Here is a 57,671-nt window from a genome sequence, read left to right on the forward strand (position 1 = left end):
GCGATAAGGGGACTCCGAGTGCGAGGGCATAGAGCCCTCGCTTTTCTGTACCGTAAGGTGGTACAGGAATAAGAACTGGGCAAGACCGGTGCCAGCCGCCGCGGTAATACCGGCAGTTCGAGTGATGGCCGATTTTATTGGGCCTAAAGCGTCCGTAGCTTGCTAGACAGGTTCATCGGGAAATCTACCCGCCTAACGGGTAGGCGTCCGGTGAAAACCAGCTAGCTTGGGGCCGGAAGATCCAAGGGGTACGTCCGGGGTAGGAGTGAAATCCCGTAATCCTGGACGGACCACCGATGGCGAAAGCACCTTGGAAAGACGGACCCGACGGTGAGGGACGAAAGCTAGGGTCACGAACCGGATTAGATACCCGGGTAGTCCTAGCTGTAAACGATGTTCGCTAGGTGCGGCACGCACTACGAGTGCGTGCTGTGCCGTAGGGAAGCCGAGAAGCGAACCGCCTGGGAAGTACGTCCGCAAGGATGAAACTTAAAGGAATTGGCGGGGGAGCACTACAACCGGAGGAGCCTGCGGTTTAATTGGACTCAACGCCGGACATCTCACCAGCATCGACAGTAGGAGTGATAGTCAGTATGATGAGCTTACTGGACCTACTGAGAGGAGGTGCATGGCCGCCGTCAGCTCGTACCGTGAGGCATCCTGTTAAGTCAGGCAACGAGCGAGACCCGCATCTCTAATTGCCAGCAGCACCCTTGTGGTGGCTGGGTACATTAGGGAGACTGCCACTGCCAAAGTGGAGGAAGGAACGGGCAACGGTAGGTCAGTATGCCCCGAATGTGCTGGGCTACACGCGGGCTACAATGGTTGGGACAGTGGGTTGCTACGCCGAAAGGCGACGCTAATCTCCTAAACCCAATCGTAGTTCGGATTGAGGACTGAAACTCGTCCTCACGAAGCTGGATTCGGTAGTAATCGCGCTTCAGAAGAGCGCGGTGAATACGTCCCTGCTCCTTGCACACACCGCCCGTCAAAGCACCCGAGTGAGGTCCGGATGAGGCCAGCATGCGCTGGTCGAATCTGGGCTTCGCAAGGGGGCTTAAGTCGTAACAAGGTAGCCGTAGGGGAATCTGCGGCTGGATCACCTCCTAACGTCCGAGACCAGGCCTCGTGCCTGGCTCACCTTTCATCCTCGGAGTTTCTCCGAGGACGGATTTCAATCGCTATGGTGGTGTTCCGTTCTGGAACGCCGACCAAGGCTCGCACCTCTCTCCGAGAGGTCGGGTTCAGCTCGCCGGGAGCACACCCCTCGTGGGTGGCTGGGTTCGAGTCCCAGTGAGCCAATACCTTCGGACCGAATCGTTCCCCTTAAGTGTGGGACGAGGATACGTTCAGGTCCGAGATAACCGATGCACCATCCCGTGCAAGCGCGGATGGGAAGGGTTCGACGAACGCGACTGCTTCACCCGCAGGGCGTTCGATGACGACCGTATGTACGTGCAATCCAGGCGTCCACTGGATCCGAGTACGGAACTCCGGGTCACAGTGAATGCAACAATTCAACCACAAGCGTGGCTACTGTGCCAGCTAGTGGATGGCTCGGCTCGAGCGCTGATGAAGGACGTGCCAAGCTGCGATAAGCCTCAGGGACCCGCACGGAGGGGAAGAACTGAGGATCTCCGAATGAGAATCTCCCTCGCAATTGCCTCGCGCAATAGGGAACGCCGGAAATTGAAACATCTCAGTACCGGCAGGAAAAGAAACCGAACGGGATGTCGTTACTAACCGCGAGTGAACGCGACACAGTCCAAACCGAAGCCCTCACGGGCAATGTGGTGTTCGGACTGGTAATCAGCATCAGACCCGCTTTCTGAAGTCTCTTGGAACAGAGCGTGATACAGGGTGACAACCCCGTAAGAAAGTGCAGTACGATGTGAACCAGTTCCAGAGTAACAGGGATTGGAAATTCCTTGTGAATTCCGCCAGCATCGATGGCGAAGACTAAACACGACTCGAGACCGATAGCGAATAAGTAGCGTGAGCGAACGCTGAAAAGCACCCCACAACGGGAGGTGCAATAGAGCCTGAAATTAGTTGGCGATCGAGCGACAGGGCTTACAAGGCCCCTCGAAAAATGACACGGGAGCAATCCCGCAGTAAGAATCGAGGGGAGCCGAAGTTCTGTCGTGCGTTTTGAAAAACGAACCAAGGAGTGTGTTTGTTTGGCGAGTCTAACCCGAGTATCGGGGAAGGCGTAGGGAAACCAATATGGTCGCAGCCCTTTGGGCGAGGACCACCGTGCCCAAGCGCGGGGAGTCAAACTGACACGACCCGAAACCGAGTGATCTACGCGGAGGCAAGGTGAAGCGTGGCGAAAGCCACGTGGAGGCCTGTTAGAGTTGGTGTCCTACAATACCCTCTCGTGACCTCTGTGTAGGGGTGAAAGGCCCATCGAACTCGGCAACAGCTGGTTCCAATCGAAACATGTCGAAGCATGACCTCTGTCGAGGTAGTTCGTGAGGTAGAGCGACCGATTGGGGGAGCAGACTCCGAGAGGAGTCGGCCCCCCTGTCAAACTCCAAACTTACGAACGCTGTCGACGCAGGGAATCCGGTGTGCGGGGTAAGCCTGTGCACCAGGAGGGGAACAACCCAGAGCCGGGTTAAGGTCCCAAAGTATAGACTAAGTGTAATCGAAGGTGGTTCCGAGCCCTAAACAGCCGGGAGGTGAGCTTAGAAGCAGCTACCCTCTAAGAATAGCGTAACAGCTTACCGGCCGAGGTTCGGAGCGCCCAAAATGATCGGGACTCAAGTCTATCACCGAGACCTGGCCGCACCAGTCAAATGGTGATTGAGTAGATTGGCATTCTGTTCGGGTGGAAGTACGGGCGAGAGTTCGTATGGACCGAATGGGAACGAAAATCTTGGTCATAGTAGCAGCGTGAGTCGGGTTAGACCCCCGACGGCCGAATGGGTAAGGGTTCCTCGGCAATGCTGATCAGCCGAGGGTTAGCCGATCCTAAGTCACACCGCAATTCGAATGTGACAAATGGGAAACTGGTTAATATTCCAGTGCCACCGTCCACTCAAAGCCGACGCCTCAGGAAAGATCAAGCCGGACTTTCGTCCGGTCGAACCACCGAACTCCGTGGAAGCCGTAATGGCAGGAAGCGGACGAATGGTGGAATAGCGCAAGTTGGTCGTACCTGGGGCCCGTGAAAAGGCGAGGACGTGATCGTACCAAGATCCGACACAGGTACCCAGGCGGAGAAAGCCACGGCCTGTCGGGAGCAACCGACGTTAGGGAATTCGGCAAGTTAGTCCCGTAAGTTCGCGATAAGGGATGCCTGCTCTGTATAAGAGCAGGTCGCAGTGACTCGGACGCTCCGACTGTCTAGTAACAACATAGGTGACCGCAAATCCGCAAGGACTCGTACGGTCACTGAATCCTGCCCAGTGCAGGTATCTGAACACCCGGTACAACGGGGCGAAGGACCTGTTAACGGCGGGGGTAACTATGACCCTCTTAAGGTAGCGTAGTACCTTGCCGCTTCAGTAGCGGCTTGCATGAATGGATCAACGAGAGCGTCACTGTCCCAACGTTGGGCCCGGTGAACTGTACGTTCCAGTGCGGAGTCTGGAGGCTCCCAAGGGGAAGCGAAGACCCTATAGAGCTTTACTGCAGGCTGTCGCTGAGACACGGTCGCTAATGTGCAGCATAGGTAGGAGACATTACACAGGTACCCGCGCTAGCGGGCCACCGAGTCAACATTGAAATACTACCCGTTAGTGACTGTGACTCTCACTCCGGGAGGAGGACACCGGTAGCCGGGCAGTTTGACTGGGGCGGTACACGCTCGAAAAGATATCGAGCGTGCCCCAAGATTTCCTCATCCGTGTCGGAAACGCGGAACAGAGCGCAAGAGCAAAAGGAAGTCTGACAGTGACCTACATAACGAGGGTCGCTGACGCGAAAGCGTGGTCTAGCGAACCTATCAGCCCGCTTGATGCGGGCGATAGATGACAGAAAAGCTACCTTAGGGATAACAGAGTCGTCACCGGCAAGAGCACATATCGACCCGGTGGCTTGCTACCTCGATGTCGGTTCCCTCCATCCTGCCCGTGCAGAAGCGGGCAAGGGTGAGGTTGTTCGCCTATTAAAGGAGGTCGTGAGCTGGGTTTAGACCGTCGTGAGACAGGTCGGCTGCTATCTATTGGGAGTGTTACGGTATCTGACGGGAACGATCGTATAGTACGAGAGGAACTACGATTGGTTGCCACTGGTGTACCGGTTGTCCGAAAGGGCACGTGCCGGGCAGCCACGCAACACGGGGTAAGAGCTGAACGCATCTAAGCTCGAAACCCACCTGGAAAAGAGATACCACTGAAGCCACTCGTAGAAGACGAGATCGATAGGCTTGGGGTGTACGCGCCGAGGCAACGAGGCGTTAAGCCCGCGAGTACTAACTGGCTGAGCCACACATTCATCAGTTGCACCGCACTGCGATTCGAGTACCGCACTCGGATCCAGGCGCGAACTGGATTGCACGTACATTACGGTCACAGTTGAACCACCGATACTGGCGTATTAGACGCGGTTCGATTCCGCGTGTCGGCGTTAAGGCGGCCATAGCGGCGGGGCCTACACCCGTACCCATCCCGAACACGGAAGTTAAGCCCGTCTGCGTTGTGGTGAGTACTGGAGTGCGCGAGCCTCTGGGAGACCCACTTCGCCGCCTCCACTCATATCTCGAAACCCCATCCAACGACGAGTTGGATGGGGTTTTTGTATTTATTTTCCGGAGCCCCCGCTCCGGTTCATCACGTTCGATAGCGACAGCGCTCGGCCGCGAGACGGCCGTCTCGCGGCCTCGCGCCTGCTTTACCAACTGGATAATAAAGCCGTCTGGTGACGAAGCAGCACCTAAATGAACCGGGTCAGCGTCATCATCCCGACCTACAACCGAGCGGACATTCTTCCGCGGGCAATCGACAGCGTCCTCGACCAGACGTTCGAAGATTTCGAGTTGCTCGTCGTCGACGACGCATCGACCGACGAGACGCGCGACGTCGTCACCGGTTACGACGACGAGCGCGTGACGTACCTCGCACACGACGAGAATCAAGGTGCGTGTGCAGCACGAAACACGGGTCTCGAAGCCGCGACGGGGGAGTACATCGCATACTTCGACTCCGACGACGTGTGGCACGAAGAGAAACTCGAACGGCAAATCGACCGACTCGACGCCGAAGCGGACGACTGGGTCGCGGCGTACTGCGACTTCGAGCGCGACCTTCCCGGCGCGAGTGGCACGTTCGAAGAAGTCGTCGCGGGGATGCTCGGCAACGACGGCGACAGAAAGCGAAAGGAGGGCGGCCGAGAACTCATCGGTGACGTACTGGCCGACACGTTCGTGACGTGTGCAGGCTCGACACTCGTCGTCAAGCGCGAAATCGTCGAGGAAATCGGTGGGTTCGACGAGACGCTCGACAGATTCCAGGACCCGGAGTTCGTCGTCCGCGTCTTGGAAGCTGGCAAACTCGCCTACGTGGACGAGACGCTGGTCACGCTGTACGGGACCGGTTCGCCAGCACCCGAAATCATCCGTGGGGCCGACGAAGAGTACCTCGACAAACACGCCGACTACGTCGAAGAGTTCGAGGCGAGAGGTCACGACATCCGTTCGACCCACGCGTTGCTGCTCGCCAAGGAATTCTACGCCGACGGCCAGCTATTAGAGGGGACCAAGCACCTGTCGAACGCGTCGGTCGATTCGAGCCAGTATCCCGGTGTGGCGTGGGCTGCGTTCGAGGGAATTCGACGGAAAAACGGAACTACAACTGTCGCGGCCGGGGTAGTCGGTGCTGTCGCACTCGCCGCACTCGTCGGCGGATTCGGTCTGCGGCGACGATAGAAGTTCACTGTCTGCTGTAATTTTTCGACTAATGAAACGCTACTGATGGTGGTTGGTGGTGGCGCGCGAGGAGACCTTCGTTCGAGCTACAGAGTTACGACCCCTAGAACAGCGCCGTAGCTCCCGGTTGTTGATCAGTAGCAGTGATATTGGGTTGCGAGCCCAGGCCAATGAACACCGAATGGTGCGTCTGCTCTTCGAAACTCTCCGCACATAAACATTTCCCCTAATCGAACAAAATGGCTTGGACACCAGACAGACAGACAGACCCACTTCTGTCGAATGTCAGGCCAACTGACGTGAACCAGAGACGGTCGAAAGGTCTTGATTGTCGAGTATTCGGTCGCGCCACACCGCGAAGGTGATGAGATTCCACGTCAACCGTCCGTAACTCTCGACGTGGTCCGAACGCATCTGTTCGGGGACGAAGCTTGGCGCGTCGTACTTCTCGAAGATGTCCGCGAGCGCACCGTCCTCGAAGTACCGTTCGATGGGAAGCGACCCCGAGCCTTTCTTCTGACGTGTCGGATACTCCGGAAGCCGGTGCTGCAGGAGCGACTTGAGGTGGTACTTCTGCGTGAGGTCACGTCCGGCCGTCGCACCCTGGATGTAACGCTTCTTCGGGGGGACCGAGAGTGCACACTCTGCCATGCTCCGCGTCTTGAACGGCGTGAAGAAGCTTCGGTCGTGTTCGTAGCCGATCTGTCGCCACTGGTTGACCGTGTTGTGTCGGAAGAAGCTGAGTAAGTGACCGAACTCGGCTTGCTTGGCGAATCGGTCGCCGTTGGCCGTCGGTGTGACTCGGCCACGAACGTACTCTGCCTGTTTGCGGAAGCGGTCGGCGACGAGCGAGTCGCCGACGAATTCACCTGCGAGCGACGGTTCTGTGAAGAAGCTGAGGTGCTGTGCGAACGACTCGGCGTCGGAGACTGGGCGCTGGAGTCTGTCGGCTAGTCGAGTCAGAGAACTGTACTGCCCCGCGACCGCGTCTGGAGCGACGTCGGACAACGAATCGGCGACTTGTTCGGAGAGCAATGGCTCCAACCACGCTGCAATTCGGAGTCCCTTCGTCCCGGTGAGACCGAAGAGGGCGTCTGCACCCTCACCGTTGAGGTACCGGTACCCGTCGTCGCGTCGGAGCGCTGCGTCGGTCGTCACGGTCTGAGCGTAGTGAGAGGGGAATCCGAGCGCGTCCACGCTCGCTTCGAGATGACTGAGGAAGTCGTCCTCGCCGACGGTGACCTTTCGATGGTCGGTGTCGAGCATTCGGCGGGCGCGCTTTGCGTACTCGGTCTCGAAGGCGAACTCCGGCGAATCGACGCCCATGATGAACGCTGGCGAGTCGTCGAGATAGGTGTGGAGGAGCGTTGAGTCGATGCCTCCCGAGAGCATGTTCGCTGTCTCTGCGTCGCAGCCCTGTTCGAGGAGGTCGTCTAACGTCGCGTCGATAGACGCGCTCGCGACGTCTGGTGGGCAAGGATTCCCCGGTTCGAGTCGGTCAACTTGTTCTGTCTGCCATTCATCGTTCGTCCCGTCCCAGCGAAGCCACCCACCTTGTTCGAGCGCGTTGACGCGCGTCGCGTACGTTCGCGGCTCGATTGGCGCACGGAAAAGCAGGTGGTCGGCGACGACTTCGTCGGACACCTCGCGTTCTTCGGCGTCCAACTGTGCGAGTGCGTTTCTGAAGTGGTCAGTCACGACGAGGTCGTCGCTCCCGTCTCGGAGGTAGTAGATGTCTCTCGTGCCAGTCACGCTCCGATACGCTTCGACTCGCGGTTCGTCGCGTCCCGACTCGACGTAGACGGCGGTCGCGTCCTCGGTGACCTCCGGGAGCGTCTCTCGGAGCTCTTTCGGCCTATCGGCGTCGCGTACCGCCTCTCGTAGCGTCTCGGTCTGGAGTCCAGAGAATATCCAGCGTCCGTCGTCGGTATCGACGGTCTCGGCGTCGGGGTTCGCAGTCAGAACCCGAACGTCTCGGCCCATGTGTTGGGTAAATAGAGCGTTGCTGTGGGCTTTGTTATGGGTTCGATAAGCCAGCCTTCACTCGTCGAGTCGTCGTTCGTTCGTCACTCGTCGTCTGCGAGTGTCCGGCCGATGAGTTCCGCGGTCGCTCGACGAAGTCGCTGAGAGACCGCCGACGGCGAGATGTCGAGCGCTTCGGCGAGTTCGTTCTGTGAAATCCCTCGGGGGATGTCGTAGTACCCTTCTTCGTACGCGGTCACGAGCATCTGGCGCTGCTCTTCGGAGACCGTCGTCCGGTACTGTTGGTCCGAGAGGTCCGGACTGTACAGTTGCTTGAGGTGGAAAGTGACGTCGTTGTCTACGCAGAACTCGCGGAACTCGACGAGCATCTCGCGTGACGGAATCCGCATCTGGACGAGCCAACCCCCGTCTTCGCTGTGCATTTCGAGAATTCGAGCGCCCAACTCCGCGATTTGCGGCGCGAAGTGACGAACGTCGGGGGCGAGTTCCACCTGATAGACGCGTCGGTCAGAGAACACGTCCACGCAGAGTTCGTCGTCGATAGTGGGGTCTTCGACCAGTGCAGTTTCGAAGCATTCGAACTCCTCCCCGCTCGCCGAGAAGAAGAGTCGGCGCTGTCCCGAACTAATGACAGACTGATATTCTGGATGAACCGTCATGTCCGGAACTTCCTGAATAGCGTGGCTCAGCACGAGGTTCGGATGCCGAAGGTGGACCTCAGCGATGAGCGCACCATCGCGTGACGAGTCTGAAATTTGTACTGGTACGTTACACGAGTCCATGTTCTCCCCGTCGAAAGCCCTGTCAGTCGAACCGCGCTACTCCAAGATTCATCGCTAGGACGTTTTATTATCCGCCGCGTATCCGTTTTTTATCCCTTCATTAAGCCGCCGGATAGGTTCTCATCCGGAGCAAAGCGATGTTCTGACAGAAGTCGAACGTGGGCCGTCGTCCCACCCACCGACACCATTATGTCCGTACGGTTCGATGTCGCGGATGCTCCGTATTTCATAAGCGTGGTGGCTGATGGTACGGAGCACGGACCATTCCGGTCCGTCGAACTGACGCTCTTGCTCGACGCTACTCGGCGTGCTCACTGTCACGGACGGTCGTAACTTTCGTGCTAGCTCGCGTTAGTTTCACTTTCACCGGCAGTTCGTTCGAGCGGTGAGCAGAATTTAGTGTATCAGGGTCTAATTGGCGGGTTTACGAGCATTCCAGCAACTGCCGGGTTTCATTTTCACTTTCACCCTGCTGTTGCCTAACTCCTTTAGAGTCAGGCGGTGAAAAAACGGATAGCGGGTGCCACACCCGTGTCCACCATCAGCCACCACAAAATACCCAGCAGTCGTGCGATGACTGCGATACGGAGTTTTTCCTTCGATGCACTACGCGACGAACGAGTTGCTGTCGCTGTTCCGCTAGAGACCAAAGAAAGAACACCCACTTCAGAGAACCTGTCGCAATTGGACGCTGTAGTGGTAGCCCCCAGTCGAGGCGTTCTCGTGCGCTTCGACCACGCGGATCTCTTCGCCCGCGCTCGCGTAGGCGTCGATGTCGGCGCTTGACCCGTCGTTGACCGAGGAGTCTACGCCGACGCTGCGCCGCGGCCTGCTCGGCCGACGGTGGGCATCAGATTGACTCGACGGAACTTCCTACGAATCGAGTTATTTATATGAGGTTTCACAGCCCAGTGGAAGTGACCCGGCAAAGGAGGCCACAGAATTTGTATAGCGTTCTTCAATTCATCAAATAACAGCCAGTAGTAGCGGGGGTATTCGTGGGTCTGACGGTGTGAATACGTCTGTTTGTTCCCGTGAACAAGATAGAAAATCAACTAATGTCTCGAGTCGGCGGATATTCGCCGACTTAGAATCCCGAGACGAAGAGCGAGCGGCTTATTGGAGCCAGAACTTCGCTACAAATCGAGGTCGTCTTCGATTTCGTCCAACTCACGCTCTCGAACGTCGCCCAACTGCGCCAGTCCGAGTCGGAGCAGACCAGCATAGAAGTCCTTGTTCTTCTGGAGTTTGTCGTCGCGCTCGCGCCGGTAGCGGAGTTTCAGTTCTTCGAAGGTCAGGTCGAGTTCCCGATACAGTTCGGGGTCGAGATACAGCATCTGAGACTGCATCTCGCGCGTGGTGAGTTCGTCTCCGTCACTGTCGTCTGGTGTCTCGGTTGTCTGTTCGGCCAGTGTACCTTCAATGTCGTCACTAGCAGATGCTACTTCTTCGACGTCGCTCGTTCCGGACTCAGAATCGTCGCCTTCGGTTTCAGTTTCGGAGTCAGACTCCGGACCCCATCGACCGGCGAGTTTCTCCGCTCGGTCGTCACTGTCGCCGCTCATGCGAGACCACCCTCCTGTTCGAGACCGGCAGCGATGTCATCGAACACAGCCTCCATGTCGCAGTCTTCGTCGTGCGTGAGAATCGACCGCCCGTTCATCATCGCGCGCTGGAGCGCGACCCGCTTTCGCACCTCGTAGATGGGCACCGACTCGCCGAACACCTGCTCGAACCACTCTAACATCTCTTCGGAGACGCCGTCGGTGCGAACTTCGTTCGCGACCAGTCCGACCGGTCGAATCTCCATGTTCGGGAAGACGATACCGAGGCTGTCGATCTGGTCTTTCAGCAGTTCGAGCGCACGCATGGAGGTGGCCTTCGTCTCGGCAGGAATGAGAACGTTGCCAGTCGCCAGTAGTGCGTTGTCCGTCAGTGCACCCAAGCCCGGTGGACAATCGACGACGATCACGTCGTACTGGCGGTCGAAGCGGTCGAGCGCCATCCGCAGTCGCCGTTCGCCACCCTTCGCTTGTTGGAGTTGCGTCTGGGTGTTCTTCGCGGTCAGGGTCGCGTTCGAGGGCACCACGTCGAACTCGTTGCCGTCTTCGACGAGGTCACCGAGTCGGTCGATATTGTCGAGTTCGAGCAACACGTCGTGGAGGGTGAACTCGGTATCGTCGTAGGCCTCCGCGACACCGGTCGCTTCGGTCGCGTACCCTTGCGGGTCGAGGTCTACGAGCAGTACGTCGTTGCCACGGTTGGCCAGTGCCCCGGCCACGTTGACCGCGACGGTGGTCTTGCCAGTCCCTCCTTTCTGATTGGTCACGCAGACGCGAAAGGTCATGTGCGACCGTGCCGTCTAAACCGCCTTATACTTTTATTCGTATTTCTGCCTTGTACGTATATTCGTCTTAGACGACTGTCCGTACCCGGCAGGTAGTGAGAATTCGGTCGTTCGAGAACCCTGTCGAGCCACGCCCCCGTGGCCAACACTACACGTCAGTAGAGAAGATTACTCGCTGCTACCGAACTGATCCATCGCCAGTACAGTAAACGCAGTCAGCGCGACGACGCCGACCGCGGCGACACTGAGGAGCGAGAGGAGCGAAAGGTTAAGCGCTGCACCACCGAGGAGGAGCGTACTGAGCCCGAGCACACCACCGTAGTAACTGCCGCGTTTGTCGAGCATCGTGCTCTGCGCATCTGTCGCCTCGTCGTCGTCGCTGTCACCGAGATACGGGTCGAGTTGTGCCGCCTGCTCGGTGCGTTCGACGATACCGCGACTCTGGTTGTAGTTGATGATGCCCTCCTCGTCCAGTTTCGGCAGGTGCGACTGATACAGAGCGATGTAGACGCGCTGGCGCTCGTCGGAAGTCAGCGCTTGCAGAGTCGTGTCGTGTTCCCATGCAGCGACCTGCTCTGCCAAGTCTCGCATGCGGACGGTCTCGTCCGCCTTCTTGAGATAGCGCAGCGAGTCGCGCCGACGCTGGTTCTGCAGGATGTGGAAGATGTCGTCTTTCTCCAACAGTTCGTTCTGCTCATCTACGTCGCCCTGTGCGTCGGGACCGGCCGAATCCGGAGTGGAATGTTCTGTCGTGCTCATTGGCCTAAGATAGTCTATAGACTTGAAAGTAATAAAGCCGTAAAGCCGTCGCAGGCATTGCATACCGTTTCGAACGGCCAATTAGCGTGATTTCGAGAGTTTCAGGCTTAGTACATGGAAATGGAGAGTTTAGGGTAGTCGGGCTGACGTTAGTAGCCGATTACGCAGTTCCAAATCGTTGCAGACATCGTCCCGTACCGTTTCACTCCGTTTAAACCGCGAAAACCGTGGCTTCAGCGTTTCTTTCAAAATTAGTCACTCCACGTATATGTCCGTAATCTGGAATCGTGCGCCACCGTAGTCTCCTTCGGTGACCGAGATGCTCCAGTCGTGAGCTTCCACCACGCGCCGGACGATGGTCAGTCCGAGACCAACGCCGCTCTCTGCCGCACTGTAGCCACGGTCGAAAATATCGACGCGCTTCTCTTCGGAAATGCCAGACCCGTCGTCCTCGACGTAGATACCGGCCGACGACTCGTCGGCCTCGTCGATTGTGCCGACCTCCACGGTCACGTCGTCACCGCCGTGTTCGACCGCGTTTCGGAACAGGTTCTCGAAGACTTCGCGTAACCGCTGTGGGTCCGCCTGTACCGTCGCGTCCACGTCTACGACGAGGTCCGCGTCGGGGGCGACTACCTGAGACCACGCCTCGTTGGCGGCGGCGTGAAGATCGACGAGGTGAGTCTCACCGACAGTTTCGCCACGGCGAGCGAGGTCGAGCAGTCGGTCTATCATCCGGTCCATGCGCTTGAGCGCGTTGTCGATTTGGTCGAACGACTCCTCGTCACCCTCCGACTCGGCCATGTTGAGATACACCTGTGCGATGCCGAGCGGATTGCGCAACTCGTGAGCGAGCATGCTAGCAAACTCGTCCAGTCGCTCGTTCTTGCGCTCTAGCTCTGCCTCGCGCTGTCGGCGCTCGGTCACGTCACGAAGGACGCCGATAATCTCGGTGTTGCTCTCGCCCGGCACCGGTGCCGTATTCACTTCCGCGTATCGCGTCTCACCCTCTCGGGTGGTGTACGTGACCGTGTACGGCGTTCGGGCGGTCGCGTCGTCGGCCGTACGCTCCTCTAAGTCCTCGTTGAGTTTCTCGACCGCGTTCGAGGGGAACGCCTCGATGTCGGCGAGCGGATAGCCGACGATGTCGGCGTCCACGAGTCCGGTCAGTCGCCGGAAGGCGTCGCTGACTGCACGGATTCGGCCGTCGGCGTCGAGGACGAAGACTGGGTCCGGAGCGGTGTCGAACAGCGTTCGAAACCGCTCTTCGCTCTGCTCTTTCTCTTGGTAGAGGTCCAGCGACAAGCGACGACGTTCGAGCAGGCCGTCGATACGCGCGCGGAGTATCGCTTTTTCGACGGGGCTCGTGATGACTTCGTCCACGTACTGCCACATCTCCGGGTTTCGGGCCGGAGACGGCGTCTGTGTCACTAGCAAGTACGGAAGAAATCGCGGGTTCGCGGCCGACTTCCGCGCTTCGAGGTCTTCGAGGTTGCGCGTGAACGACGACTCGTCCACCAGACAGAGATCGAACGCACTGTCCAGCGGTTCTCGGTCCGGGTCCGGCGTGAGAACAGTGTAGGTCGGAGCGAGCCAGTTGGCGAGCAGTCGTCGATTCTGGTCGTGGTCGACCAACAGCAAGATACGGTCGACGGCAGAGTCGGCAGACGGGCTACCGAAGGACTCCGGACCAGCAGTCATCGTTAGTCGTCGCTCGACCCTCGGAGTTCAGGTTGTCCGCTCATGATTCCTCGAACGCCTGACAACGGTTCGCCGACTCTGAGACCGTGCTCGGTGATTTCGAACTCCCGAAGGGTGCGCTCGAAGTCGCTGGTCCGCTTTTTCAGCACGCCGACGGCCTTCCGCATCTCGCCGTCGAGTTCGAGATGTCGCAGGAAGACGATGTTGTCGGCGAGATAGCTGATTCCCACCTCGGTCGCTTGGAAGTCACCGCTAATTCCGCCCACCTCCTCTACCAAGATGACGGTGACGCCCATGTTCTTCAGATAACGACAGAGCGTGTGCAGTTTTCGAACGAGTTCGTTCTCCTCGCCGCGGAGCGAGAGCTTGTAGCCGTCGATGCCGTCCAGCATCACGATGGACGTGTCGCGCTCCTCGACCTCGTTTTTGACCATCTGAGCGAACTCCTCGGCGGAACGGTTCAAGGGTTCGACCTCTTGGACCGACAGGGTGTCGTGGTCGAGCATCTCCTTGACCGGAATGTTGACGGCTTCGCTGCGCTCGAGGAACGTCGGTTTCGTCTCCTCGAACATGTACATCACCGACCGCTCGCCGCGACCCGCCGCCTCTTTCATGAACTGCGTCCCGGCCGTGGTCTTGCCGACGCCGGTCGGTCCGCTCAGAACAGTCACGGTGCCACGTTCGAGACCGCCGTTGAGTAGTTCGTCCACCGCCGGAACGCCCGACGGAACCGATTCGAGTTCGAACTCCCGTTCGGTCTCGCTCGGCGAGAGTTTCGGATACACTTCGAGACCCGCGTCCGAAATTCGGAGCGCGTGAGTGCCACTTCGAACGTCCGAGCCCCTGAACTTGGGGACCGAAATCGTTCGTCCGGCAGATCCACGAGAGAGTTCGATCATGCCGTCGCTGAGGAACTGGAGGTCTTCGTCCGACGACTCGCTCGTGTTTTGGGAGGTAAATAGTACGGTCGAGTCGCGCTCTCGAAGATAACTAATCAGTGAGATGACTTGCTTGCGGAACTGGTACTCGTCGGCGGTGAGATGTCGCAGTTGTGTGAGTGGGTCGATGAACACCCGAGACGGCGAAATTTCCTCGATGCGGTTCGTGATTGCCTCCGTCAGTGGTTCGCCTTCGACTTCGTTCGGGAGGAAGATGTCGTACGACTGGCCCTCCGAGAAGTTCTCGGAGTTCGGACTCAAGTCGAGGAAGTCGATTTCCGAGAGGTCCACGCCGACCGCCTCGGCGTTTCGTTTCACTTCCCGTTCGCTCTCCTCTAAGTTGACGTAGAGGACCGTCTCGCCGTCGTCTGCGCCAGCGAGTAGATAGTTGATACCCAACAGCGTCTTGCCGGTACCTGGTTCGCCGCGAACGAGATATCCTCGGCCGGGGATGAAACCACCGCAGAGAACGTCGTCTAGTCCAGTAGTTCCGGCCGAGATTCGTTGCGGCGACCCTTCGACCATTGTTGTATGTTTAAATATTATTGTATATATCGCTTCGGATACAGTGAGCGTTACCGTCCTTCGTGGAACTCCGCCCGGAGGTCCTCGTCGTCGAGGCCAGTCGCTGTACTCGACAAGTGTTCTCTGAGTTCCGCCAACTGCGACTGTAGTTTCGCGTACTCCTCGTTGGCTTCCAAGTCCTCACGACTCTTCTTCGCTTCGAGGGCCGCCTTCTTGGTCGCGAGCGAGAGGAACTGCTGCATCTGGGAGTCGTACGTCGTTCGGCGGAGTAGCGTCTCGACCGTCTCGCGAAGCTCGTCGGCTTCCGAGACGGGTTTTTCGAGGTAGGCGTCGAAACCGAGTTCGAGGATGTCGAAGTCGGGTTCGACTGCCGAGACGAGCGCGACGCGACAGCCGAGGTCTTGCTCGTGTATCTCGGTGAGTACGTCCTCACCGGAGAGGTCGGGCATCCGCCTGTCTAGCAACACGACGTCCACGGTGTCGTCGAGTTCGTCGAGTGCTTCGGAACCGCTGTAGGCAGTCCGAACCTCGTAGTCGTTCTCTAACCACTGTGCGTACGCGTCCGTTATCGGTTGCTCGTCGTCAACGATGAGCACCGTCGGTTCGTCGGACTCCGCTCCGATTTCTCCTCCGCTTTGCACTGATTCACTCATTGTGGGACTCCAGCGACTGTGTTTCGTTGTCCTCCGCTCGCCAACTCTCGCGACGAACAGGCGTCCATTCGTTTGTCATTTGGCCTCATCAGTCAGTCCAGCTCCTTTTCGAACGGCGATTTAGTCGATTCCGGTTCGTAGCCACTCAAGAAGACGAGGTTGCCCCGACCGACTTGAACGCGGGTGATGAGACCCTTGTCCTCCATCTTCGAGAGCTTCCGACTGACCGTCGATTTCGACCAGTCGGTCTCGTCGGTAACGTCGGTCTGTTTCATCCGGCCACCGTACTGCGTGAGTAGTTCCCGGATGCGGTCCTCGTCGGTGAGCATCGCGTCCTCCGGGAGGTCGCTGAACTCACTGTCGGGACCCGAAACGTCGTCGTTTCCAGCCGCTGGGGCGTTCGTCGGCGGCGACCCGACCGTTGAGTCGGATTCGTCGCCGGCCGTCTCGGCGGTGTTCGCGTCGTCTGACTCCGAAGAACTGGAGAACAGCCCTGTCAGTGAGTTTCGAACCGCGGAAAACAGCCCACCGTCCGAATCGTCCCCAGCCGTTTCTGTCTCGTGCGATTGGGCGTGGTCGCTCGTCGCACTTCGGTCGCCGTACGTCTCTTTGACCGACCACTCGTCCTCGTCGGCGGACACTTCGACGACGGCGTCGAACAGCGTCTTCAGCGTGTTGACGGTCTCGGCGTCGTGGATGTCCGGGTCCATGTGGTAGTAGCCGACTGCGTCCGCAGACTGCACACGGTGAGTGAGGATGTGCAAGTAGCGGAACGCAGTGTCGAAATCGACGTACTCCAGCAGGATAGACAAGGTCTGGACGGAAATGACAGCCTGATCGTCGTTCGTCTGCCACCGCGTAAGCTGTTCGCTCAGCGGTGCGATGATGTCCATCGGCTGGTTCGGATCGACTCGTGCGACGGTCGTGTCGGGTGGTAACGCTTCAGTGTTCGTCTCGTCTGCGTCCGTCTGAACCTTGTTCGCGTGGATGAACGCCAACTCGGCAGGAAGCGTCTCCATATGTGCGTTCCAGTCCGATATCCACGTCTCCGGCGGTGGCGTGTACGTCACTGCGGCGACGTTCGTCTGCTCCGGCGGCGTCGTCGCTGTCAGTAGCTCTAAACACGCCCGATTACCAGTCGGCGTCAACGGTGCTAGCAGGAGTACGTTCGAAGCACGTTCGAGTTGCCTCCTGTCCGATGTATCGATGTTCATTCGTTGTTGTGCAGTATCGCCAGTTGTTTCCCCAATTTTGAAAGATGGTGCCGAGTAGTAGGATATATATCCATCGCGAGTATTAATCTATTGCTGTTTCGGGAGGGCAGTCAGTATGTGTTTAATCGTCGCGAGGTAGCGTGGCGTTGCCGGGTCACTCCGACCGCCTCCGTACCGTCACGACGCACCCTTCCATCCGCAACGTGATTTGGCACCATCCTCAAACGTACTTTCTCCGAGAGACTTTCAGTAGGAAAAAGAGACCGGGGGCATATAAAAGCGAGGCAGTATCACTCACGGCTATTATAAATACACGGCCGAACCGTCTGAATCTCAATTAATAGAGTGGTCAGTCACTATTTGCTAGTGAATTTCCATTTTTGGCCGTCTTGTGGAGGAGCGTGTTCTCGATGAGGTTGTTGTGTCCCCGGCGGAGACGGGTCGAGAGTGCGTTCGGGGAGATGTCGAGGTCGTTGGCGAGTTCTTCGAGCGTGACTCCACGCGGGACCGAGAAGTACTGGGATTCTGCTGCCACAGTCAGGGCTTCGTGCTGTTTCTCGGTGACGTCGTACTTCCCGACTGCTTCGGGATTGCGAGACTCGTAGAGCCGTGAGAGGTCGAATTCGAGACCGTAGGTCGCACAGAAGTCGTGGAACTTCGAGAGCGACTCTTCTTCGGGGAACAACGCACGAAGTTCCCACCCGTCTGCGGTCCCTTGGGCGGTGAGAATCGTCGCCTCCGTCTCGGAGATGGCGAACGAGATGCCGCTGTTGTTGTCGTTCCACGACGCCCGATAGAAGCGCTTGTCGTCGTGTTCTTCGAGCGTACCGATGCTATCGACCGTTGAGTCGGTCTCCATCGCTGCTTCGAACGCCTCGAAGTTCGTTCCAACTGCCCAGAAGTACGGCGTGATTTCTCGCTCGTCGGCGACGACGCGTTCGACTTCGATTCCGACCTCTGGGACGGTCTTCAGTGCTGTGCCGAGCAGGAACTTCTCCGCTGGGACACTGAACTCGGCTAGGATGCTCATTAGTGAAGTGTACGATACTAAAGTAGATAAGGTTAGGTTTCGTTTCGTCGTTTGTTCTACGTTGAGCTGAACTTAGGCCGGTGTTATAAAATTTCGAGTACACTTCGTAGTGGAGCGATACACCTTGGGGTTTTATTATCGAACCGTCTGATGGGTCGATACGTAAGTTCCGTAGCATGAGCGGGCGTTTCCCAGAGCGAATCTCGACCGGTACGGAAGGGTTGGACGATATCCTCCAAGGTGGTCTCGTCCCGAACAGGAGTTATCTCGTTCGGGGCGACCCTGGAACTGGCAAGACCATCCTCGGTCTGAACTTTCTGACCGCGAAGCGCGAAGACGAGACCGCGCTCTACGTCAACCTCGAAGAGACGGAGGAAGACATCAGAACCAACGCCGCTTCCGTCGGCATCGATATCGGCGACGTCGAGTTTTTAGACCTCTCTCCCGAGTCACAGGTGTTCTCGCAAGACCAGTCCTACGACATCTTCGCTCCCGACGAAGTCGAACAGGACCCACTGACCACCAAGATTACCGACCGCGTCGAAGCGCTCTCGCCCGACCGAGTGTTCATCGACCCGCTGACGAAGTTACGGTATCTCACGGCCGACGAGTACCAGTTCCGCAAGCAGGTCATCTCGTTCATGCAGTATCTCCGCGAGCGAGGGGCGACGGTGCTGTTCACCTCCCAGAACACGAGCGAGTCGTCGGACGAAGACCTCCAGTTCCTCAGCGACGGTATGATAGAACTCGCGCGCGACAGCAGTGGCCGAACGATTTCGGTGCCCAAGTTCCGTGGCTCTGGAACGCAGAGCGGGACCCACTCGCTGTCCATCGGCGACGACGGCATTCGAGTGTATCCCGAGATACAACCCGAAAAACACGACAGCGAGTTCGTCTCAGAGCCGCTGTCGTCGGGCGTTCCACAGATAGACGACCTGCTCGGTGGCGGGTTAGAGCGCGGAACCATCACCATCATCAGCGGACCGACCGGTGTCGGAAAGACGACCACCGGGTCGCAGTTCGTGAAGGAAGCGGCTGGACGTGGGGAGCGGTCGGTGATGTACATGTTCGAGGAGACGAAACCGACGTTCCTCGAACGCAGCGAAGCCGTCAACATTCCCGTCGAAGAGATGTTGGGCCAAGAGGTGCTCTCCGTACAGGAGGTCGAACCGCTGAACCACTCTGCGGAGGAGTTCGCCCAGATGGTCAAGAGCGAAGTCGAGGAGAACGATACCGACATCGTGATGCTGGACGGCATCGACGGCTACAAGCTTGCGCTCCGCGGCGAGGAGGACAACCTCGTCCGGAAACTGCACTTGCTCGGTCGCTACCTGAAGAATATGGGCGTCACCGTCATCCTGGTGGACGAAACGGCGGGCGTCACGGGCGAGTTCCGTGCGACCGACTCCGGCATCAGCTACCTCGCGGACAACATCGTCGTCCTTCGGCACATGGAAGTGCAAGGTGAACTTCGGAAAGCCATCGGCGTGCTGAAAAAGCGGACCAGCGACTTCGAGCGCACCCTACGAGAGTTCGAGATTACCGAACACGGTCTCACGGCCGGGGAGCCGTTGACAGAGCTTCAAGGCGTTCTCAGCGGAACGCCGAAGTGGGTCGGCGAGACCGACGCCGAACAGAAGTTCATCGACGAGGAGTAAAGACGGGTCTTCGGTGAGGGGTACAGAGGGTCTTCGGCGAGGAGTAGAGTTCTTCGACAGGGGGTAGCTTCGACAAGGAGTAAATTTCTACGCGCGTGGGAGTTCGACCGGCTCGTCCCGAGTGGTGACCGATATTTCGGCGTACGGGTGAGTCACGTCGGTTTTTCTCGTGGCTCGCCGAACCACCAGCGAAGGTCGTTGACCCGGAGTTGCTGACGTGGTGGGAGGTCTTGGACGGTCGTGGCGTCGGGGAACAGTCGCTCGCCCATCTCGCTCTGGTGGAACATCTTCCGGCGGTCGGGCCACGCCGGGTCGAAGCTGTCGAAGAACGGCAGTTTCCGGCGGGCGAACCGCTCGATTTGGTTGAGATGGTGGGAATCGTACGGTTTGTCCGGCGGCCGGTGTCGGTAGATGTCGTCGTCGAGTCGGCGGATAGCCGCTCGAACGGTGTCGCGGTTCCGCAGTTCCGGCGGCGTTCGAAGGTGCCAGTCCAGCAACTCGCTGTCGATGGTGACGAACGCTTCGAGGTAGTTGTCCGCGAGGTGGACGCGGAACGGAAGCGCAGGCTGGTTTCGAATGATGAGTACGTCCATCAGGTTGTGGACCGAGTCCGCGCGCGACCAACACCTACGAAGCTCCGACCGGAGGCTGTCTTCGAGGAACGCTTCGGGGTCGGCGATTTCGAGGTCCGCGTCGAAGCCGAGACTGTCGAGCGCTGGCGTCACGCAGTCAGCGAGTCGGTCGCTCCCGTCGGGGAGGAAACCGAGCGTGTCCAACAGCGAATCGATGGGTCGAGGGTTGTCGTCGAGGCGCTTGAGTGGAATCTCTAATCCGAGAACGTCGAGCGTCTCCTCTTGCAGGAAATATCCCTTGAACAGCGTGTCGTACAGTAATCCGTGGTACATCGTATCGAGTTCGATGTCCACGTCGTAGGCGGCGTGGTGGATGTGCAGCGACTCTTTGATGCCCTGGGAGTACCGGACTTTCTCGCCCGCGGCGAACAGATACCGGCGGCACGGTTCCAGTATCTCGTGGTCCGAGCCGTACTGCTCGGCCAACCGCTCGGCGACATCTACCTCCTGTGAACCGGCGCGGCCGAGGGTGTAGCACCGCTCGATGTCCGGAATTTGGGAGAGCAGCGTCCGAGAGTCCTGACCCGCAGACAGCAACAGCCCCTTCGTTCCGGGGTAGTGCGAACGGCGGGCGATGGCACTCCGAAGTCGGTCGGCGAGTTCGCCGACGTGGTCGAATTCGTCGGCGTCGCACGGGTCGTAGACGAACCGGTCGAGTTCGGCCGTCTCTGCCGGAGTGAGATAGCCGTCGAACGGTACGCGGCGAATCTGGTCGAAGACAGTTCGCTCCCCGAGTACCGTCCCGAGGTGGAGAAATTCGAGCAGTGCGTGCCGGTCCACCGATGGCTCGTCGAGTATCGACCGGAGCGAACCGATGTCCGAGCCGAACGTTCGGACGCCGGTGGCGTCGGTGTAGAAGCACTCCCAAGAGCGAATCGGGTCAGTAGCGACGACGGCGTCGCCCTCGTAGTCCACGCACGCCAAGTACGACCCGTTCAGTTCCGAGAATGCTGCTCGACCGTCCTGCGCGTATCGCTCGAAGAACCACTCGGCAGTGTCCGCGACACCATCAGCCGCGGAGAACGCCTCGCCCCAGACGAGACAACACCCGCGCTCGTCTTCGTAGACCGCGCTCCGACCCGGAATACCGAGTGCTGGGTCACGGACGGCGACGGTCATCGAAGGGCCGGAGACGACGGCGTCGAATGCCCGTTCTGTCCGAATTTCCGATAAATCTGTGTCACCAAAGACGCCGAATATCTCCTTGTTCATCGTTGCACCTGCTCCCGAGCGAGGACGCTACTCGCTGGTGGCGTTCTCGGACGTTCGTACGAGTTCATATCGGCCGACACGGCTCATCTTGCTGTAAACAGGAATCCCCGACTATCAGTCATAGAGGGATGTACTCGACAATCTGTACTATCACGTGAGTCGATGCTTCAACCTCCTCCGCTGGCGTATTAGTAGCGTCGAACTCACGGCGGGCGAGTGTGTTAGCGCCTGCTGCTGGTCGTAGGTCCGTTGTACCGACGACACCGCAGACGCCCATCATTGCTGTCGATAGTGGTTGACGGCGACTCGACACTTTATTATCGACTGTATAATCGGTTGTCGGGCGGTAAGCGCGGGAAAACAGTTAATCGTCGTCGCACTTCTGAAGTTCAGTTATTTCGACCATCCAATCGGGAATGTCCATCTGACTGTCCCGAAACGTCCACGCACGGTCGAACGAGATTTCGCCTTGAGAGCCACGTCGAAGCAAGTCCGCCAGTTCGGTTCGAAACTCCGTCGGAGTCATCGGTTCCTCGTTTCCCTGTTCGTCGCGCTCTTCCATGTTCAAGTTGCCCGCGTTCGCGTGAGTTCGGGATATTCGCGGAGTGGAACCACAGAGTCGCCGACGTCCGAACCTGACCCCAAACGGGACCGACTGCTCGGACGCCACAGTAGCTGAACCATACGTCAAAATCAACCCATACCCAGCAAAGCGTTTCCTTTCGTATATCCAGCTATTAAATACTGGTGGCCGGGCGGGCGGGAACCGTAGCCGACGCAAACGAGCCTCCGCCGTCTCGAAACTCCGTCTCCGCGAAATCAACGACGCTTCTTCAGACGGGAGATGTCTACCATCCAGTCCGGCTGGTTCCCATCAGTTCGGAAGTCGTACGCTCGTTCGAGTTCGACGTCGTGACTGTCCGCCGCGCGAAGCAGTTCTTCCAGCGCCGCTTGGAAGTCTTCGTTGGTCGGCTGATAACTTTCCGCCGTAACTTCTTTCGATATGCTGTCAGCGAGGCTCATGACTATATGAATCTTCTACATCGTCAAAGGGAAAAAAGGAGTAAACGTTCCCAACCGTTCCATCCGTTTCACGCTTAAAGAGTGTCAAATAACACGCTGAGAGACTGTCGTCATCGAGACTAGCCATTGCTTGCCACAGCTATCGGTGAGAAAGAAAGCGGCTGAAAAATAGCCAAGTTTGGCGTCTTCTAGATATATTCAGTTCACACACAGTTTCGGGACGTGGTCCATTCCCCCATTACAAATATAATTAATTTTGGCTTCTCTAAGGCTATGAGCCGCGAAAACGGTAATTTCGGCATATGTATCAACCGCACTATCCGAACGTGTGGAAGATAGACCATGACCCGACTCAAGGTAGCTACCGGCGTTATGGCTCTGATGCTAGTGTTCGCTGGCTGTGCCGGCTCTGGTGGCGGGGGCGAAGCTCCGGCAAATAGTAGCGCGGGAACAAGTAGTCGAGACATGGGCGGCGACAGGTCCAGATCCAACGCCGACAGTGGAATGGACGAAGATGCAGGCGAGATGGACGACACCACGACGGAATCGATGAACTCTACCACGGAATCGACGAACACCACCAGTACCAACGCGTCCACGTAACGAGTAGACGCGTCCGCGTAACGAGCGGGGTAGAACGCTCTTTGCGGTCCCTTTTTCAGCGGTCGCAGTCGGAACAAACGCTTATCCGACTCATAAACAAATGCGTCGAAGCCGTTGCTCTACGTAATGTGTACGAGTAACGGCAGTCGAACGGGGCGAACGACGAGAGGTGAGTCGCCGTGAGCGGTGACGACGGCATGGAGATGCTGGTTATCGGCATCGACGCGGGCTGTCTGCCCGTGTTCGAGCGACTCTCTGAGGACGGAGTCATCCCGAACATCGACGCTATTCGCGGGAAGGGAAGCGACGAGAGCGACAGCGACCAAGCTGAAAGCGAAGGCGCGGAAGCCCCGCTCCAGTCCCAAATTCCACCGTGGACACCGAGTGCGTGGCCCTCTATCTACACTGGAGTCAATCCGGCCAAGCACGGTGCGTTCGGGTTCGTCGATTACGACGGCTACGACTGGTCGGTCGTCACCGGCGACAACGTCAACGAACACGCCATCTGGAACGTCCTCGACGAACAGGGCTACAGCAGCGTCGTCCTCAACGCGCCGGTGACCCACCCGCCGGACGAAATCGACGGTGCCATCGTCCCCGGCTTCATTGGCCCGGAGAATCCGACCTGCTACCCACGCGGCACGCTCGAAGACGTCCGCGACGCAGTCGGCGAGTACCGCGTCTATCCGAGCTACTCGCGAGACGACGGCGAAGTGACGAAGCTGGACAAGAAGCGCGAGTACCGAAATCTCGCTCGAATGCGCGGCGAAGCGTTCCGCTATCTCGTCGAGGAACACGAACCCGACTTCGGCTTCCTCCAGTTCCAGCGGACCGACACCGTCTTCCACGAGTTCGAAGGCGACGAGAAGATGGTCGATGCAGTCTACGACGAGACCGACCGCCAAATCGGGAAGGTCTTGGAGCATTGTGACCCCGATAACGTCGTTCTGGTCAGCGACCACGGGATGGGCCACTACGAAGAGTACGAGTTCCGCGTCAACGAGTTCCTCAAACAAGAGGGCTACGTCGAGGAGACCATGGGTGGCAAAGGGATGCCCGGGTGGGGTCCCATCCGCGACGACCTGAAAGACGGCGAAGACGTGGAGTCGTGGGAGCCGTCGATGGCCGAACAGATGGCCGCGAAGGCCGCGGAGTTCGGCGTCACAGCGAGTCGCATCCGCCAGATGCTGGAGAAGGTGAACCTCGCAGAAGTGGCGAAGCGATACGCGCCCAAGAACGTCACTCGAACCGGGAACAAGCAGGTTGACTTCCAGAATTCGCAGGCGTACTTGCGCTCGCGGACCGAACTCGGCATTCGCATCAACCTCGCGGGCCGCGAACCGAACGGTGTCGTCCCGGAAAGTGAGTACGACGACCTTCGCGCCGAACTCATTCAGAAGCTCCGACGGGTCGAGACTCCCGACGGCGAACCGATGTTCGCGGAAGTCGCACCGCGCGAAGAGTACTTCGACGGGCCGTACGAGGAGGACGCTCCCGACATCGTCATCGTCCCTAACGAGTTCCGCCACTTCCTGTCGGACCAACTGCTCGGCGAGCAGTTCGTGAAGACGGACATCTGGAACCACAAGCGCGACGGCGTCATCGCGGCGACCGGCGACGCCATCGACCCCGAAGGAATGCCCGAGCATCCGCATCTGTACGACGTGGCACCCACCGTACTCTCGGCGATGAGCGTCCCATACAGCGACCGAATGGACGGCGAGGCGATTCCGCTGGTCGAGGACGCCGGTGCCCACGCCTACCGCGAGTACAACTCGACGGGCGCGACGCCCGAGACGAAAGCCGGGCAAGGCGTCGAAGACAGACTCGCCGACCTCGGATATCTCGACTAGCGCCCACTGTTTGTCGGCGGCTCTATTTCTCCTGTTCTGCTCTATCTCTTCGTTCTCTGGATGTCTTAGCGTCTCCTCTCAGCAGAGTGTCGCCGCTCGTCGCGTCGATGCGGGCCGGACTGTGCGACTAGGTACGTCGGGTACGTCGGTTACGTCGCGGAGAAGAATCGTCGTCCGGACGGGTGAGAATCGGTCAGTCGATACGGTAGTTCTGTACGCTATGCACTCTCTTTCGGCATGTACTCGGACTGCCAGTGCCAGCGGTCTTGCAGCACTTTTCGTCCCTGGTCGGTCAACTCGTAACGATTCGTTCTGCCGTCGTGCTTGCCCTTCTTGATGAAGCCTTCTTCGACCAGCGTGTTGAGGTTAGTGTACAGTCTACCGTGTTGGATGCTACGGTTCTGTGAGCGTTCAAGTTCTTGTTTGATGTCCTGTCCGTTCGGGTCCTCGAGTCCGTTGAGGACGAACAACAGGTCGCGCTGGAAGCCAGTATAGTCGTGCATCGAAACCCCTACCGACAACTTGGAGAGTCGTGTATATATGACCCGGAGACCGTTGTGGAAAATAGCGGTTCTGTAAGCTTCTCGCGGAACAGGTTATTCTCCGGTCAACCTCGAAAAACCGCCTCTAAGCGGGGTTTAGGAGCCATATAATAAGAAGGCTGTACGTCATACGTAGTCATGTGTCGCCACGCGACTAACCCATACTCCCCTCATCCCCCACCCACCCACCTGCCAACCCAGCTCGGTGGCGACACAACTTGCTTCCTGAACCTACGACCGTGAGCGAGAGCTATGGCCTGCGAACGCGAGTCATCGTGGTCGATGTAGTCGAGACGGTCGAAGCCACTGCCGAGAGACTGTTTACAGCTTGGTGGAAGTGATACGAGACTCGTCGGACAGTCGGTGACCACGTTGGCAGGTTCGCTCTCCAAAATTTTTGCGCACCCGCCTAGCGGCGGGTTTCGGCCCGTGACACAGCCGAACGCGGTCGCGGCACCGCCGCGGGGTGGCCGCGGCGCGGTCGAGGGTGAGGAAAGAGGGGAGGTGCGGAGGGGAGAAAGGAGAGGGAGACAGTTAGGGATACTAATCGCAAGAAGGGACGCTTTTGTGCACACTACTATGCACAAAAGTACCCGTGTGGCGTCTTCTGGAACTGTCACGGGTAGTCCGGAGGGAGTTTCCGAAGAGTGGTCGTCGCTTCTAATCGCAAGACGGCGGTCTTTCGTGAAGGGGTGTCTTCACGATAGCCACCCATGCAGGTGATTCCGCGGTCGCTGTTCTCGGTTCCTTCCGGAATCGGAGATACTAATCGCAGGACGGGGAGCTTCTGTGCACCACGTGGTGCACAATAGCCCCCCGTAGTTGGTAAACCCCGCTAGGCGAACGACTGTTCGGTCGTTGCTGAAGCTGTAAATTAGGCGTTAGAGATAAATAAAGCTACTATAACACTATATAACTACTCTACTACCCTCTAACAAAATAACCATTTTATTAATGTCAGTAAAAAATAATTGTACTAGAGATCACTTCTATAAACGGGGAAGGACAGGAAAACGGACAGAGAACCACCGCTATCGGTTAGATACAGACGTATCCAATCGAGACACACAGAACAAGCAGTACCATAACGGGTGGCTATCGTGAAGACACCCCTTCACGAAAGCTTTCCCTCTGGCGATTAGCTAGGTAGAAACGTCAGAACATCATCGCCACATCGCTAGCGAGAAAGGTGCATTTCTGTGCTGGTGAACTGAACGAGAGCAGGTCGTCCCGGCGTCTCTACGATTTCTTTGTCTCGGAGGTCGCCAACGAACCCCTTGACCCGGCGCTTGCTTAGTTCGAGTTCTTCCGCAAGAGTATCATATCCGACGCCGTGTCGTCGCTCCACCAGCCGACGCAACAATTCGAGTCGAGTTCGGCCTCCAGACCGAATCCAATGAAGTAGTGACCGATACGCTTGCTCGTGTTCGGAGTGGAGGCGGAAGAGATTCAGAACGCTACGAGCACTCACACCTTCCTCGTCTAAACACTCCCAGACCTCATCCGGAACGTCCAACTCTTCTCGGAATTTCAGTCGCTCGCGAGACGGACCAAGCGGTTCGTCCGGTCTGTTCGGATGCGTCATCGCCAGACACCTCCGCTCGGCGCATCCAATTCGTCATCTCCCTGTTTGCCAGTCCGCGGTTCGCGGTTCAGTGCTGTGCTGTCAATCGTGGTCGTGTCGTACATCGTGGTCGTCACTCTCGATGGCCGACGCCCGAAGACGCCACGCGAGGGATAGCGTTGCCACTCTCCGAAGGGCAATCTATTTCATCCTCCCGCGAGAAACCAGAATTGTTCAGGCCCCGGTTTCTCAGCGAGTTGTGTTCTCGATAGCAGTGCGTTTCGTCTGTAGTGACTATTCTCCACCGATTAGTCTTAATTCCTGCGGGAGCGCAGGCGAGCGAAGGGGGAAAGAGCGCCGAGAACGCGACCGTCCAAAGCCATCAACTATCCAAATTTTCCGTTCTAGACGGGGTAGTTAGACCCTCTATATTAAGGTTCGGCGTAGTGTATAATTCTCTCATGTTCGGAACGAGCGGCATCCGTGGAGAGGTGGGTGACGTAGTGACCTGCGACCTCGCGCTCGCAGTCGGCCGCGCACTGGCAAGTGAAGGCTACGAGAAAGTCGTCGTCGGCCGCGACCCGCGCGAGAGCGGTGAGATGCTATCTGACGCCGTTTCTGCGGGGCTTCGAGAATGTGGTGCGGACGTGGTCCGACTTGGACAGGCCGCGACGCCGACCGTCGCTCGGAGCGTCGGCTGGCAAGACGCCGACGCTGGGGTCTCGGTCACGGCGAGTCACAACCCCGCGAAGGACAACGGACTCAAGCTGTGGAACCCCTCCGGGCAGGCGTTCGACACTGCTCAGCGCGAGACCATCGCCGAACGCGTGCGCGAAGAAGACGCCGACTTGCGGCCGTGGGACGGATTGGGCGGCCAGCGCCGTTGGGAGGAAGCCGACGAGTACCACGCCACGGCCCTCGACGAAGCGGTAGACATCGAGGACGACCTCACCGTCGTCGTGGACGTGGGCAACGGTGCTGGCGGCGTCACCGCCGAAGCACTCCAGCGACAGGGGTGTACCGTGACAACGCTGAACGCCCAGCCAGACGGCAGTTTCCCCGCTCGACCGAGCGAACCGACCGAAGAAGCCTGCACGCGACTCTGGCAGACCGTCGCGGCGACCGACGCCGACCTCGGTATCGCCCACGACGGAGACGCCGACCGAATGCAGGCTGTCACCGCCGACGGAGAGTTCGTGTCCGGTGACGTGCTGTTGGCACTGTTCGCACGGGAAACTGCTAGCGAAGGCGACCTCGCGGCGGCACCACTCAACGTCAGTCTCGCGGTGGACGACGCGCTCGCCGAAGTCGGCGCGTCACTCACTCGAACCAAAGTCGGCGACGTGTTCGTCGCGGAGCGAGCAGCAGAGCCGAACGTCACCTTCGGTGGCGAGGAGAGCGGTGCGTGGATTTGGCCCGAAGAGATTCTCTGTCCCGACGGTCCGCTCGCGGCGTGTAAGCTCGCCGAGCTGGTGACCGAACGCGGCCCACTCGCTGACCTCGTCGGCGAGATTCCGACCTACCCAATCGAGCGGACGAACGTTCGCACCGACGAGAAGGAAGCAGCGATGGAGCGCATCGCTGCGGAGGTCGCAGACCACTACGAAGACGTGACGACCGACGACGGCGTTCGCGTGGAGACCGACGACGGCTGGTTCCTCGTTCGAGCGAGCGGTACCCAGCCGTTGATTCGAGTGACAGCGGAGGGTCGAACCGAATTGCAAGCCGAGGAGTTGTTCGAGGCGGCGTCAGAAATCGTCGAGAAAGCGACGTAGATAGCGTTGCGCACAGAGCTACCGCTGGTGTACGCGACGTCAATCTAACTGAAGACTCCAGAAGAGCTACTGGCGGTGATAATCGGCGGTGTCCAGTTCTCGGTAGGTTGCGCAGTTGGGGCAGGCTTTCACGATGTCGGCGTTGTCGCCGAACACACGGGCGAACTGCCGCGTGACGTGTTCGCCGCAGTTCGTACAGTTCGTGCCTGCACCACTCGTATTACCGGGAACCCACGCGTTCTGTGGTTTGCTCATGACATCTGTTGTATGGACGGATTGCAGGTTTACTATTGGCCGTATAACCATCGAACGAAACAGTTGTAGAGTGTTGTACGCGCCGTTTCAGGCCGAACGAGCGGGGTTTAATTCCAAGATAATTAAACCACTACGCGCGAAATTGCCTCCTAATGCAAGCAGTGATTCTGGCCGCGGGCCAGGGGACCCGTATCCGCCCCTTGTCGGCGTCGCTCCCGAAACCGATGTTGCCCGTCGCCGACCGGCCGCTCGTCGCTCACACGGCGACAGCAGCGGCCGACGCTGGCGCAGACGAACTGATACTGGTCGTCGGCTACGAGGCCGACGCGGTCCGCGACTACTTCGGCGCGGAGTTCGCCGGTGTGCCAGTCAGCTACGCCGTCCAGAAAGAGCAGTCGGGGACGGCCGACGCAGTGCGGGCCGCCCAAGAACACATCGACGGGTCGTTCGCGGTGTTGAACGGCGACAACCTCTACGAACCCGAGGCAGTCGCCGAACTGTTCGCCGACGGGCCAGCCATCGGCGCGGTTCGCGTCGAAAATCCCTCGAACTACGGCGTTCTCAGCACGGCGGCCGGAACGGTCACCGACATCGTAGAAAAACCGGCCGACCCACCGACGAACCTCGCCAACGCCGGTGCCTACGCCTTCCCGGCGGAAGCCCGCGAGTGGCTCGACGTCGGCAAGAGCGAGCGTGGCGAGTACGAGATTACGGACGTTCTCGCCCGCGTCGTAGACGAGTACGACGTCAGTTTCGCCGAGATGGACAAGTGGCTCGACGTGGGGCGTCCGTGGGAACTGCTGGAAGCCAACGAGTGGAAGCTCGACGAACTCGAACGCGACGTTCGAGGCAACGTTCACGAAGACGCCGACCTTCGGGGTGACGTGGTCGTCGAAGAAGGCGCGACGGTCGATGCTGGCGTCGTAGTCGAGGGACCGGCACTGATTCGCTCGGGCGCGAGCGTCGGACCGAACGCCTACATTCGCGGCGCGACGCTGGTCGGCGAAGGCGCGAAAATCGGCCACAGCGTCGAGGTCAAGAACAGCGTTCTCAGCGAGGGAGCGAGCGTCGGCCACCTCAGTTACGTCGGCGACAGCGTCCTCGGACGTGACGTGAACTTCGGTGCGGGGACGAACGTCGCCAACCTCCGTCACGACGACGAGGCAGTGAAGTTCACAGTCAAAGGCGACCGCATCTCGACGGGACGCCGAAAGTTCGGCGTCGTCGCAGGTGACGAGGCAAAGACCGGCATCAACAGTAGTCTGAACGCAGGACTGAAACTCTCCGCAGGTGCGACGACGAAGCCCGGAGAGGTCGTCACGCGTGACCGCTGAGAGGTAAATCAATGAGCAAAACGATGCACGCAGTGCTTGCGTTCGCCGGGGTCGCACTCCTCGCTGCGGGACTCGCAGTGTCGCTGAGCGGTGCCGGGTTCACCACCGGACCCTCTCAGAGTTCCGCGGACGCGACGACGACAGTGACCTCGACGCAGGCACCGAACGACCAGCAGACCACCCAGAGTGACCAGTCGCAGGCGACGACGCAGGCCCAGCAGGAGACGACGGAACAGCAGACGACCGCCGCGACGACGACCGCAGGAACCACGACCGCGAACGGGACGACCACGGCGAACGGAACGGCGACGACGACCACAGGGACGACGACCGGAACCACGACTAGCGGAACGACAACTACGACCCAGACGACCACCGCGACGACTACCACATCCACGACTACGACCACCGCAACGACGACTACGACTACCACAACCACGACTACGACCACCGCAACGACGACGACGACCACCGCAACGACGACTCAGACGACCACGACGAATACGTCTGTCTCGGTGTAACGACTGTTGAGTTTCCTTCGCGACGGAGGACCAGAGACGCTATTCGATGGCCGCGAGGGCAACTTCTTTGTCCTCTCCGTTCCACCGTCCGATACGGAACATGGGTCGAACGATAGTTCGACACCTCTACCCTCGCATGAAATGAGACGGGACCTCCCCAGGTTCGGACGGAGTTCCCCGTGTTCGTGTTGCGAATCGGACCGCGATCCGAGATCCCTGTTCCGCAACACGATTGATCTGTATGTCACGTAATTCGGACGACGAGTTGCCGTTCGACCGCATCGACTTCGACGACAGAGCAGGGTGCTATCACGTCGAGTGCGACTGGCGGTCTGGAGAGTCGCTGACCGACACTATCGTCGCCAGTATCGTCGCTATTTCCGACAAAAAACGGGACAACCTCGCGACGCTCGACGCCGTGCTGAACACCGACTCTCTCGACGAGATCTTCGTCCCCGACGACGCGGGGACGCCACGAAAAGGCGGCCGCCTCTCGTTCGTTTTCGAGGAACACGAGATTACCATCCACCGCCACGGAACCATCGTCATCTACCCGCCGGAGCGAGAGTGGTCTGGACTACGAGAGTTACGAAGTCGCCCGTCGTTCGACGACTGAAATCGAAGAAGGAAAAGAGGTCGCTGGCTCCTCAGTCCGCCCGCGAGAATCCGCTGTTGCCGCCAATATCGACTGGACAGCCCGCGATTTCGCCGCCGCGCATCCCGTCGGCGAGCCAGTAGATGGAGAAGACGAGCATCAGCAGTGCCAGAATCGTGAACTCCGCGCCTTCGAGCGGGAGCATAGTCAGCGCCCCGGCCGCACCGAACAGCGAGAAGACGCCAGCGATGAGCGCCGACCCACAAGCTGCACACCCAGCGCCGAGCGTGCCGAGGACCATCCCGAAGATGCTGCCCGAACCGCTCTTGACCGAGACGCGCTCGCGCTTGAGGTGGTAGGTCAGCATAGCGAGGTTGACACCAGTCAGTAGGCCTGCAGCGACGAGTAGCACCTCCGTCATCGGTCGGAACGCAGTCCCGACGAACGGATACAGGTTCACCAGAACCGTCAGGCGCGCGTCCAAGGGGAGTGCGCCGTTCAGCACGACGTTTCGGACGAGGTTGACGTTCTGCGAGAGGACGAACACAGAGAGTCCAACCGCCGAGGCGAACAGGGTCAACGCCGCGTACGCGGGTATCGTAACGACGAGTCTGACCGTTCGAGCGATGAGACGCAAGTCGTCGGTACTGGTCGGAAGTCGAATCCCACTCATAGGCCTAGGGAGTTTTTGAAGACACTATAACTCTGATTGCCGGTGAATCGCGTGACGAACTCACCGTCCTTGAAGAGGAAGAAGACCGGCGTTCCGTTGACGTTGGCCTTCTTCCGGGCCTGTTCGTCGGCTTTGTAAATCTCGTCGTAGGCTTCGTTTTTGACGTCGTGGATGACTGCGTCGGCGTTGACCTGCGTCTCCTCGCTGACGAACGTGTACGTCTTGTCGAGGATGTTGTCCGTCGTGAACTTTCCTTGGTTGGCGTAGTACCACGATTTGAGTTTCCAGTAGGTGTTTCGCCGACGAGCGTACGTCGAGTTGAGCGCCCGCGTGGCTTGCTCGGCCCAGTCGTGCGTGTGGGCGTAGTCGCGAGAAACGAAGGTCACCTTCCCCGTCTGAATGAGGTTCGAGTAGAGCATCGGGAACGTCTGTGCGTCGAACCGCTGGCAGATGGCACAGGAGGCGTCCTGAAACTCGACGATAGTCGCCTTCGTCTGGTCCGGGAACTTTCCGGCGGTCGGTTCGAGACCGATGTTCTTCGCGGCAGGGTGACCGAAATCGACCTGATAGTGGCGGTCGAGTTCCGGATGCGAGTAGCTAGACTCCGAATCGTCGTCGCACGGATCCGAACAATCTCCGTCCGACCCTGTCGTAGTCGTCTGCTCGCTCTCGGTCGTCGTCTGCCGAGTGGTCGTTTCGGAGTCAGTAGTCGTTCCGATGCTACTAATCGTCGTCTGACTCGAAGACGTGTCGTTCTGTGGGCGTTGCTGTGAGCCGGTCCCTCCGAGACACCCCGAGAGGAGTGTTCCGGAGGTTGCGACGGCTGCGAGGAATCGTCGGCGGCGAATACGTTCGCTCATATCGTGGTTATCTCCCGAGTGTGGAACCCCAGCACACTCTGCTATACACGGATAGACGGCCCGTTGCCCCATTACTATCATCTCGCTAACTCCAGGACGTGAGCAGTGACCCTCATTATCGCACTCGTAAAACAGTTACCGACCGACCGACGTGTGCGCGATGAACCCGGACATATCACCGTGATAGCTCGTGAACGGTTTACCGAAGCGATAATAAAGGAACTTCCAAACCAACGTTATTTTGAAATGAAACGAGGATCGAGCGTGACGTTCCGGCACGTCGGTGTGGCGTTGATGGTCGCCCTGTTAGTCGTGAGTGCAGGCTGTTCGGGAATGGGTGGCGGTGGCCAAGACACGCCGACGGAGTCGGGGGCAAGCAACGGCACGACGACGGCTGGCGGACTTAGCGATACCACGACGGCGAGCGAAACCCAAAGTGCAACGACGAACGACACGGCGAACGAAACGACCACTGCGGGCGAGGGGACTAACGACACGTCGGAGGATAATTCCTCGAACGCGAGCGAACACGACCATTCGAGTCACGACCACGGGAACGAAACCACCAGTGAGTCCGACAGTTCGGACAAGTATCTCAGCGGTGAGATGACCGTCGTCGTCGGTGACGACCGACTCGAATACCCCAGCGGGTCGGAAGACGCGGGCTTCTGGTTCACCGACCAGCACAAGATTTGGAACGCGAAGACAGACGGCGAGGTCACGCTCGCGGAAGCACTGGCGCAGTTCGACGTCGAGGCCTCTGCCGACTCGTTCAGCTACGACGGTGAGACCTACGCCGAGAGCGACTCGGGCGTCTCGGTAGACTACCGCGTCAACGGCCAGTCGGTCGATCCGCAAGAGTACGTCCTGCAAGACGGCGACGAGATCTGGGTTACTGTCGAGACTCCAGATATGGAACGGTCGGTCCCCGGTGACCACATCGACCACGAGTACTCCCACATCCACGGTAGCATCGACTTCACCGTGAACGGGAAGACCCTCGACTTCAGCAAGGACAAGTACCAGACCGCAGGCCACAGTCGCTACTTCCACTTCGAAGGCGGACACGCCGACCCGTGGCACGCCCACTCTTACTCGGTGACTCTCCAGTACGCGATGGCGACCCTGCAGGGTCTCTCGGTTGCAGAAGGCGAAGTCACCTACAACGGCACGACCTACAGTGACAGTGACGCCGACACGAACGTCCAGGTCATGGTCAACGGTGAAGAAGTTGACCCCAGCGAGTACTTCCTCAAGGATGGCGACGAAGTGGAGATTGTCGTCGAAAGCGAGTCGTAGAGTCGAGCGATTTGTGAAGTTGGAAGGTTCGTAGACCCGGTTTAGACGGCTTCTTTTTACGTATTTTTCGGGATACTCACTCGGTATGAAGGGTGGGTGTGCTTTGATGGAAGTCGTTCAGGACACACCGCGTTTCCGCTGTTATTCGTCGGCGTAGTAGTCAGAGAGCGACTCGTGAACGCCAATCGAATCTATTGTCTCCTTCAACGCAGAGACTACCAGACCGAGGTCCTGTTGGAGGTCGTATTCGAGGTACTTTCCTCCGGCACGACCCTTGTTCTGCTCGGTCACAGATAGAATCCCGAGCATACCGAGTTCGTCAAGATGGTCGCGGAGCCAGCGACCGGTGTGCTTCTCGTGGCCAGCGAGTGAGCAGATGTACTGGTACCGAGGGTAAATTTCTCGTGACCGAACCGGCGTTTCGTCCTCAGCAGTGAGCGTTGCGAGAGCATACAAAATGTATCGCTCGTGGTCGTTCAAATCCGAGATACCCTCCTCGATTTCTTTTCTTTCGACACGTGCCAGTGCTTCCTCTACGTGTACCTCTTGAACGACTTCCTCGTCATCTCCACGAGCAATATCCCCTGCAGTCAGTAGTAGGTCAAGTGCATGCCGAGCATCACCTGATGCCTGTGCCCCCAACGCGGCGCATTTTGGAATCACATCTTCAGTAAGACCATCGTCTTTGAACGCGACACTGGCACGCTGTCTGAGAACTTCACGAAGTTCGTTCGCATTATAGTGAGGGAACGAAATCGTGCGTTCGCAGAGCGAGGACCGGACCTTTGGAGAAAGGCGTTCACGGAATGTAAGATCATTACTAATTCCGATGACGCCGACGCGAGCGTCTTTGAGATTCCCGTTCTCACGGGCACGGGAGAGTTGGTAGAGGACGCTATCTTCGCCCTTATGGATATGATCAACCTCGTCGAGAACGAGAAGAACGATGCCACCACGGTCGTCAAGTTCGCGCCACAATTTGGTGTATATTTCACTTTTGCTGTAGCCAGATTCCGAAATATGATTCTCGGACAAGCGAAGGGCATTGAGAAGAGCAATACCGACTCGATAGCTAGTTTCGAAGCCATCACAGTTGATATAGGCAGTGGTGAGACTAAGGTCGGGATACTGTTCAGCGTCTTCTTCCAAGTTGCGGAGAAGGTATCGGGTGGCAGCAGTTTTACCCACACCAGCTTTACCGTAGAGAAAAACGTTGTTGGGCTGTTCGCCGTAGATGACGGGTTCGAGAGCTTCGTGGTACTCGTCAATTTCCTCGTCCCGACCGACGAATCTGTCTGGAGTATAATCATCGAGAAGAGCTTCCCGATTCTCGAACGGTGTGATCGACCGTTCGAAGCTGTGAGAGCTCATGTTAACGCGAGAAATAACGTCCCACATAGATAAAGTGCCTGTTCCTTTGTTTCCAGTGTTTCCTCTGTTCTCGTTCTTTAAGTAAGACACACACACCGTGTTTCCGCTGCTCTTGGTTCGACTGGAACACTTGGAACAAATCGGCTTCTAGAAAACACGAATCTTTAATAGAATCGATTAGAAACAGCAACCGTAGTATAGTCAATTTAGACTACAAAACAGAGAGAATCGGTCCCTACCCCCACTCTATCAGAGGAAAACAAAGGAAACGCGGTGTGTGTCCGGCGGCTTTAGTGCGGTAACTCTTAACGTATTATGCGGACACGGTGGGGTCCCCTACTCTACCAACTCCCGAGAGAACACACCACCTTTCCAGTGAAAGTTCGTTATCAATCCACGGACGACGCGTCGTTCAATCCTCGGACAGCACGTTGTCTACGACGCGCGGCTCTTCGAGTAGTCGGTGCTCGGTGTAGCTACCCTCCGCACTCCCGCCGCTCTGGCGGGCTTGCTCGATGACGTCGAGGAAGGCGTGTTCGCGAAGCAAATCCCTGACCCGGCGAGTCGAGAGCGGGTCTACGCCTTCCTGTTCGCAGATTCGCTCATAGGCCTCGTAGACGGTCGAGGTGCGGAACGCCGAGCCGTCTTTGTCGTTGAGCGCGAGGATGGCGAGCGCGCGCAGTGCGTGCTTCGAGTGGGGCGTCGCACCGCGGATGAGTTCGCGGAAGCGGTCGTTCTCTGCGTGGTCGCGAGCCTGCTCGATGTAGTTCTCTCGGACGACGTTCTCCTCGCGGGACTGGGCGATTTCACCAGCGTAGCGGAGGATGTCGATAGCCTTGCGTGCGTCGCCGTGTTCGCGAGCCGCGAGCGCGGCCGCCTTCGGGATAGTGCCATCTTCCAGAACGTCGTCTTTGAACGCGTCACTGCGGGCTTCCATGATGGAGCGCAGTTGGTTGGCGTCGTACGGCGGGAAGACGAACTCGCGCTCGCAGAGACTCGACTTGACGCGCTCGTCCATCCGGTCTTTGTACTTTATCTTGTTACTGATGCCGATGGTGCCGAGCTTGCAGTTGTCGAGTTTCCCGGCTTCGCCGGCGCGCGAAAGCTGCATGAGGATGGCGTCGTCTTCGAGTTTGTCGATCTCGTCGAGGATGACCACGGTCACGTCGTACTCGGCATCGAGGATGCGCCAGAGGCGTTTGTAGTACGTCGAGGTCGATATTCCTTTGTCGGGAACGCTGACAGGGGTTTCAGGCGTGTTGAGTTCGCTCGCAATCGTTTGGACGGTCTGAGTCTCGGTATTGTCCTGCGCGCAATCGACGTACGCGCGACCGACGGTGACGCCCTCCTTCTCCGCTTCGGAGACGAGTTGCTGGGAGACGTGTTTCGCACAGAGGGACTTCCCGGTCCCGGTCTTCCCGTAGACGAGGACGTTGCTCGGACTCTGACCGAACAGCGCGGGGTTGAGCGCGTTGGCCAGCGACTGGAGTTCTTCGTCGCGACCAACGATGCGACCGTCGTCCGGGAGATGGTTGATTTCGAGTAGCTCCTTGTCCGCGAAGATAGGGTCCTCCCGAGAGAAGAGTTCGCTGGAGTCGGCCATGACACCACGTTTCCAGTGAAATATCTTTAGTGTTCGGACTGGCGGCCGGACAGACACACCAGGTTTCCAGTGAAACGCCTCGAAGAGGGGTGGACGGTCCAGTCGAAACGGAGGTTCGTTCACTGGAAACTAGGTCTGCGTTCACCGGAAACGTGGTGTGTTCCGAACCAACCCACTCTCAGAAAGTTGAGAAATGAACAGAGATATCGCTACTAAATCCCTTAATCCGCCTAAAATCGAGGTGTTCGAAGAGTCCGAAGTCGAACATACTCTCGGAACGAGTTTCCGGGAGTCGGGGAAAATCGAGGTGAGACATACACACCAGGTTTCCAGTGAAACGAGAGATAACGGTGGGTGGGGGCACCCCTGGAGTCGGTTGAAAAGAGCCGGTTCAGAACTCAACGCTCAGACGCACGAATAGAATAGTCGTTTCGACAGAGAACACGAAGCTCTCGAATGGTGGGAAAGACGTACAGACCGACCGAAATCGCCGTTTCACGTCCAACAATCCGTGACAAAGTCACGGATTATTTAATTGTCTTTGACTAACTTAATGGACTTTGAAGTAGGGTAAGATAATAAAGTTCTAGGAAACAGCTCCACTACTGGATAGAGTTCTTATATTAATCATAACTGGTTCTCTAGCAACATAGCGGAAATAATCTCCGCATTCCCCTCTCACGGATACGCCTTTTGAACCCGTTTCACTGGAAACACGGTGTGTGTCCGCACCACGTTTCGACTCCAACTGCTTCCACTTTCGCGACTATCGTTTCACTGGAAACCCGGTGTGTGGCTTTACCACGCTAACAGCACTCTCACTAGAAACCAAGCAACGCGAAAGACCAAATCACGCTAAAAACCCAAGTCGCGGCGAAAACTGAACTACGACAAAATAGACTGCAACTCAAAATAGAATACAACCCGAAAATAGACTGCAATCCGAAAATAGGCCGCAAACCGGATGGTCGAAACAACGCGTCGGGGAGCCGTCTACTCGACGGTGACGCTCTTCGCCAAGTTCCGCGGCTTGTCGATGGGACGGCTCAATTGGTCCGCAGCGTAGTACGACACCAGCTGAAGCTGGACGTTGGCCAACAGTCCAGCCCAGACCGGGTGCGTGTCCGGCACCACGAGGTGTTCGTCCGCGATCGACGCCGCCTCGTGACCTTCCGGTGCGACCGCGACGAGCGGGGCACCCCGAGCTTGTGCTTCTTCGGCGTTCTTCCGGGTCTTCTTGTCCTGCTCTTCGTCACCCGTGAAGATAGCGAACACTGGCGTGTCCTGTGTGACGAGTGCGAGCGGGCCGTGTTTCAGCTCGCCGGACGCGAACCCTTCGGCGTGTTCGTAGGTGATCTCCTTGAACTTCAGCGCGCCTTCCTTCGCGACCGAGTTCGCCATTCCTCGCCCGATGAAGAAGTACGCGTCACTGTCGCGGTACTTCCGGGAGAGTTCTTCGGCTTTGTGCCGGTCGAGTATCTCGCTGATACCGTCGGGCAGTTCGTGGAGTGCCGAGAGGTACTCCGTGACGTCGTCGCGAGTGTCGGCGTCCGGTACGTCTTCGGTGAGTCGGTGCGCGAGCAGCGACAGCGCGACCGCTTGCGAGGAGAACGTCTTCGTCGCGGCGACGCCGATTTCCGGACCGGCGCGGATGAACAGCGCTTCGTCGGCCTCGCGTGCGGCAGTCGAACCGACGACGTTGGTCACCGTGACCGTCGAGGCACCCTTATCCTGAGCGCGCCGGAGTGCGCCGAGCGTGTCGGCAGTTTCACCACTCTGGGTGACTGCGATGACGAGGGTCTGCTCGTCGATGGGGCCAGACGAGAGTTCGTACTCGTTCGCGCGGTGAACCTCGGCTCGGACACCCGCCTGCTTCAGCGACTGTGCGCCGTACAGCGCGGCGTGGTACGACGTGCCACAGGCGACTAGTTGGACCTCGCGCACGTCCTCGAAGATTCCGTCCGGGAAGTCTTCGAGGTCCACGGTACCTTCGACGGGGTCGATGCGCCCGTCGATGGTGTTCGACAGCGCCGTCGGTTGGGTGTCGATTTCCTTCAGCATGAAGTGGTCGTAGCGACCCTTCCCGGTCTCTTCGGGGTCCCAATCGACTCTCTCGATTTCACGCTCGACGACGTTGCCTTCGAGGTCGGTCACCGTCAAGTCGTCCGGCCGAGCGATGACCACGTCGCCGTCTTCGAGGAACGCGACTTCGTCCGTGTATTCGAGGAAGGCGGGCACGTCGCTCGCGAGGAAGTACTCGCCTGCTTCTTCGTCCTGTCCCAGCACGAGCGGCGACCCCTGTCGCGCGGCGTAGACGACATCTTCGTCGTCCACGAGCGCGGCGACGGCGTAGCTACCTTCCAGCTCTTCGACGGCTTTCCGGAACGCGGTCTCGCTGTCGCCGGTCTCTTCGAGGTACTCCTCCATCAAGTGGGGGATGACCTCGGTGTCGGTGTCGCTCGTGAACTCCCGACCCTTCGCCTGTAGCTCCTCGCGGAGCGTGTCGTAGTTCTCGATGACGCCGTTGTGGACGACCGCGACGTTCGTCGTCGAGGTACTGTGCGGGTGGGCGTTCTCGTCGGTCGGCGGGCCGTGGGTACTCCAACGGGTGTGACCGATACCGACGTTACCTTTCGGCTGGCGCTCGCGGAGGTCGGTGGCGAGGTCTTCGACGCGCCCCGACTGCTTGTGAATCTTGATGCCGTGACCGTTCTGGACCGCGACACCTGCCGAGTCGTAGCCTCGATATTCGAGGTTTTCGAGGCCCGTCAGGAGGGTATCGACGGAATCGCCGTTTCCGACGCGTGCGATGATGCCACACATTAGTGGCACACCCCCGTGACGCGCAGCGGCGAATTTCGACCAGACGTTGCGTTCTGCGTCGTGGTCGTAGCGTTGTTTTCGACCATACACCAATTACTGTCTCCTGGTTCCCTTACTATAGGCCATATAAGGCGTTTCTACAGCGAAATTAAGTTATCGAACAGTGTGCGACAGTGGGATTAGCCGGGTTCTAACAACGGGGAACTGAAAGAGAGTTGAGAATGTCTATCATTTCGACGGCGAGATAGCGGTCTGTTCGGCAGTCGAGCGACACCCCGACTTTTCGGCGAACTAGCAGGAGGTCACAGGAGCGCACAACTACTCGGTGCAGAATCAGTCAGTGTACGACCAGTCCGCGAAGAACCAGACCACGTGTAGACCAATCAGTCCACGTCGTAGACCAATCAGACCACGTTGTAGACCAACCAAACCACGTAGACCAATCAGTACCAGACCACCAAGACTACGTAGACCAGTATCACCGCGCGTAGGCGCGTCGAAACAACAGAACGGGCTCGATAGACACAGCGGACATCGGTAGATACAACGAACGTCGATAGACACCATGGGCGTCGAGAGAAGCGATTGACGTCGAGAGAAACGACAGCGTAGCTGCGAGCGCGTGTGAGCAACGTTCCTCGGCACCCCGGCCCCGAAGGCGAACTTACGCGAACTGCTCGGACTCGGACACCAACTGCGCGACGGTCACCAACGCGAACATGGTGAAGATGACGACGCCCGTCTGGAAGCCCGAGAGCATCCCGATAGTCGGTAGATTGCTTGCGGAACTGACCAACAGGACCATCCCGATGACCGAGACACCCAGCTGGTACGAACTCCACTGGACCTCTTCGTCGGCGTCTTCGTCGGCGATTCGCTCGGTGTCCAGGTAGCGCTGAAGTTCGTCGGCCAGCGGCGTCCGCTCGACGATGCCTCGACTCTGGTTGTAGTTGATGATGCCTTCCTCGTCCAGTTTCGGCAGGTGCGTCTGGTAGAGCGCGATGTAGACGCGCTGGCACTCGTCGGAGGTCAGTGCTTGGAGCGTCGTATCGTGTTCCCACGCGGCGACCTGTTCGGCCATCTCCCGCATCGCTACCGGCCCCTCGACCCCTTGCAGATACCGTAGTACGTCGCGTCGGCGCTGATTCTGGAGCAGGTGGAAGACGTCGTCCTTCGTTAGTTGCTCGTCTTCGTCCGCTGGTCCGCTTCCCGCCCCGAGGTCAGACGGTGTGTCCGTCTGTTGCTCTGTTGCGTTCATTGTTCGTACTACTAACTTCCACGAATATCCAATAAACAAGCTCGCCTGTCCCAACGATTGCAAATCGTTGTGGTTTCGAGCCTTCAATTTATCACACTCCAAAATCTATCTCTAAATGGACCTTACGAGAGTGCTTATTTCGTTGGGGGCTGCAAAAACTGGCATTCACCACGAGAAAATCAGGTTGGTGTGAAATGAAATTGATATTAGCGGGTGGCAAAACCACTGAAACAGCGGCGAGAACCGATTTTAGCGACCGACCCCGAACGGTCGCTTCGTCCGGTACCGTCGTCGCCGTCGATGACTGTTCTTGCACTGCACGCTTCGAGGGACGAGAACGAGACCGAACAAGAGACCTACGAGAAGCGGACGAACGGAGCGAACTGCCGTGGCAGCAGACGGAGAGAACGGAGAGAGTGGTGTGGCGCCCCACCTGCCGCTGATGGACGCGAGTGTCGCGTGGAGAATTCTTAGAGTCGCTTGTAGGCGAACCCGTGAGACTCGGCCGCAGTGCTGTCGAAGCGACCGGGCACGTCAACCAGCACAGGGTCGTCGTTCAGCTCTTCGCTGGCGTCTTTGAGGTCGAAGTCGTCGTAGGCGTCGTGGTTGGTGCCGAGGATGACGCCGTCGTAGTCTTCGAGCGCGAGGTCGTCCGCGATGTCGATGTCGAATGCCTCGGCCATCATCTCGTCGTCTGCGTGCGGGTCGTGACCGACGACGTCCACGTCGTAGGACTGTAGTTCCTCGATGACGCCGTTGATCTGAGAGGTGCGGATGTCCGCGACGTTCGGCTTGTAAGTCAGCCCCATCACCAGAAGACGACTCTGTCGGGGGACCTTCCCGCTCTTGTTGAGCGCCTTCAGCGTCAACTGAGCGGTGTGGCTCGGCATGTGCTCGTTCGTCTCGCGCGCCTGCTTGATGAGGTCCGGCGAGAACCCTTCCTGCTCGGTGCGGTACGAGAGGTAGTTCGGGTCCACCGGGATGCAGTGGCCGCCGACGAGTCCGGGGCGGTAGCCGTCGTGGAAGTTCCACTTCGTCGCGGCGGCGTCGAGGACTTCGTCGGTGTCGAGGTCGATGTGCTCGAACGCCACCGAGAGCTCGTTCATCAGCGCGATGTTGAGGTCGCGCTGGGTGTTCTCGACTACCTTCGCGGCTTCGGCCGTCTTCACGTCCGGCGCGGGGTAGACGCCCGCGGCGACGACTCGTTCGTAGAGGTCGGTGAGGTCGTCGCGAACGTCTTCGTCGTTCGCGCCGACGATTTTGACCACGTCGCTGATGGTCCGGTCGGTTCCCGGCACCACGCGCTCGGGCGAGTAGCCGACGTGGAAGTCTTTGCCTTCCGTGTATCCGGAGACGCGCTCGATGGCCGGGACGAGTACCTCTTCGGTCGCACCCGGGTACACCGTCGATTCGAGGACGACCGTCGTGCCCGGCGAAATCTGTTCGCCGACCGTCTCGCCGGCGCTCTCGACGAAGTCGAGGTTCGGCGTGCCCTGTCCATCGACCGGCGTCGGCACCGCGACGATGGCATAGTCGGCGTCGCCGATGGTGGCGGCGTCGGACGTGAACTGAATCTCGCTGTCTTCGATGCGGTCGTCACCGATGTCGCCGTCGGTGGTGTCGATGCCGTCGTTCAGCGTGTCTATCTTCGACTGGTCGATGTCGAACCCGATGACGTTCTGGTCGGCTTCGTCGAACGCGACGGCCAGTGGCAGGCCGACGTATCCCATGCCGACGACGCTGACGGTCGCGGTCTGTGGTCGCTCGGGTTCGGCAATGTTTTTGACAGAACTCATCAGTGTTCACCTGCGACTTCCGGCTCGGTTTCGTAACTCTCTGGCTCGGGTTCTTCACTCGTGTCCGTGCCGCGTCGCGCGTACAGCGCGCCGACGGCGACGAGTGCGAGTAGTGCTGCACCCGGCTTCGAGACGATTTTGCTTCGTAGGTTCATGGTTCCCCTCCGCAGAGCCAGTCTCTGCGGCGTTGTTGATATCCACGAGTTCTCGGGCTTTGGTTATAGGCGAGATAAGAAGCTGCTTACACCCTGTGTAAGGGTTCGTCGGCGGTTCTATCCACTGGATAACTCAGCATTTCGACTGTTCGAGGGGGTGGTAGCCGGATAGATTCGAATCGGCGGCGAGTCGTCCCCGTCCGTCGATATGGTGCGTCTCTGGGGGGCCTTCTCACCAGTTTCGGACCGTTCGGCCGTGTTACGGCCCCTTACCCGCTCTATAATAAAGCCTCGTCCTACCCTTCGATGAAACGAACGACCACAGTCGCCCGGCGGTCCACCGGGGCCGCTGGGCGTCGAGGGGACCGCACCGGCCGACTATCGCCGGAGGAGACCAATGTCACAGGACCACACCCAGTCCGGGAGTGAGACCGTCGAGGAAGTACCGCGGCCCACCATATCGAGTGGCGAATCGCCGACGTCGAACGTGACCGCAGTGACGGTCAACACGCTCGCCCGCGCGGGCAAACATCCCGCGAGTAGTCGCGTGCTCGTCGTCGGACTACGCGACCCGGACACTGGGAACGACGCCCACGTTCGGACCATCGTAGAGTGTCTCGACAAGGAGGGCGTCGAGGTGGTCGGCTACGACCGCAGACTCGACGCGGAAGCTACTGCGAGCCTCGACGTCGAGATACAGGACTCGCTCTCGTTGGACGACTTCGACGGCGTCATCCTGACGACGCCGGACCCTGCCTGTACGACCGACGAACTGGATTCGATGGCGACCGCGCTCTGTGGTCATCCAATCGTGGTAGACTTGACGGGCTCTATCGACGTGCGAGCGGCCGCAGAGCATGGAATCACCGCGGTCTCCTACTGGGGGGTCTGAATGTACCGAGACCACACCATCGGCGTCGTCGTCCCCGCGTACAACGAGGAAGGCCACGTCGCCGACGTACTGGACGAGGTTCCGGAGTTCGTGGACCGCGTCTTCGTCGTGGACGACGCTTCGACGGACGATACGTGGGCCGAAATCAACGAGTACGCCAAGTCGGTCAACCCCGGCGAGTCGGCCGCGGAGGACGAGGACGAAGCCACAGACGGCGACGAATCGGCCGAAGCGGTGGTCGCCGACGGCGGAGCTACGGTCGCCGACGCTAGCACCGCGACCACTGAGAGCGGGGCGGCCGACACCGGTCCCGAAATCGTCCCGATTCGCCACGAGACGAATCAGGGGGCAGGCGGCGCGCTCAAGACTGGCTACATTCGCGCACGCGACGAGGGGATGGAGGTCACGGTCACTATCGACGCCGACGGCCAGATGGACCCGGACATCATGGACCGCTTCTTGGACCCCATCGTCTCCGGCGAGGCCGACTACACGAAGGGGAATCGATTTGCGAACCCCGACTACCGCGAGGAGATGCCCGAGTTCCGGCAAGTCGGCAACCAGATTCTGACCTACCTCACTCGAATTGCGAGTGGGTACTGGCGGATGGCCGACCCGCAGAACGGCTACACAGCCATCTCCATCGAGGCGCTCTGGGCCATCGAAATCGAGGAGATGTACGAGTACTACGGCTACTGCAACGACGTCCTCGTCAAACTCAACGCCAAGGGGATGACCGTCGCGGACGTGCCGATGCCCGCCAAGTACGGCGACGAGGAGAGCAGCATCACCTACAGCGAGTACATCCCGAAGGTGTCGGGAATGTTGCTTCGCAACTTCTTCTGGCGACTGAAGGAGCGCTACAGTCCGACCGACACTACGCCGCTGGCGTACGCGACTGGAACTCTCTTCGGCCTCCTCGCGCTCCGTTCGGGCGGTGCCGCACTCGCCTCCTTCGTCGGCGAGAACGACACCGCCGACGGAGCGGCAGAGTCGGCCTCCGAGGGCTCGGTTTCAGATTCGAACTCGGCGGGGTCGATGCTCAAACGACTGTTCGTCGGCGTGTTCGCCGTCCTCGCCGGAATGGTGCTGGACAGACGAGCCAACGAGGACCGGGAGGCCCACCAATGAGAGTCGTCGTCACCATCCAGCATCCGGCGCACGTCCACTTCTTCAAGCACGCCATCCGCGAACTGGAGGCCCAAGACCACGAGGTCCACGTCTTCGCGCGCGAGAAGGAGATGGCTATCGACCTGCTGGAGACCTACGACATCGACTACGAGGTACTGGCAGGCGAGTCGGACTCGCTGGCGTCGCTGGCGATGGTGCAGGCGACTTACGAGGCAAAACTGCTTCGGCGTGCGCGCAAAATCGACCCGGACGTCATCACCGCAATCGGCGGCGTCGCGGCGTCCCACGTCGCGAAAGTGACCGACGCGAAGTCGGTCGTCTTCTACGACACCGAACACGCCGAACTCATCCAGCAACTCGCCTACCCGTTCGCGGACGCCGTCTTCACGCCGGACTGCTTCCGTCGCGAGGTCGAGGCCCCGCACGTCCGGTACGCGGGCTACCACGAACTCGCCTACCTCCACCCCGACCGATTCGACCCGGACCCTTCGGTCTTGGACGATCTCGGTGTCGAAGTCGGGGACGACGAGCAACTCGTCGTCTGCCGACTGGTCGAGTGGGGTGCCTCTCACGACGTGGGCAACGGCGGATTCGACGACATCGAAGACGTCGTCTCGCAACTCGAAGACGCGGGTGGGAAGGTCCTCATCACCGCAGAGGGCGACCTGCCAGAGTCGCTCGAATCCTACCAAGTCTCGGTCGCGCCCGAGCGGATGCACGACCTACTCGCGCACGCCGACCTGTTCGTCGGCGAGGGGGCGACGATGGCCGCCGAGAGCGCGGTGCTGGGCACTCCGGCAGTGTACGTCAACACGCTCTCGATGGGCTACACCGACGAACTCGAAGACTACGGTCTGCTCTACCACTTCGATGGCGAGGAGCGCCACCAGCGCGGACTCCATCAGTCCGTCGAGATACTGGAGCGCGAAGCACCGACGTTCTGGGAGGGCCGCCGCGAGTCGATGCTGGCGGACAAGACGGACGCGCCGGACATGATTCTCCGGGCTATCGAGACTGTCGTGCCCGAGGACGTGGCTCTCCGCGAGGAGGCCCGCCTTCGTAGAGAGGCCCGCCGCGAGGAGGTGACGACTACGTGAAGGCACTACAGCTTACGACGACGCCGCGACCGTTCTTCGACCAACAGGTCGCGGCCCTCGAAGAGAGAGGCATCGAATGCGAGACGCTCTCCGTGCCGCGAACTGGCGACGACGGCCGCTCGCCGGACGACTACCTGCGGTACCTCCCGCAGGTCCTCGGCGAGTCTGCCGACTACGACCTCGTCCACGCGAACTACGGACTGGTCGCGCCGTACGCGCTCGGTGCCGCCCGCCGAGCAGGTGCGCCGCTAGTCATCACCTTCTGGGGAACCGACCTGATGGGACCGACGTGGCTTCGGCGACTCAGCACCGCCACCGCGAAGTTCGCGGACGGTGTCGTCCTGCCCAGTCGGGCGATGGACGCCCACCTCGACGACGACTACACCTACGTCCCGTTCGGGGTCGATACCGACATGTTCCGACCGATTCCGCGCGACGAGGCCCGCGAGCGCGTCGGGTGGTCCGACGAGGAGTACTCCGTCCTCTTCCCCTACGACACCGACCGTCCGGAGAAGGACTACGAGCGCGCGAAGAAAGTGGTCACCCAAAGCGGTCCCGACGCCGAACTGCGGACGATTTCAGGTGTCGAGTACGAGGAGATGCCCTACTACATGAACGCCGCAGACGCCCTGATCGTGACTTCCGAGCGCGAGAGCGGTCCGATGGTCGTCAAGGAGGCCGCCGCCTGCAACGTCCCGGTCGTCTCGACGGACGTCGGATTCGTCCGTGAGACCATCGAAGGCGTCGAAGGCTCGGCGGTCTGCACGACCGACGAGGAACTCGTCGCAGGTCTCGAAACTGCGTTCGACGCCGAGCGCTCGGACGGTCGCGACTCGATACCCTGCCTGAGCGTCAATGCGATGGGCGACCGACTCGCGGGGCTGTACGACCGCGTTTGCAGCGGTGCGGATGCGGGCGTGGATGTGAGTGCGGGAGCAGGTTCGAGTGCAGATGTGGATGCGGATGCGAGTCCAGGTGCGGCAGCAGGAGGTGGCCACCGTGGGAATTAGGTCCGGCGCGCAGGGCTGGCTCGCAAACCGCCGGTTCGACGTGAACGCCGCGGTCATCGGCTTGGTGATGGCGTTGGCGATGTTCCCGCTACGGTTCGTCATCGACCAGATTTACGTCGAGACCGTCCCGCTCGTGCTGGGACTGGCGTGTCTCCTCTACCTCGCGGCGGCGTACACGGACAACTTCTCGTCGGGACTGCCGACGGTCTCGCGACCGGTCTCACGGCTGTTGCCCAGCATCGCGCTCGTCGGCATGGCCATGTTGATTCTGGTCGCCGTGCTGTCGGGTGGTCGCACCCTGTTGTTCTACTCGATAGCCGGAATCACGGGGACGGTCGTCCTCATCCAGACGCTGTTCACCCACGAAGAGGACTTCCAGACCGCGCTCTACCTCTTCGAAATCGTCACGCTGGCGTTCATCGTCAGGTTCGCCGCGCTGTACACGACACCGGGACTCATCGGCATCGACATCTGGACGCACATCTACGGTCTCGCGGCACAAATTCAGGAAGCGAACTCGCTGAGTGCAATTGCAAACAACAAACACGTCGCCTCGCCGCTGTTCCACTTGATAGTCGTGACGACATCGATGTTCGCCGACGTGTCGCTCCGCACTGGTCTGTACCTCTCTATCGGTATTGTGATGCCGCTGTCGGTGTTGCTGGTCTACGCGACGACCGCGCACATCGTGAACGCTCGGTGGGCCGTGATAGCCGCGCTCCTGTTCTCGTTCGGCGACTACTTCATCGAGTGGGGAATCCACCTCATCCCGACGAGTCACGGGCTCATCTTCTACCTCGCGGTCCTCTACATGCTCGTGCGGGTGATGCGGACGGACTACCGTATGCGGGACTTCGGCCTGCTGGTCTTCCTGACGGTCGCTGTCATCTTCACTCACCAGGTGTCGTCGTTCATCATGCTGGTGCTACTGGGCGCGGCCCTGCTCGCACAGCTCGTACTGCAACTCGGGCTGTTCGACCCGCCGGATGCGAAGGGTGCTCTCGGCTCGAAGAACCCCGCGAACCTCGTCGGCCTGCTGGTCTTCGACATGGGGCTAGCCATCTTCACGTGGTCGCTCACTCCGTACAACCAAGGGTCGTTCCTCGGGACGGTGTTGAGCTATCTCACCGAGACTATCGAGTCCAGTGCCGGATTCGGCAACACCGCACAGGGTGTCCAAGAAGTCGAGGGCGTCGCGTCCCAGATTCCGGACCCGACGCTGCTCGAACAGGTGACGACCTACATCGACGCGACAGGATTCCTGCTGTTGCTGTTCGGTGCGTTCGTCGGCTGTCTGTACGTGGTGAATCGACGCCACGCGCGACACTCGGTGTTCACGCTCCTGATTTCGTCGGCGTTCATGCTGGTGTTCGTCCTCGGACTGCCGATGTTCGGCATCCGTAACTTCATCCCCCAGCGCTGGTTCGCGTTCCTCTACGCGCCGCTGGCTATCCTGACTGCCGTCGGGTTCCGGTACTTCTCGGCCGAACTCGACCCGCGAATCTTCGCGGTAGGGTTGGTCATCTTCGCGCTGGTGTTCCCCGGCGCGATGGTGATGTCCAACAACGGGACGCTCGACAACCCTGCGTTCGACCACCAAACGCGGGTCTCCTACACGCAGACTGAACTCGCGGCGGTCGATTCCATCGCCGAGATGACTGGGTCACCCGAATCGGGGAACCTGCTGCCCCAAGAGGTGATATACTCGGACCAGCCGTACTACCAGGTGTTCATGCGAACCGGGTCGTACCCCGCGGAGATGGCGACCGTCCCAGCCAACGACACCCAGGTGAATCGCAACGTCACCGTCTACCGGGAGTACCAATCGACCGGTGCGCCGCTGTGGAACGTCGGGACCGGCGTCGGTTGGAGCTCCCAAATCGACAAGTCGCGGATGTGTCGCCCGAACCAGGCGACTCTCTACACGAACGGCGACGTGCGTCTCTGCGTGGACAACAGCCAGACGCGGAACGTCGATAACTGACGCTCGATTCGTTCTCGACCCGAATTCGGTTTTCTGTGGTTCGTGGGAAGTGGCACCTTCGAGTCCGCGACCTGGAGCGCGACTATTCGCGTAGACGAGTGAGACGAACAGACGCACAATACGACGTAGACGAGCAAGGCGGAACAGGCGGGCAATACGCCCAAAACGTGTAACACGGGACAGTCGTGCAACACGCCTATCCGAATATACGTCTTAGGCGCCTGTTCGAATTCCCGTATATTCGAATAGCTGTGTCCGATGCCCGGACTGCAATCTCTACGAATCACTGTCGTCCCGGTAGTATCTGTCCTAATCCGCGGTTCGTGCATTCGAATAGTTGCATATTCGTATATTCGACTATTCGAATAGGTGTATACACGAATTTTCAAAAATGCGCTGGATACGTTCTGTCCAAACGGTCGAGGCGTTTGCCGACCGAACTGTAGTCGATGTCGGTGAGTGGACTTCCACGGTCTGGCCCTCGTGTCGTCCTCGCTCTTTCCCACCAACGAGACGGCTGACCGAAAAGACGACTATCTGTATATTCGTCTTAGACGCCAAAGACGAAAATTCGAACGAGACGTCTCCATCCGACGACCGAACCGTCGTTCCTTTAAGTGCTTCTGGCGACAAGGGATAGATACGAGGAGGTTTCGCGCGGGTCCGTCGGGACCCGTCTTTTGCAGTACTCGACTCTCGAAAGCTGTAGCTCCGTGCCCGTCCGTCTCGTCGCTCGGCCAGTCAACCGATTTAGTCGCTACTCTCGGCGCCGTCACTTTCGCCGTCGCTGTTTTCTCCCGCAGGGTCTTCACTGCGCGCGGTGAGACTCGGCAGGTTCGGGTCGCGGTGCGGGTTGCGCCCGTGGACGGCGTCTTCTAGGTCCTGCTGGTCGATTTGGTCTTCGAGGACGCGCCGAAGTCGGTTGAGACTCGTGATGTCGAGACCGTGTTTTTCGAGCAAGTCGTCGAACCGCTGCTCGTCGGTGATGGAGCGGAACTGGTCGTAGAGGCCGTTCAGTTGCTCGGGACCGAGGCGGCCTATCCAATCGTGGTCGTGCAGTCCGAGGTAGTGTTCGCGCTCGCGGTCCACCACGTGGCGAATGACGACGAGCGCGACTTTCGGGATGGCGCGCTGGCTCCCGAACGCGGTGAGGTCGAGGTCCGACATGACGCCGACCGCGCGGTCGCGCTGCCACGGCGTCAGCGAGAGGTCGTTGCAGAGCGCGTGGGTGATGCGAAGCTTGTCGAGACGGTGCATACGCTCGCTGTGGCCGGCCATCGCGCCGTGGCGCTCCTCGTGGAGTCGCCGCACGCTCTCGCTGAGGTCTTCGTCCGGCGACCGGGCGCGACCGATTTGGGTCGCGCTCGGTGTGACTGGTCCCCAGCGGCGCACCGTCTGGTCGCGCTGGAGGTCCGCCCGCGCTACGGTGCCGTCGCCCGGCCGCTGGCTGAGTTGCCGGTCATCCCGGCGGTGTCGCTCCCCCGATGCGTCGTCTCCTATCGCCCCGTGTTGCCACGCCGCGGTCTGCGTGTCGCCACCACCCTCGGTCATAGACTCCGTCTACTCAACGCGAATAGTTCAAAGGTTTGCTAAGGAAAGTGGCATTTTCGACAGAAACAGATGTCTCTCGGGAGCAATAAGTACGCGTAGAATCGCCGCACCTCCGTCCGTATCTACACCTTGTGACGAGAATGACTTAAAGGAATTAGGCTGGTCGTTCGCCCGGTTCGTCGCGGTCGGGCTTGACCCACGACCACAGCGCCGAGAGGATCGGCACGCCGTCGTACACCCAGACGAGGAAGGCGACGAACAGGAAGGCCAACTCCGCGAGCAGGAACGGACTCGGTTCCAGCGCGACCAACTGTTCGAGGTAGCGGTCGGTGTAGTAGAGGAACCGGTCCAGCGCGGAGATGTCGTTCTCGTACGGCGGCAGCGTCACCAGCGGCCAGAGTATCTTCTTGGCGCTGATGGGGTCGCCGAAGACGACGGGGTAGACCACGTCGCCGAAGAGATGTGAGAGGTAGGCGACGCCGAACGCGACGCCGACGAACGGCCGATTTCGCTTGGCCGCCACCGCGAAGACGACGGTCGAGAGAATCCCAGCGACGAATATCGAGTGGCCGACCGAGTACCCCTGCGGGAAGATTTCGAGGACCCACGACAGCGTCTTGTCCACGAGGTCCGGGCCGAGCGTGGCGGCGACGACTGCGACCGCGGCCGCGTCGCTCGGCGACCGTCCGGCGAGATGCGCTAGCAGCGAGTAGCAGAGGTATCCGAAGGCGACGTGCTCCCAAGGGAACATCGTCAATCCCCACTAACTTCGCTTGCTTGCTCTGGCGGCGCGAGGGAGTTCGACCCGCCGCCGGAGACGTTCACCGGCATCTTCAGCGTGTAGTCCGCGTTCTGCACTGTCGGGTTCGCGGGTGGGTCGCCCGTGTACAGCAGGTAGACGATTCGGAGGTCGTCACCCGACGCGGTCGGCGTGACTTCGTGGGTGTGATTGTACTGTTCGCCCGGCGTCAGCGTCTTACTGAACGTGTCGAGCTGGTCTGCTCCCGTCACGCGGACGCTGTCGCCGCCATCGGCCGTCTCGACGCGCTGGAGTTGGACGACTGCGGTGTACTCGACCGCTCGTCCTTCTTGATTCTCGATAGACACTGTGTAGGACTGAGCCTGTCCCTTCGTCAGGTCACTCGCGTAGGACGGCGGCGAACCTTGACCGCCCGGTTCGTCGGTGACGAGGTAGAAGTTCGTGAACTGTTCGGACTTGGGCTGTTGTGTGGCCGCGAACGCTCCGCTCGCCGCGACCAGCAGGATGGCCACGACGAGGACGACGTTCAGGATTCGAACGGTCGAACCGTCGTCGTGACGAGGACCGAACAGTCCCTCGACCAGGAGACCCAGCGAGGAGGGAGCAACGGCGTACCGGTCTTCGGGGCTGACCCGAAGCCGCGAGATGGCAGTCAGCAGCGTGAACAGGACGGTCACTCCGACAACACCCATCAGAACCGGCATCAGCGTGATGCCCATCGGCGTGAAGTGAGCGATGGCCGCGACCATCGGTACGACTGCGACGCTCACCACGGCCGAGAGGACGAACCGCTCGGCACCACTGACGGCGTAGCGGTCCGGCGGTTGCATCGAGTCGTCGAACGCCGGAAGCGACGAGGTACCGTCTCGCCGCGGGTAGACGGCCGCTATCACTACGTATCCGGGGACGAAGACGATGAGCGGCACCACCAGTGCGGCCCGAATCACACCCCCGACGATTCCCATCGCGGCGACCGCGGCCACCCCCGTGTAGGCGAGGATGGCCAGCAGGTCGAGAAACCACCAACTGTGTCGTTCCATGTGCGCGGGGCTACGGCGTAGAGTAGGTTTATTATCCGGAGGGTAAGGTCCGCTCACCGAGTCGAACGAACGAAATTCGGTTTTCGAATGCGGTCGCGAAAACGTGTATCGACCTGACTGCAACTGCCGTGGAGTTCCGTCCGGCTACTCGATGTAACCCAGTTCTTCCAGATTGTCCCGCACGGCGTCCGAAAGTTCGTCCTGCCCGTCTTCCAGCGCCGCGTTCGCTTTCCCGACCTTGTTCCGCTGCATCCACTCGGCGTGGTCCTCCGCTATCTCGCGGAGTTCGGCCAACTTCTCCGGATGTTCGTCCGAAATGTCTTCGTCGTCCGGTTCGTCGTAACTGCCGCGGTAGAGTTCTTCCTCGCCGGTGTCCTCGACGTGGATGTACTTCCACTCGCCGACGCGGACCGCCTGCTCGGGGTCCGGCTCGGTCAGGCTGAAGTGAATCGGCGTGTCGTTCCCGCGGTCAGTCTCTTGGAGCGTGTCGCCGACCCAGTGGTTCGAGGGTTGGGCGTTGACATCGGCGACGAGCGTCGGCGGGATGTCGAGGTGCTGGACCGGATACTCGTCAACGCGGCCCTGTTCGAGGTCGGGCGAGCGAACCAGCAGCGGGACGCGAGTCATGCTGCTGTACAGCGACGCGGTGTGGAAGCCTTTGTAGCGGCCGAACTCCTCGCCGTGGTCGCCGGTGATTGCGACCGTCGCGTCGTCCGAAACAGTGTCGAGAATTTTCCCGATTTCCTCGTCGGCACTTCGGATGCCCGAGTCGTAGGCGTCTCGAACCTTCTGCTGAACGCTCGCTTCGCCTAGTTCGACGACGCCGTGGGGGTCGATGACGTGTTCGATGTCGGTGTCGCCCCGCAGGGCTTCGAGGTGTTCGTTCCACCGGCCGTAGGGCGTGTGGGCGTCCATCAGGTGAATCCACGCGAAGTACGGCTCGTTGCTGCGCTCTTTGTCCTGAATCCAGTCAAGCGCGTGGCCACAGACCTCTTCGTCAGTCGTGTGCGGCCGGTACTGGCCGTCGTCGTCCTCTTGGGCCTTCTTCAGTAAGTTGTGCATCGGCGCGAGGACCTTCTCGCGGACGAAGTCGCTCTGGAGTTTCTCGTTGAGGGCGACGCCGGTGCGCTTGAGCGGGTGGTCTTTGAACTCTTGGACGCCGTAGTAGCAGTCGAACGCCTTGTCGTAGTTGTAGTCTCGCGTCAGAAATCCGTTCTTGCCGAACCCGCCAGTGGCGTAGCCCGCTTGCTTGAACTGCTCTGCGAGCGCGACGCCGCGTTCTTCGGGGATTCCGAGGCCGTCGATTTGGTCGGGCCACGCACCGGCGTGGATGGTCTGGAGCGCCCACCGCGTGCCGGGTCCGTTCGAGAAACTTCGCTCGAAGAGAGTGGATTCTTCCGCGAACTCGTCGATGTTCGGTGTCGTCGGTCGGTCGTATCCGTAACAACCCACGTGGTCCGACCGCAGACAGTCTACGGTGACGAGTACGACTGAACGATTTTCCATATGCGCGGGATTTCTCTCCGCGCCCATCTTATTATACGCTCGTTAAGTGGAGTGAGACGAGCAATAAACGCCTGATACGACCGAATAGGAATCGGTGAAACCGTTAGCTGAAGTCGTTGCCCCAGGCGCGGTAGCTATCGACGCCGTCGAGTTCGATGCCGTTCTCGATGTTGCACTTCTTGATGACGATGCCGTCGCCGTCTACGAGACGAATACCCTCGCCACCGTTGCCGGTCATGGCGTACACCGACTCGATCCACGCGTCGTTGCCGATGTTGTAGACGGCGGTGTCACTGCCGACGAACGAACTGTTGTAGATGAGTGCGTCGTCGCCGTCGTTGACGAGCGCGCGGCGCATGCTCGATCCGGTCTGGGTCACGTCCAGCGCGCGGTACTCGACGTTGTCGCGGTTGCTCCAGATGCCCGCTCGGTTGCTCTCGTGGCCTGCGTCGCCGTAGATCTTCGACTCTTCGACGACGGTTGGTTCGGGGTCGCTGCCCGCGTCTTCGATTCGAATCGCCGCACCGCCTGCGGTGTCGAAGTCGATGTCGAGCGAGTCGAGCAGAACGCGGCCGGTGTCGCTTCGGATGTTGATACCGTGGTTGACACCGTCGCCGTGGACGGTGATGTTGCACTTCGTAATGCGGATGTATTCGGGGTCGAGCGACCGAATGGCGTCGCCGTTCGGCGACGTGAGGTTGAGCGTGCAGTTCCGGATGCGGATGGCCTCGCTCGACTCGGCACGGATGCCCAACTGGTTCGTGTCGGAGTCACGGTTCTCGTTGATTTCGATGGTCGCACCATCGACGTAGCTGTTCGGACCGCCGATTCGGATGTTCGCGGCCTGACTGTTGGCGTAGTAACCGCCTTCGACTTGGACCTTTCCGCCGTCGCTCCGTGCGTACAGGCCGTTGTCCGGGAATCCGCCGAGCGTACAGTTTTTGAACGTGATCGTCCCTTCGTTGTAGTCGTTGCAGAGGATGCCGGTCGGGCCACGCCAGACGTTGCCGTCGTTGGGTGTGTTCTGGACCCACGCACCGCCGTCGGGGGCGTTGAAGTTCTCGACGATACCGCTACCACCGGCGTCGTTGATGCAGAACCGTCCCGGACCGGCCAGACCGCTGTCGTGCTGGCCGACGATGTCGATGTTTCGGACTTCGAGGCCGTCGGAGATGTCGGCTTCGAGGACTCGAACGCCCGTGTCGTCGGCGGTCTGGTCGATCGTGAGGCCCTCGAAGAGGAGGTCTCGGCCGGAACTGTAGTAGATACCGAGTCGGAACAGTCGAGGGTTGTCGCGGTCGAAGTCCCAGTAGTTGGCGGGGACGATGGTGGCTCCGTCGCCGACGATGCCGAAGTTGTCGAACCCGGTGAACCGGAACTGCCGGTCCATGTAGTATCTACCTTCGGGGAAGTAGAGGAGCGTGTCGTCGTCGGCGTGTTCTTCCAGTAGAGCGTTTATCTGCTCGTCGCCGTTGGGGTCCGCCCCGGCGTCCACCATGTCGATGATGGTGCCGAACCGGTCTTCGTATTCGTGAAGTGCGCTCGCATTACCGGAAGCGAGGGGTGCGGCGAGACCTGCGGCCGCTACCCCTTTCAGTACAGTTCGCCGCGTCGAACCCACCGAATCTGCCGAAGAATCGCTCGTGTTTTGAGTATCAGCGTGAGTGGACTGCTTGTCGGAAGCCATTGAGACAAAAAAGTGAATGATTTCCGCCCCCCAAAGCCTGCGGCTTCAATTAGGTAGCCATTAAATACCGTGTTCGGAGAAGGTCAGAAATATACTCGCCTATCTTCGGGCGTTTTCAGACCGTCTTTCGAGGTGATAGTTGGTTTTCCTGAGCGCAATAATTTATGTCACGGATGGTGGACGACTTGGGTCGCGCTCACCGGTGAGTCGAGACACTGATCCATCCAACTTCTAACGTCGTTGATACGCAACTTCTCTCGAACCGGAAGGTCGTGGAGATGTTCCTGTGCCGGGAAGAACTTCGCGTCCATGTCGTGGCGGTCGTACAACTTTCGGCGGTCGGGCCACGGCGACTCGAACGCGGTCACGAACGGCAGCTTTCGACGGACGAACCGCTCGAACTCGTTGAGGAGTTCGGAGTCGTGCGGGCGGTCTGGCGGTCGGTGTTTGAGGATGTCGGCGTCCAGTCGCCGACAGGCATCGACGAACGTCTGTTTGTTGCGGTACTCCGGGGGCGTCTGGAGGTGCCAGTTGAGCAGGCCCGTGTCGGCGACGAAGAACGACTCCAGATAGTTGTCCGCCAGGTGCGACCGGAACGGCACCGACGGCTGGTTACGAAGCCCACAGAGGTCGATTGCGTTCTGGGTCCCAGCGGCTCGCGACCAGCCTTTCTCGAACTCTTCGCCGACGGCTTCGCGGACGAACTCGGCCGGGTCTCGGTCGTCGATGCGGGCGATGTCGAAGAACTGCTCGCTGTGGTCGGGCGAGTAGCCGAATCGGTCGAGCAGCGTCTCGACTGGGTCCGGGTCGGGCTCTAACCCCGAGAGCGGGATGTTCTTGCCGAACACGTCGAGGCTCTGGCGAGCGACGAAGTGACCACAGAGGTAGATGTCACAGAGGAGTCCGTGGTACATCGTATCGACTTTCATCGCTTCGTCGTAGCCCGCGTGGTGGATGTGCAGCGACTCTTTGATGCCCTGCGAGTAGCGGGTCTTCTCCTCGTCGGCGTCGATGTAGCGCGCGTTCGGCTCGAACGTCGTGTGTTCGGCGTCGTACTGTTCGGCTAGCTTCCGAGCTACGTCTACCTCTTGGGCACTCGCGTCTCCGACCGTGTAGCATCGCTCGACGTTCGGAATCTTCGAGAGGATGAGACGCGAGTCGTACCCCCCGGAAAGCAGCATTCCTTTCGTGCCGGGCTGACGGCTCCGACGGACCAACGCGGCCTCCAAGCGGTCGGCCAACTCTTGGACGTAGTCGAACTCGTCGGGGTCGCGCGGGTCGTAGATGAACCGGTCGAGTTCCCCCACGTCCTCGGCGGTCAGGTAGCCGTCGAACGGCAGGCGACCGAGGCGGTCGAACATCGTCTTGTGCCCGAGGACGACGCCGATGTAGACGAACTCCAACAGCGACCGCTTGCTGATTCGGGGGTCGTCTATCGTTCGCGCGACTTCGACCGAGTCCGAACCGAACGTCCGGACACCGGCCGCATCGGTGTAGAAGCACTCCCAGGAGCGAATCGGGTCGGTGGCGACGATGGCGTCACCCTCGTAGTCCAGACACACCAAGTACGACCCGTTTAGCTCCGCTAGCGCGTCTCGACCCTTTTCTGCGTACCGGTCGAGTATCCACTCTGCTGTGTCGAGGCCGCGTTGGTTGGGGACGTACGCCTCTCCCCAGACGACACAGCACCCTCTGTCGTCCTCGTGCGCCGCGCTTCGACCCGGAATGCCGAGCCCTACGTCTCGTATCCCGACGGTCAGGGCGTCACCGGAGACGACGCGGTCGAACTCTTGTTCGGAGCGCA

Annotated in this window: 45 protein-coding genes and 3 rRNA genes (1 of these 48 running past the window's edge); 17 read left to right on the top strand and 31 right to left on the bottom strand. The window is 59.5% G+C overall.

What is annotated here, in order from left to right; translation table 11 throughout:
* From F7R90_RS21685 to F7R90_RS21700, 4 genes are all read left to right on the top strand, one after another.
* A 16S ribosomal RNA gene (locus F7R90_RS21685) occupies positions 1–1,108 on the top strand.
* A 416-nt stretch (positions 1,109–1,524) separates the two neighbouring features.
* A 23S ribosomal RNA gene (locus F7R90_RS21690) occupies positions 1,525–4,442 on the top strand.
* A 134-nt stretch (positions 4,443–4,576) separates the two neighbouring features.
* Positions 4,577–4,699, top strand: a 5S ribosomal RNA gene (gene rrf / locus F7R90_RS21695).
* Together the 16S, 23S and 5S rRNA genes form the textbook arrangement of a ribosomal RNA operon.
* Before the next feature lie 186 nt (positions 4,700–4,885).
* The gene (locus F7R90_RS21700) at positions 4,886–5,872 is read left to right on the top strand and encodes a glycosyltransferase family 2 protein (protein ID WP_158059677.1); all 987 of its coding nucleotides are present in this window, start codon (positions 4,886–4,888) and stop codon (positions 5,870–5,872) included.
* A 285-nt stretch (positions 5,873–6,157) separates the two neighbouring features.
* On the opposite strand, the gene F7R90_RS21705 is transcribed toward F7R90_RS21700, so the two are convergent.
* The 10 genes from F7R90_RS21705 to F7R90_RS21750 all read right to left on the bottom strand — a co-directional run bounded on the left by F7R90_RS21705 (position 6,158) and on the right by F7R90_RS21750 (position 17,804).
* Positions 6,158–7,855, bottom strand: a complete 1,698-nt coding sequence (locus F7R90_RS21705) for an asparagine synthase-related protein (RefSeq protein WP_158059678.1) — start codon at positions 7,853–7,855, stop codon at positions 6,158–6,160.
* A gap of 83 nt (positions 7,856–7,938) precedes the next feature.
* A complete protein-coding gene (locus F7R90_RS21710; RefSeq protein WP_158059679.1) occupies positions 7,939–8,637 on the bottom strand; it encodes a helix-turn-helix domain-containing protein in 699 nt (232 codons plus the stop codon).
* A 1,136-nt stretch (positions 8,638–9,773) separates the two neighbouring features.
* Positions 9,774–10,202 (bottom strand): hypothetical protein, encoded by a 429-nt coding sequence (locus tag F7R90_RS22450; RefSeq protein WP_192498532.1) that lies wholly within the window; start codon positions 10,200–10,202, stop codon positions 9,774–9,776.
* Positions 10,199–10,984, bottom strand: a complete 786-nt coding sequence (locus F7R90_RS21720) for a ParA family protein (protein WP_158059680.1) — start codon at positions 10,982–10,984, stop codon at positions 10,199–10,201. The genes F7R90_RS22450 and F7R90_RS21720 overlap by 4 nt, the downstream gene beginning before the upstream one ends.
* Positions 10,985–11,152: 168 nt before the next feature.
* Entirely contained in the window at positions 11,153–11,743 is a 591-nt protein-coding gene (locus tag F7R90_RS21725) for a DUF7344 domain-containing protein (RefSeq protein ID WP_158059681.1), read from the bottom strand.
* Between the two features lie 255 nt (positions 11,744–11,998).
* Positions 11,999–13,444, bottom strand: coding sequence for a two-component system sensor histidine kinase NtrB (locus F7R90_RS21730; RefSeq protein WP_158059682.1), 1,446 nt, complete (start codon positions 13,442–13,444; stop codon positions 11,999–12,001).
* 2 nt (positions 13,445–13,446) lie between these two features.
* Positions 13,447–14,907, bottom strand: coding sequence for an ATPase domain-containing protein (locus F7R90_RS21735; protein WP_158059683.1), 1,461 nt, complete (start codon positions 14,905–14,907; stop codon positions 13,447–13,449).
* Between the two features lie 50 nt (positions 14,908–14,957).
* Entirely contained in the window at positions 14,958–15,560 is a 603-nt protein-coding gene (locus F7R90_RS21740) for a response regulator transcription factor (protein ID WP_158059684.1), read from the bottom strand.
* 92 nt (positions 15,561–15,652) lie between these two features.
* Positions 15,653–16,774 (bottom strand): helix-turn-helix transcriptional regulator, encoded by a 1,122-nt coding sequence (locus tag F7R90_RS21745; RefSeq protein ID WP_158059685.1) that lies wholly within the window; start codon positions 16,772–16,774, stop codon positions 15,653–15,655.
* A gap of 349 nt (positions 16,775–17,123) precedes the next feature.
* Complete coding sequence (locus tag F7R90_RS21750) at positions 17,124–17,804, bottom strand: helix-turn-helix domain-containing protein (RefSeq protein WP_158059686.1); 681 nt, start codon at positions 17,802–17,804, stop codon at positions 17,124–17,126.
* 176 nt (positions 17,805–17,980) lie between these two features.
* On the opposite strand from F7R90_RS21750, the gene F7R90_RS21755 reads away from it, so the two are divergent.
* The gene (locus tag F7R90_RS21755; protein WP_158059687.1) at positions 17,981–19,462 is read left to right on the top strand and encodes an ATPase domain-containing protein; all 1,482 of its coding nucleotides are present in this window, start codon (positions 17,981–17,983) and stop codon (positions 19,460–19,462) included.
* A 152-nt stretch (positions 19,463–19,614) separates the two neighbouring features.
* On the opposite strand, the gene F7R90_RS21760 is transcribed toward F7R90_RS21755, so the two are convergent.
* The 3 genes from F7R90_RS21760 to F7R90_RS21770 all read right to left on the bottom strand — a co-directional run bounded on the left by F7R90_RS21760 (position 19,615) and on the right by F7R90_RS21770 (position 22,329).
* Positions 19,615–21,306 (bottom strand): asparagine synthetase B family protein, encoded by a 1,692-nt coding sequence (locus F7R90_RS21760; protein ID WP_158059688.1) that lies wholly within the window; start codon positions 21,304–21,306, stop codon positions 19,615–19,617.
* Between the two features lie 364 nt (positions 21,307–21,670).
* Positions 21,671–21,868 carry a hypothetical protein gene (locus F7R90_RS21765; RefSeq protein WP_158059689.1) on the bottom strand — a complete coding sequence of 66 codons (198 nt, stop codon included), beginning with the start codon at positions 21,866–21,868 and terminating at the stop codon, positions 21,671–21,673.
* A gap of 257 nt (positions 21,869–22,125) precedes the next feature.
* Positions 22,126–22,329 (bottom strand): hypothetical protein, encoded by a 204-nt coding sequence (locus tag F7R90_RS21770; protein ID WP_158059690.1) that lies wholly within the window; start codon positions 22,327–22,329, stop codon positions 22,126–22,128.
* 342 nt (positions 22,330–22,671) lie between these two features.
* Here F7R90_RS21770 and F7R90_RS21775 point away from each other — a divergent pair, with 342 nt between their 5' ends.
* Positions 22,672–22,932: a hypothetical protein gene (locus F7R90_RS21775; RefSeq protein WP_158059691.1), complete on the top strand. Its 261-nt coding sequence runs from the start codon at positions 22,672–22,674 to the stop codon at positions 22,930–22,932.
* 197 nt (positions 22,933–23,129) lie between these two features.
* Positions 23,130–24,785 carry an alkaline phosphatase family protein gene (locus tag F7R90_RS21780; RefSeq protein ID WP_158059717.1) on the top strand — a complete coding sequence of 552 codons (1,656 nt, stop codon included), beginning with the start codon at positions 23,130–23,132 and terminating at the stop codon, positions 24,783–24,785.
* Positions 24,786–25,003: 218 nt separating this feature from the next.
* Here the strand turns inward: F7R90_RS21780 and F7R90_RS21785 are convergent, their stop codons facing one another.
* The 3 genes from F7R90_RS21785 to F7R90_RS21795 all read right to left on the bottom strand — a co-directional run bounded on the left by F7R90_RS21785 (position 25,004) and on the right by F7R90_RS21795 (position 27,091).
* Positions 25,004–25,288 (bottom strand): PadR family transcriptional regulator, encoded by a 285-nt coding sequence (locus tag F7R90_RS21785; protein ID WP_158059692.1) that lies wholly within the window; start codon positions 25,286–25,288, stop codon positions 25,004–25,006.
* 1,216 nt (positions 25,289–26,504) lie between these two features.
* The gene (locus tag F7R90_RS21790) at positions 26,505–26,912 is read right to left on the bottom strand and encodes a hypothetical protein (RefSeq protein WP_158059693.1); all 408 of its coding nucleotides are present in this window, start codon (positions 26,910–26,912) and stop codon (positions 26,505–26,507) included.
* Positions 26,909–27,091 carry a hypothetical protein gene (locus F7R90_RS21795; protein ID WP_158059694.1) on the bottom strand — a complete coding sequence of 61 codons (183 nt, stop codon included), beginning with the start codon at positions 27,089–27,091 and terminating at the stop codon, positions 26,909–26,911. Before F7R90_RS21795 ends, F7R90_RS21790 begins: the two co-directional genes overlap by 4 nt.
* A 261-nt stretch (positions 27,092–27,352) precedes the next feature.
* Here F7R90_RS21795 and glmM point away from each other — a divergent pair, with 261 nt between their 5' ends.
* Entirely contained in the window at positions 27,353–28,666 is a 1,314-nt protein-coding gene (gene glmM / locus F7R90_RS21800) for a phosphoglucosamine mutase (protein WP_158059695.1), read from the top strand.
* A gap of 66 nt (positions 28,667–28,732) precedes the next feature.
* Here glmM and F7R90_RS21805 read toward each other — a convergent pair whose 3' ends face one another.
* Entirely contained in the window at positions 28,733–28,921 is a 189-nt protein-coding gene (locus F7R90_RS21805) for a DUF7563 family protein (RefSeq protein ID WP_158059696.1), read from the bottom strand.
* 152 nt (positions 28,922–29,073) lie between these two features.
* On the opposite strand from F7R90_RS21805, the gene glmU reads away from it, so the two are divergent.
* The 3 genes from glmU (at position 29,074) to F7R90_RS21820 (ending at position 31,392) form a co-directional block, all read left to right on the top strand.
* Entirely contained in the window at positions 29,074–30,255 is a 1,182-nt protein-coding gene (gene glmU / locus F7R90_RS21810; RefSeq protein WP_158059697.1) for a bifunctional sugar-1-phosphate nucleotidylyltransferase/acetyltransferase, read from the top strand.
* Positions 30,256–30,266: 11 nt separating this feature from the next.
* Positions 30,267–30,776, top strand: coding sequence for a hypothetical protein (locus tag F7R90_RS22455; RefSeq protein ID WP_192498533.1), 510 nt, complete (start codon positions 30,267–30,269; stop codon positions 30,774–30,776).
* 241 nt (positions 30,777–31,017) lie between these two features.
* Positions 31,018–31,392: a HalOD1 output domain-containing protein gene (locus F7R90_RS21820; RefSeq protein ID WP_158059698.1), complete on the top strand. Its 375-nt coding sequence runs from the start codon at positions 31,018–31,020 to the stop codon at positions 31,390–31,392.
* A gap of 31 nt (positions 31,393–31,423) precedes the next feature.
* Here F7R90_RS21820 and F7R90_RS21825 read toward each other — a convergent pair whose 3' ends face one another.
* The gene (locus F7R90_RS21825; protein WP_158059699.1) at positions 31,424–32,044 is read right to left on the bottom strand and encodes a hypothetical protein; all 621 of its coding nucleotides are present in this window, start codon (positions 32,042–32,044) and stop codon (positions 31,424–31,426) included.
* Positions 32,041–32,904, bottom strand: a complete 864-nt coding sequence (locus F7R90_RS21830) for a DsbA family protein (RefSeq protein ID WP_192498527.1) — start codon at positions 32,902–32,904, stop codon at positions 32,041–32,043. Before F7R90_RS21830 ends, F7R90_RS21825 begins: the two co-directional genes overlap by 4 nt.
* A 264-nt stretch (positions 32,905–33,168) precedes the next feature.
* Here F7R90_RS21830 and F7R90_RS21835 point away from each other — a divergent pair, with 264 nt between their 5' ends.
* Positions 33,169–34,203: a MoaD/ThiS family protein gene (locus F7R90_RS21835; RefSeq protein WP_192498528.1), complete on the top strand. Its 1,035-nt coding sequence runs from the start codon at positions 33,169–33,171 to the stop codon at positions 34,201–34,203.
* A 141-nt stretch (positions 34,204–34,344) separates the two neighbouring features.
* On the opposite strand, the gene F7R90_RS21840 is transcribed toward F7R90_RS21835, so the two are convergent.
* The 6 genes from F7R90_RS21840 to F7R90_RS22460 form a co-directional block, all read right to left on the bottom strand.
* Entirely contained in the window at positions 34,345–35,574 is a 1,230-nt protein-coding gene (locus tag F7R90_RS21840; RefSeq protein ID WP_225741393.1) for a Cdc6/Cdc18 family protein, read from the bottom strand.
* Positions 35,575–35,986: 412 nt separating this feature from the next.
* Positions 35,987–37,177 (bottom strand): orc1/cdc6 family replication initiation protein, encoded by a 1,191-nt coding sequence (locus tag F7R90_RS21845; protein ID WP_158059703.1) that lies wholly within the window; start codon positions 37,175–37,177, stop codon positions 35,987–35,989.
* A gap of 993 nt (positions 37,178–38,170) precedes the next feature.
* Entirely contained in the window at positions 38,171–40,000 is a 1,830-nt protein-coding gene (glmS, locus tag F7R90_RS21850; RefSeq protein ID WP_158059704.1) for a glutamine--fructose-6-phosphate transaminase (isomerizing), read from the bottom strand.
* Positions 40,001–40,664: 664 nt separating this feature from the next.
* Positions 40,665–41,258 (bottom strand): DUF7344 domain-containing protein, encoded by a 594-nt coding sequence (locus F7R90_RS21855; protein ID WP_158059705.1) that lies wholly within the window; start codon positions 41,256–41,258, stop codon positions 40,665–40,667.
* A gap of 470 nt (positions 41,259–41,728) precedes the next feature.
* Complete coding sequence (locus F7R90_RS21860; RefSeq protein WP_158059706.1) at positions 41,729–43,054, bottom strand: nucleotide sugar dehydrogenase; 1,326 nt, start codon at positions 43,052–43,054, stop codon at positions 41,729–41,731.
* On the bottom strand, positions 43,054–43,209 hold the full coding sequence (locus tag F7R90_RS22460) for a hypothetical protein (protein ID WP_192498529.1): 156 nt from the start codon (positions 43,207–43,209) through the stop codon (positions 43,054–43,056). Before F7R90_RS22460 ends, F7R90_RS21860 begins: the two co-directional genes overlap by 1 nt.
* Before the next feature lie 397 nt (positions 43,210–43,606).
* Here F7R90_RS22460 and F7R90_RS21865 point away from each other — a divergent pair, with 397 nt between their 5' ends.
* From F7R90_RS21865 to F7R90_RS21885, 5 genes are read left to right on the top strand one after another with little or no spacing between them, the layout of a single operon-like run.
* A complete protein-coding gene (locus tag F7R90_RS21865; protein ID WP_158059707.1) occupies positions 43,607–44,101 on the top strand; it encodes a nucleotide sugar dehydrogenase in 495 nt (164 codons plus the stop codon).
* A complete protein-coding gene (locus F7R90_RS21870; protein ID WP_158059708.1) occupies positions 44,102–45,232 on the top strand; it encodes a glycosyltransferase family 2 protein in 1,131 nt (376 codons plus the stop codon).
* Positions 45,229–46,329 carry a DUF354 domain-containing protein gene (locus F7R90_RS21875; RefSeq protein ID WP_158059709.1) on the top strand — a complete coding sequence of 367 codons (1,101 nt, stop codon included), beginning with the start codon at positions 45,229–45,231 and terminating at the stop codon, positions 46,327–46,329. The genes F7R90_RS21870 and F7R90_RS21875 overlap by 4 nt, the downstream gene beginning before the upstream one ends.
* Positions 46,326–47,339: a glycosyltransferase gene (locus F7R90_RS21880; protein ID WP_158059710.1), complete on the top strand. Its 1,014-nt coding sequence runs from the start codon at positions 46,326–46,328 to the stop codon at positions 47,337–47,339. The genes F7R90_RS21875 and F7R90_RS21880 overlap by 4 nt, the downstream gene beginning before the upstream one ends.
* Positions 47,329–49,323, top strand: coding sequence for a hypothetical protein (locus tag F7R90_RS21885; protein WP_368408590.1), 1,995 nt, complete (start codon positions 47,329–47,331; stop codon positions 49,321–49,323). The genes F7R90_RS21880 and F7R90_RS21885 overlap by 11 nt, the downstream gene beginning before the upstream one ends.
* 750 nt (positions 49,324–50,073) lie before the next feature.
* Here F7R90_RS21885 and F7R90_RS21890 read toward each other — a convergent pair.
* From F7R90_RS21890 to F7R90_RS21915, 6 genes are all read right to left on the bottom strand, one after another.
* Positions 50,074–50,874: a DNA-directed RNA polymerase subunit epsilon gene (locus tag F7R90_RS21890; RefSeq protein ID WP_225741394.1), complete on the bottom strand. Its 801-nt coding sequence runs from the start codon at positions 50,872–50,874 to the stop codon at positions 50,074–50,076.
* 154 nt (positions 50,875–51,028) lie between these two features.
* Positions 51,029–51,625 carry a metal-dependent hydrolase gene (locus tag F7R90_RS21895; RefSeq protein WP_158059711.1) on the bottom strand — a complete coding sequence of 199 codons (597 nt, stop codon included), beginning with the start codon at positions 51,623–51,625 and terminating at the stop codon, positions 51,029–51,031.
* 2 nt (positions 51,626–51,627) lie between these two features.
* Positions 51,628–52,674, bottom strand: a complete 1,047-nt coding sequence (locus tag F7R90_RS21900) for a DUF1616 domain-containing protein (RefSeq protein ID WP_158059712.1) — start codon at positions 52,672–52,674, stop codon at positions 51,628–51,630.
* A gap of 144 nt (positions 52,675–52,818) precedes the next feature.
* Complete coding sequence (locus tag F7R90_RS21905; protein ID WP_192498530.1) at positions 52,819–54,180, bottom strand: sulfatase; 1,362 nt, start codon at positions 54,178–54,180, stop codon at positions 52,819–52,821.
* A gap of 103 nt (positions 54,181–54,283) precedes the next feature.
* Entirely contained in the window at positions 54,284–55,801 is a 1,518-nt protein-coding gene (locus tag F7R90_RS21910) for a hypothetical protein (protein ID WP_225741395.1), read from the bottom strand.
* A gap of 233 nt (positions 55,802–56,034) precedes the next feature.
* Positions 56,035–57,671, bottom strand: partial view of an asparagine synthase-related protein gene (locus F7R90_RS21915; protein ID WP_158059714.1) — the 3' portion only. Its footprint extends 52 nt past the window's final position; 1,637 of the gene's 1,689 nt are visible here — the last part of the coding sequence; the start codon falls outside the window, past its right edge; its stop codon occupies positions 56,035–56,037.

Source organism: Halorussus halophilus (assembly GCF_008831545.1).
GTDB lineage: Archaea > Halobacteriota > Halobacteria > Halobacteriales > Haladaptataceae > Halorussus > Halorussus halophilus.

Coding starts and splice junctions, on each gene's coding strand:
- glmU (WP_158059697.1), top strand. CDS start 29,074: ATGCAAGCAGTGATTCTGGCCGCGGGCCAGGGGACCCGTATCCGCCCC.
- glmM (WP_158059695.1), top strand. CDS start 27,353: ATGTTCGGAACGAGCGGCATCCGTGGAGAGGTGGGTGACGTAGTGACC.
- F7R90_RS21805 (WP_158059696.1), bottom strand. CDS start 28,921: ATGAGCAAACCACAGAACGCGTGGGTTCCCGGTAATACGAGTGGTGCA.
- F7R90_RS21760 (WP_158059688.1), bottom strand. CDS start 21,306: ATGAACAAGGAGATATTCGGCGTCTTTGGTGACACAGATTTATCGGAA.
- F7R90_RS21875 (WP_158059709.1), top strand. CDS start 45,229: ATGAGAGTCGTCGTCACCATCCAGCATCCGGCGCACGTCCACTTCTTC.
- F7R90_RS21770 (WP_158059690.1), bottom strand. CDS start 22,329: ATGAGCCTCGCTGACAGCATATCGAAAGAAGTTACGGCGGAAAGTTAT.
- glmS (WP_158059704.1), bottom strand. CDS start 40,000: ATGTGTGGCATCATCGCACGCGTCGGAAACGGCGATTCCGTCGATACC.
- F7R90_RS21890 (WP_225741394.1), bottom strand. CDS start 50,874: ATGACCGAGGGTGGTGGCGACACGCAGACCGCGGCGTGGCAACACGGG.
- F7R90_RS21755 (WP_158059687.1), top strand. CDS start 17,981: ATGAGCGGGCGTTTCCCAGAGCGAATCTCGACCGGTACGGAAGGGTTG.
- F7R90_RS21780 (WP_158059717.1), top strand. CDS start 23,130: ATGGAGATGCTGGTTATCGGCATCGACGCGGGCTGTCTGCCCGTGTTC.
- F7R90_RS21905 (WP_192498530.1), bottom strand. CDS start 54,180: ATGGAAAATCGTTCAGTCGTACTCGTCACCGTAGACTGTCTGCGGTCG.
- F7R90_RS21785 (WP_158059692.1), bottom strand. CDS start 25,288: ATGCACGACTATACTGGCTTCCAGCGCGACCTGTTGTTCGTCCTCAAC.
- F7R90_RS21750 (WP_158059686.1), bottom strand. CDS start 17,804: ATGAGCATCCTAGCCGAGTTCAGTGTCCCAGCGGAGAAGTTCCTGCTC.
- F7R90_RS21740 (WP_158059684.1), bottom strand. CDS start 15,560: ATGAGTGAATCAGTGCAAAGCGGAGGAGAAATCGGAGCGGAGTCCGAC.
- F7R90_RS21870 (WP_158059708.1), top strand. CDS start 44,102: ATGTACCGAGACCACACCATCGGCGTCGTCGTCCCCGCGTACAACGAG.
- F7R90_RS21865 (WP_158059707.1), top strand. CDS start 43,607: ATGTCACAGGACCACACCCAGTCCGGGAGTGAGACCGTCGAGGAAGTA.
- F7R90_RS21735 (WP_158059683.1), bottom strand. CDS start 14,907: ATGGTCGAAGGGTCGCCGCAACGAATCTCGGCCGGAACTACTGGACTA.
- F7R90_RS21900 (WP_158059712.1), bottom strand. CDS start 52,674: ATGGAACGACACAGTTGGTGGTTTCTCGACCTGCTGGCCATCCTCGCC.
- F7R90_RS21845 (WP_158059703.1), bottom strand. CDS start 37,177: ATGGCCGACTCCAGCGAACTCTTCTCTCGGGAGGACCCTATCTTCGCG.
- F7R90_RS21720 (WP_158059680.1), bottom strand. CDS start 10,984: ATGACCTTTCGCGTCTGCGTGACCAATCAGAAAGGAGGGACTGGCAAG.
- F7R90_RS22455 (WP_192498533.1), top strand. CDS start 30,267: ATGAGCAAAACGATGCACGCAGTGCTTGCGTTCGCCGGGGTCGCACTC.
- F7R90_RS21705 (WP_158059678.1), bottom strand. CDS start 7,855: ATGGGCCGAGACGTTCGGGTTCTGACTGCGAACCCCGACGCCGAGACC.
- F7R90_RS21895 (WP_158059711.1), bottom strand. CDS start 51,625: ATGTTCCCTTGGGAGCACGTCGCCTTCGGATACCTCTGCTACTCGCTG.
- F7R90_RS21825 (WP_158059699.1), bottom strand. CDS start 32,044: ATGAGTGGGATTCGACTTCCGACCAGTACCGACGACTTGCGTCTCATC.
- F7R90_RS21840 (WP_225741393.1), bottom strand. CDS start 35,574: ATGAGCTCTCACAGCTTCGAACGGTCGATCACACCGTTCGAGAATCGG.
- F7R90_RS21775 (WP_158059691.1), top strand. CDS start 22,672: ATGACCCGACTCAAGGTAGCTACCGGCGTTATGGCTCTGATGCTAGTG.
- F7R90_RS21830 (WP_192498527.1), bottom strand. CDS start 32,904: ATGAGCGAACGTATTCGCCGCCGACGATTCCTCGCAGCCGTCGCAACC.
- F7R90_RS21855 (WP_158059705.1), bottom strand. CDS start 41,258: ATGAACGCAACAGAGCAACAGACGGACACACCGTCTGACCTCGGGGCG.
- F7R90_RS21860 (WP_158059706.1), bottom strand. CDS start 43,054: ATGAGTTCTGTCAAAAACATTGCCGAACCCGAGCGACCACAGACCGCG.
- F7R90_RS21700 (WP_158059677.1), top strand. CDS start 4,886: ATGAACCGGGTCAGCGTCATCATCCCGACCTACAACCGAGCGGACATT.
- F7R90_RS21730 (WP_158059682.1), bottom strand. CDS start 13,444: ATGACTGCTGGTCCGGAGTCCTTCGGTAGCCCGTCTGCCGACTCTGCC.
- F7R90_RS21790 (WP_158059693.1), bottom strand. CDS start 26,912: ATGACGCATCCGAACAGACCGGACGAACCGCTTGGTCCGTCTCGCGAG.
- F7R90_RS22460 (WP_192498529.1), bottom strand. CDS start 43,209: ATGAACCTACGAAGCAAAATCGTCTCGAAGCCGGGTGCAGCACTACTC.
- F7R90_RS21710 (WP_158059679.1), bottom strand. CDS start 8,637: ATGGACTCGTGTAACGTACCAGTACAAATTTCAGACTCGTCACGCGAT.
- F7R90_RS21725 (WP_158059681.1), bottom strand. CDS start 11,743: ATGAGCACGACAGAACATTCCACTCCGGATTCGGCCGGTCCCGACGCA.
- F7R90_RS21745 (WP_158059685.1), bottom strand. CDS start 16,774: ATGAACATCGATACATCGGACAGGAGGCAACTCGAACGTGCTTCGAAC.
- F7R90_RS21820 (WP_158059698.1), top strand. CDS start 31,018: ATGTCACGTAATTCGGACGACGAGTTGCCGTTCGACCGCATCGACTTC.
- F7R90_RS22450 (WP_192498532.1), bottom strand. CDS start 10,202: ATGAGCGGCGACAGTGACGACCGAGCGGAGAAACTCGCCGGTCGATGG.
- F7R90_RS21765 (WP_158059689.1), bottom strand. CDS start 21,868: ATGGAAGAGCGCGACGAACAGGGAAACGAGGAACCGATGACTCCGACG.